Source organism: Bacillus sp. DHT2, assembly GCF_026241455.1.
Taxonomy (GTDB): domain Bacteria; phylum Bacillota; class Bacilli; order Bacillales; family Bacillaceae_G; genus Bacillus_A; species Bacillus_A pseudomycoides.
Genome location: NZ_JAPHWH010000005.1, coordinates 173015 through 229028, shown reverse-complemented (window position 1 = coordinate 229028; position 56014 = coordinate 173015). Strand labels below are relative to the sequence as shown.

At 36.3% G+C, this 56014-nt stretch carries 65 protein-coding genes, 1 pseudogene and 1 other annotated feature (2 of these 67 cut by a window edge); of the genes and pseudogenes, 50 read left to right on the top strand and 16 right to left on the bottom strand.

Annotated features, from left to right (window positions below; all coding sequences use genetic code 11):
* From acsA to ORL93_RS14620, 7 genes and pseudogenes are all read left to right on the top strand, one after another.
* Window positions 1–5, top strand: partial view of an acetate--CoA ligase gene (gene acsA / locus ORL93_RS14650; protein ID WP_098160174.1) — the 3' end only. Its footprint begins 1714 nt before the window's first position; 5 of the gene's 1719 nt are visible here — the last part of the coding sequence; its start codon lies off the left edge, out of view; the stop codon is at window positions 3–5.
* Between the two features lie 100 nt (window positions 6–105).
* Window positions 106–663, top strand: coding sequence for a maltose acetyltransferase domain-containing protein (locus ORL93_RS14645; RefSeq protein WP_097795316.1), 558 nt, complete (start codon window positions 106–108; stop codon window positions 661–663).
* A 66-nt stretch (window positions 664–729) separates the two neighbouring features.
* Entirely contained in the window at window positions 730–1185 is a 456-nt protein-coding gene (locus tag ORL93_RS14640; protein ID WP_006096114.1) for a hypothetical protein, read from the top strand.
* Window positions 1166–1711: pseudogene (locus tag ORL93_RS14635) on the top strand (RNA polymerase sigma factor). Before ORL93_RS14640 ends, ORL93_RS14635 begins: the two are co-directional and overlap by 20 nt.
* Window positions 1692–1937 carry a hypothetical protein gene (locus ORL93_RS14630; protein WP_018764508.1) on the top strand — a complete coding sequence of 82 codons (246 nt, stop codon included), beginning with the start codon at window positions 1692–1694 and terminating at the stop codon, window positions 1935–1937. The pseudogene ORL93_RS14635 and the gene ORL93_RS14630 overlap by 20 nt, the downstream one beginning before the upstream one ends.
* Before the next feature lie 77 nt (window positions 1938–2014).
* Window positions 2015–2240, top strand: a binding site (T-box leader).
* A 67-nt stretch (window positions 2241–2307) separates the two neighbouring features.
* Entirely contained in the window at window positions 2308–3564 is a 1257-nt protein-coding gene (tyrS, locus tag ORL93_RS14625; protein ID WP_097795318.1) for a tyrosine--tRNA ligase, read from the top strand.
* Between the two features lie 144 nt (window positions 3565–3708).
* Window positions 3709–3837 carry a hypothetical protein gene (locus ORL93_RS14620; protein WP_003201148.1) on the top strand — a complete coding sequence of 43 codons (129 nt, stop codon included), beginning with the start codon at window positions 3709–3711 and terminating at the stop codon, window positions 3835–3837.
* A gap of 128 nt (window positions 3838–3965) precedes the next feature.
* Here ORL93_RS14620 and rpsD read toward each other — a convergent pair whose 3' ends face one another.
* Window positions 3966–4568: a 30S ribosomal protein S4 gene (gene rpsD, locus ORL93_RS14615; RefSeq protein ID WP_003201150.1), complete on the bottom strand. Its 603-nt coding sequence runs from the start codon at window positions 4566–4568 to the stop codon at window positions 3966–3968.
* 352 nt (window positions 4569–4920) lie between these two features.
* Between rpsD and megL the strand changes: the two genes are divergently transcribed.
* Window positions 4921–6111, top strand: coding sequence for a methionine gamma-lyase (megL, locus tag ORL93_RS14610; RefSeq protein WP_097795319.1), 1191 nt, complete (start codon window positions 4921–4923; stop codon window positions 6109–6111).
* Between the two features lie 43 nt (window positions 6112–6154).
* On the opposite strand, the gene ORL93_RS14605 is transcribed toward megL, so the two are convergent.
* Window positions 6155–6634 carry a GAF domain-containing protein gene (locus tag ORL93_RS14605; RefSeq protein WP_018781588.1) on the bottom strand — a complete coding sequence of 160 codons (480 nt, stop codon included), beginning with the start codon at window positions 6632–6634 and terminating at the stop codon, window positions 6155–6157.
* A gap of 149 nt (window positions 6635–6783) precedes the next feature.
* On the opposite strand from ORL93_RS14605, the gene refZ reads away from it, so the two are divergent.
* The gene (gene refZ / locus ORL93_RS14600; RefSeq protein WP_018781589.1) at window positions 6784–7422 is read left to right on the top strand and encodes a forespore capture DNA-binding protein RefZ; all 639 of its coding nucleotides are present in this window, start codon (window positions 6784–6786) and stop codon (window positions 7420–7422) included.
* Between the two features lie 46 nt (window positions 7423–7468).
* Here the strand turns inward: refZ and ORL93_RS14595 are convergent, their stop codons facing one another.
* Window positions 7469–8404 carry a DMT family transporter gene (locus tag ORL93_RS14595; protein WP_265959159.1) on the bottom strand — a complete coding sequence of 312 codons (936 nt, stop codon included), beginning with the start codon at window positions 8402–8404 and terminating at the stop codon, window positions 7469–7471.
* Window positions 8405–8545: 141 nt separating this feature from the next.
* Between ORL93_RS14595 and ORL93_RS14590 the strand changes: the two genes are divergently transcribed.
* The 8 genes from ORL93_RS14590 (at window position 8546) to ORL93_RS14555 (ending at window position 18113) form a co-directional block, all read left to right on the top strand.
* The gene (locus ORL93_RS14590; RefSeq protein WP_003201160.1) at window positions 8546–9376 is read left to right on the top strand and encodes a LysR family transcriptional regulator; all 831 of its coding nucleotides are present in this window, start codon (window positions 8546–8548) and stop codon (window positions 9374–9376) included.
* Window positions 9377–9618: 242 nt separating this feature from the next.
* A complete protein-coding gene (gene ezrA, locus ORL93_RS14585; RefSeq protein ID WP_098715962.1) occupies window positions 9619–11328 on the top strand; it encodes a septation ring formation regulator EzrA in 1710 nt (569 codons plus the stop codon).
* 211 nt (window positions 11329–11539) lie between these two features.
* The gene (locus ORL93_RS14580) at window positions 11540–12682 is read left to right on the top strand and encodes a cysteine desulfurase family protein (RefSeq protein ID WP_265959158.1); all 1143 of its coding nucleotides are present in this window, start codon (window positions 11540–11542) and stop codon (window positions 12680–12682) included.
* Between the two features lie 6 nt (window positions 12683–12688).
* The gene (gene thiI / locus ORL93_RS14575) at window positions 12689–13900 is read left to right on the top strand and encodes a tRNA uracil 4-sulfurtransferase ThiI (protein ID WP_006096130.1); all 1212 of its coding nucleotides are present in this window, start codon (window positions 12689–12691) and stop codon (window positions 13898–13900) included.
* A 79-nt stretch (window positions 13901–13979) separates the two neighbouring features.
* On the top strand, window positions 13980–14174 hold the full coding sequence (locus ORL93_RS14570; protein ID WP_000168892.1) for an alpha/beta-type small acid-soluble spore protein: 195 nt from the start codon (window positions 13980–13982) through the stop codon (window positions 14172–14174).
* A 152-nt stretch (window positions 14175–14326) separates the two neighbouring features.
* Window positions 14327–15913, top strand: a complete 1587-nt coding sequence (gene mbcS / locus ORL93_RS14565) for an acyl-CoA synthetase MbcS (RefSeq protein ID WP_265959157.1) — start codon at window positions 14327–14329, stop codon at window positions 15911–15913.
* Between the two features lie 119 nt (window positions 15914–16032).
* Complete coding sequence (locus tag ORL93_RS14560; RefSeq protein WP_018781595.1) at window positions 16033–16464, top strand: VOC family protein; 432 nt, start codon at window positions 16033–16035, stop codon at window positions 16462–16464.
* 86 nt (window positions 16465–16550) lie between these two features.
* Window positions 16551–18113, top strand: a complete 1563-nt coding sequence (locus ORL93_RS14555; RefSeq protein WP_265959156.1) for an amidohydrolase — start codon at window positions 16551–16553, stop codon at window positions 18111–18113.
* Window positions 18114–18210: 97 nt separating this feature from the next.
* On the opposite strand, the gene ORL93_RS14550 is transcribed toward ORL93_RS14555, so the two are convergent.
* The gene (locus tag ORL93_RS14550; protein WP_018764500.1) at window positions 18211–19014 is read right to left on the bottom strand and encodes an NAD kinase; all 804 of its coding nucleotides are present in this window, start codon (window positions 19012–19014) and stop codon (window positions 18211–18213) included.
* A gap of 194 nt (window positions 19015–19208) precedes the next feature.
* On the opposite strand from ORL93_RS14550, the gene ORL93_RS14545 reads away from it, so the two are divergent.
* The 5 genes from ORL93_RS14545 to ORL93_RS14525 all read left to right on the top strand — a co-directional run bounded on the left by ORL93_RS14545 (window position 19209) and on the right by ORL93_RS14525 (window position 23708).
* Window positions 19209–19847, top strand: coding sequence for a DUF2953 domain-containing protein (locus ORL93_RS14545; protein WP_097795323.1), 639 nt, complete (start codon window positions 19209–19211; stop codon window positions 19845–19847).
* Window positions 19848–19856: 9 nt separating this feature from the next.
* Window positions 19857–20252, top strand: a complete 396-nt coding sequence (ytfJ, locus tag ORL93_RS14540) for a GerW family sporulation protein (RefSeq protein ID WP_006096135.1) — start codon at window positions 19857–19859, stop codon at window positions 20250–20252.
* Window positions 20253–20387: 135 nt separating this feature from the next.
* Complete coding sequence (gene tpx, locus ORL93_RS14535; protein WP_003201032.1) at window positions 20388–20888, top strand: thiol peroxidase; 501 nt, start codon at window positions 20388–20390, stop codon at window positions 20886–20888.
* A gap of 343 nt (window positions 20889–21231) precedes the next feature.
* Window positions 21232–22221, top strand: a complete 990-nt coding sequence (locus tag ORL93_RS14530; protein ID WP_018781599.1) for a class I SAM-dependent methyltransferase — start codon at window positions 21232–21234, stop codon at window positions 22219–22221.
* Window positions 22222–22514: 293 nt separating this feature from the next.
* Entirely contained in the window at window positions 22515–23708 is a 1194-nt protein-coding gene (locus ORL93_RS14525; protein WP_018764497.1) for an acetate kinase, read from the top strand.
* A gap of 22 nt (window positions 23709–23730) precedes the next feature.
* On the opposite strand, the gene ORL93_RS14520 is transcribed toward ORL93_RS14525, so the two are convergent.
* Complete coding sequence (locus ORL93_RS14520) at window positions 23731–24168, bottom strand: NUDIX hydrolase (RefSeq protein WP_098135764.1); 438 nt, start codon at window positions 24166–24168, stop codon at window positions 23731–23733.
* A 109-nt stretch (window positions 24169–24277) separates the two neighbouring features.
* Between ORL93_RS14520 and ORL93_RS14515 the strand changes: the two genes are divergently transcribed.
* Window positions 24278–25111: an EcsC family protein gene (locus ORL93_RS14515; protein ID WP_097795326.1), complete on the top strand. Its 834-nt coding sequence runs from the start codon at window positions 24278–24280 to the stop codon at window positions 25109–25111.
* A 29-nt stretch (window positions 25112–25140) separates the two neighbouring features.
* On the opposite strand, the gene ORL93_RS14510 is transcribed toward ORL93_RS14515, so the two are convergent.
* A complete protein-coding gene (locus ORL93_RS14510; RefSeq protein ID WP_003201042.1) occupies window positions 25141–25791 on the bottom strand; it encodes a YitT family protein in 651 nt (216 codons plus the stop codon).
* Window positions 25792–26699: 908 nt separating this feature from the next.
* On the opposite strand from ORL93_RS14510, the gene ORL93_RS14505 reads away from it, so the two are divergent.
* The 4 genes from ORL93_RS14505 to ORL93_RS14490 all read left to right on the top strand — a co-directional run bounded on the left by ORL93_RS14505 (window position 26700) and on the right by ORL93_RS14490 (window position 30002).
* Window positions 26700–26894 (top strand): hypothetical protein, encoded by a 195-nt coding sequence (locus ORL93_RS14505; protein WP_098160181.1) that lies wholly within the window; start codon window positions 26700–26702, stop codon window positions 26892–26894.
* Window positions 26895–27165: 271 nt separating this feature from the next.
* Entirely contained in the window at window positions 27166–27792 is a 627-nt protein-coding gene (locus ORL93_RS14500; RefSeq protein ID WP_097795327.1) for a DUF4247 domain-containing protein, read from the top strand.
* 13 nt (window positions 27793–27805) lie between these two features.
* Window positions 27806–28219 carry a DUF350 domain-containing protein gene (locus ORL93_RS14495; protein WP_006096142.1) on the top strand — a complete coding sequence of 138 codons (414 nt, stop codon included), beginning with the start codon at window positions 27806–27808 and terminating at the stop codon, window positions 28217–28219.
* 235 nt (window positions 28220–28454) lie between these two features.
* Window positions 28455–30002, top strand: a complete 1548-nt coding sequence (locus ORL93_RS14490) for a polyamine aminopropyltransferase (RefSeq protein WP_265959155.1) — start codon at window positions 28455–28457, stop codon at window positions 30000–30002.
* 38 nt (window positions 30003–30040) lie between these two features.
* Here ORL93_RS14490 and ORL93_RS14485 read toward each other — a convergent pair whose 3' ends face one another.
* Window positions 30041–30358, bottom strand: a complete 318-nt coding sequence (locus ORL93_RS14485; RefSeq protein ID WP_018781605.1) for a radical SAM protein — start codon at window positions 30356–30358, stop codon at window positions 30041–30043.
* Between the two features lie 167 nt (window positions 30359–30525).
* On the opposite strand from ORL93_RS14485, the gene ORL93_RS14480 reads away from it, so the two are divergent.
* The 4 genes from ORL93_RS14480 (at window position 30526) to ORL93_RS14465 (ending at window position 34202) form a co-directional block, all read left to right on the top strand.
* The gene (locus ORL93_RS14480) at window positions 30526–31731 is read left to right on the top strand and encodes an argininosuccinate synthase (RefSeq protein ID WP_018781606.1); all 1206 of its coding nucleotides are present in this window, start codon (window positions 30526–30528) and stop codon (window positions 31729–31731) included.
* Window positions 31728–33116, top strand: a complete 1389-nt coding sequence (gene argH / locus ORL93_RS14475; RefSeq protein WP_265959154.1) for an argininosuccinate lyase — start codon at window positions 31728–31730, stop codon at window positions 33114–33116. Before ORL93_RS14480 ends, argH begins: the two co-directional genes overlap by 4 nt.
* Before the next feature lie 205 nt (window positions 33117–33321).
* Entirely contained in the window at window positions 33322–33675 is a 354-nt protein-coding gene (locus ORL93_RS14470; protein ID WP_033799713.1) for a DUF3139 domain-containing protein, read from the top strand.
* Between the two features lie 296 nt (window positions 33676–33971).
* The gene (locus tag ORL93_RS14465) at window positions 33972–34202 is read left to right on the top strand and encodes a hypothetical protein (protein WP_265959153.1); all 231 of its coding nucleotides are present in this window, start codon (window positions 33972–33974) and stop codon (window positions 34200–34202) included.
* Between the two features lie 50 nt (window positions 34203–34252).
* Here ORL93_RS14465 and ORL93_RS14460 read toward each other — a convergent pair whose 3' ends face one another.
* The gene (locus tag ORL93_RS14460) at window positions 34253–34822 is read right to left on the bottom strand and encodes a DinB family protein (RefSeq protein WP_018781609.1); all 570 of its coding nucleotides are present in this window, start codon (window positions 34820–34822) and stop codon (window positions 34253–34255) included.
* Window positions 34823–35255: 433 nt separating this feature from the next.
* On the opposite strand from ORL93_RS14460, the gene ORL93_RS14455 reads away from it, so the two are divergent.
* A complete protein-coding gene (locus ORL93_RS14455) occupies window positions 35256–35597 on the top strand; it encodes a zinc ribbon domain-containing protein YjdM (RefSeq protein WP_003201064.1) in 342 nt (113 codons plus the stop codon).
* 135 nt (window positions 35598–35732) lie between these two features.
* On the opposite strand, the gene ORL93_RS14450 is transcribed toward ORL93_RS14455, so the two are convergent.
* Window positions 35733–35912 carry a hypothetical protein gene (locus ORL93_RS14450; protein WP_000502255.1) on the bottom strand — a complete coding sequence of 60 codons (180 nt, stop codon included), beginning with the start codon at window positions 35910–35912 and terminating at the stop codon, window positions 35733–35735.
* 343 nt (window positions 35913–36255) lie between these two features.
* Here ORL93_RS14450 and ORL93_RS14445 point away from each other — a divergent pair, with 343 nt between their 5' ends.
* Window positions 36256–36723: a hypothetical protein gene (locus tag ORL93_RS14445; RefSeq protein WP_257139083.1), complete on the top strand. Its 468-nt coding sequence runs from the start codon at window positions 36256–36258 to the stop codon at window positions 36721–36723.
* Window positions 36724–36766: 43 nt separating this feature from the next.
* Here the strand turns inward: ORL93_RS14445 and ORL93_RS14440 are convergent, their stop codons facing one another.
* Window positions 36767–37225, bottom strand: a complete 459-nt coding sequence (locus ORL93_RS14440) for a universal stress protein (RefSeq protein WP_003201067.1) — start codon at window positions 37223–37225, stop codon at window positions 36767–36769.
* Between the two features lie 148 nt (window positions 37226–37373).
* Between ORL93_RS14440 and ORL93_RS14435 the strand changes: the two genes are divergently transcribed.
* The 10 genes from ORL93_RS14435 to ORL93_RS14390 all read left to right on the top strand — a co-directional run bounded on the left by ORL93_RS14435 (window position 37374) and on the right by ORL93_RS14390 (window position 43910).
* Window positions 37374–38171: an SDR family oxidoreductase gene (locus ORL93_RS14435; RefSeq protein ID WP_029427204.1), complete on the top strand. Its 798-nt coding sequence runs from the start codon at window positions 37374–37376 to the stop codon at window positions 38169–38171.
* A 276-nt stretch (window positions 38172–38447) separates the two neighbouring features.
* On the top strand, window positions 38448–39581 hold the full coding sequence (ald, locus tag ORL93_RS14430) for an alanine dehydrogenase (protein WP_265959152.1): 1134 nt from the start codon (window positions 38448–38450) through the stop codon (window positions 39579–39581).
* A gap of 145 nt (window positions 39582–39726) precedes the next feature.
* Window positions 39727–40161, top strand: a complete 435-nt coding sequence (locus ORL93_RS14425) for a hypothetical protein (protein WP_006096153.1) — start codon at window positions 39727–39729, stop codon at window positions 40159–40161.
* Window positions 40162–40279: 118 nt separating this feature from the next.
* Window positions 40280–40498: a hypothetical protein gene (locus tag ORL93_RS14420; RefSeq protein WP_006096154.1), complete on the top strand. Its 219-nt coding sequence runs from the start codon at window positions 40280–40282 to the stop codon at window positions 40496–40498.
* 26 nt (window positions 40499–40524) lie between these two features.
* Window positions 40525–40857, top strand: coding sequence for a cupin domain-containing protein (locus tag ORL93_RS14415; protein WP_003201081.1), 333 nt, complete (start codon window positions 40525–40527; stop codon window positions 40855–40857).
* Window positions 40854–41648 (top strand): GNAT family N-acetyltransferase, encoded by a 795-nt coding sequence (locus ORL93_RS14410; RefSeq protein WP_098160184.1) that lies wholly within the window; start codon window positions 40854–40856, stop codon window positions 41646–41648. The genes ORL93_RS14415 and ORL93_RS14410 overlap by 4 nt, the downstream gene beginning before the upstream one ends.
* 3 nt (window positions 41649–41651) lie before the next feature.
* On the top strand, window positions 41652–41996 hold the full coding sequence (locus ORL93_RS14405; protein WP_018764482.1) for a DUF6176 family protein: 345 nt from the start codon (window positions 41652–41654) through the stop codon (window positions 41994–41996).
* 133 nt (window positions 41997–42129) lie between these two features.
* Window positions 42130–42639 (top strand): RNA polymerase sigma factor, encoded by a 510-nt coding sequence (locus tag ORL93_RS14400; protein WP_018764481.1) that lies wholly within the window; start codon window positions 42130–42132, stop codon window positions 42637–42639.
* Complete coding sequence (locus tag ORL93_RS14395; protein WP_098814094.1) at window positions 42620–43639, top strand: anti sigma factor C-terminal domain-containing protein; 1020 nt, start codon at window positions 42620–42622, stop codon at window positions 43637–43639. The genes ORL93_RS14400 and ORL93_RS14395 overlap by 20 nt, the downstream gene beginning before the upstream one ends.
* A gap of 64 nt (window positions 43640–43703) precedes the next feature.
* Window positions 43704–43910, top strand: coding sequence for a hypothetical protein (locus ORL93_RS14390; protein ID WP_018781613.1), 207 nt, complete (start codon window positions 43704–43706; stop codon window positions 43908–43910).
* Between the two features lie 13 nt (window positions 43911–43923).
* Here ORL93_RS14390 and ORL93_RS14385 read toward each other — a convergent pair whose 3' ends face one another.
* Window positions 43924–44757 (bottom strand): DUF2785 domain-containing protein, encoded by an 834-nt coding sequence (locus tag ORL93_RS14385; RefSeq protein ID WP_097795333.1) that lies wholly within the window; start codon window positions 44755–44757, stop codon window positions 43924–43926.
* A 190-nt stretch (window positions 44758–44947) separates the two neighbouring features.
* On the opposite strand from ORL93_RS14385, the gene ORL93_RS14380 reads away from it, so the two are divergent.
* Complete coding sequence (locus tag ORL93_RS14380) at window positions 44948–45352, top strand: DUF3221 domain-containing protein (RefSeq protein ID WP_033796467.1); 405 nt, start codon at window positions 44948–44950, stop codon at window positions 45350–45352.
* A 29-nt stretch (window positions 45353–45381) separates the two neighbouring features.
* Here the strand turns inward: ORL93_RS14380 and pepQ are convergent, their stop codons facing one another.
* Window positions 45382–46479 (bottom strand): Xaa-Pro dipeptidase, encoded by a 1098-nt coding sequence (pepQ, locus tag ORL93_RS14375; protein WP_003201087.1) that lies wholly within the window; start codon window positions 46477–46479, stop codon window positions 45382–45384.
* Between the two features lie 147 nt (window positions 46480–46626).
* Between pepQ and ORL93_RS14370 the strand changes: the two genes are divergently transcribed.
* A complete protein-coding gene (locus tag ORL93_RS14370; RefSeq protein WP_006096161.1) occupies window positions 46627–47310 on the top strand; it encodes a metal-dependent hydrolase in 684 nt (227 codons plus the stop codon).
* A 41-nt stretch (window positions 47311–47351) separates the two neighbouring features.
* On the opposite strand, the gene ORL93_RS14365 is transcribed toward ORL93_RS14370, so the two are convergent.
* On the bottom strand, window positions 47352–47510 hold the full coding sequence (locus ORL93_RS14365) for a hypothetical protein (protein WP_018764474.1): 159 nt from the start codon (window positions 47508–47510) through the stop codon (window positions 47352–47354).
* Between the two features lie 247 nt (window positions 47511–47757).
* On the opposite strand from ORL93_RS14365, the gene ORL93_RS14360 reads away from it, so the two are divergent.
* Window positions 47758–49071: a DRTGG domain-containing protein gene (locus ORL93_RS14360; protein WP_006096163.1), complete on the top strand. Its 1314-nt coding sequence runs from the start codon at window positions 47758–47760 to the stop codon at window positions 49069–49071.
* A 405-nt stretch (window positions 49072–49476) separates the two neighbouring features.
* Entirely contained in the window at window positions 49477–49743 is a 267-nt protein-coding gene (locus ORL93_RS14355; protein ID WP_018781619.1) for a DUF3949 domain-containing protein, read from the top strand.
* A gap of 6 nt (window positions 49744–49749) precedes the next feature.
* Here the strand turns inward: ORL93_RS14355 and ORL93_RS14350 are convergent, their stop codons facing one another.
* Complete coding sequence (locus ORL93_RS14350; protein WP_006096165.1) at window positions 49750–50055, bottom strand: YtpI family protein; 306 nt, start codon at window positions 50053–50055, stop codon at window positions 49750–49752.
* 439 nt (window positions 50056–50494) lie between these two features.
* On the opposite strand from ORL93_RS14350, the gene ORL93_RS14345 reads away from it, so the two are divergent.
* Window positions 50495–51427: a DHH family phosphoesterase gene (locus ORL93_RS14345; protein ID WP_018781620.1), complete on the top strand. Its 933-nt coding sequence runs from the start codon at window positions 50495–50497 to the stop codon at window positions 51425–51427.
* A 48-nt stretch (window positions 51428–51475) separates the two neighbouring features.
* Here ORL93_RS14345 and ytrI read toward each other — a convergent pair whose 3' ends face one another.
* Together ytrI and ytrH are read right to left on the bottom strand one after the other, a co-directional pair.
* Window positions 51476–51979: a sporulation membrane protein YtrI gene (gene ytrI / locus ORL93_RS14340; RefSeq protein ID WP_018764469.1), complete on the bottom strand. Its 504-nt coding sequence runs from the start codon at window positions 51977–51979 to the stop codon at window positions 51476–51478.
* A complete protein-coding gene (gene ytrH, locus ORL93_RS14335) occupies window positions 51976–52311 on the bottom strand; it encodes a sporulation membrane protein YtrH (RefSeq protein ID WP_026008455.1) in 336 nt (111 codons plus the stop codon). The genes ytrI and ytrH overlap by 4 nt, the downstream gene beginning before the upstream one ends.
* Window positions 52312–52428: 117 nt before the next feature.
* On the opposite strand from ytrH, the gene dnaE reads away from it, so the two are divergent.
* Together dnaE and ystJ are read left to right on the top strand one after the other, a co-directional pair.
* A complete protein-coding gene (dnaE, locus tag ORL93_RS14330) occupies window positions 52429–55758 on the top strand; it encodes a DNA polymerase III subunit alpha (RefSeq protein ID WP_265959151.1) in 3330 nt (1109 codons plus the stop codon).
* 133 nt (window positions 55759–55891) lie between these two features.
* On the top strand, window positions 55892–56014 hold the 5' end (the start) of the coding sequence (ystJ, locus tag ORL93_RS14325; protein WP_162473037.1) for an NADP-dependent malic enzyme. Its footprint extends 1086 nt past the window's final position; only the first 123 of its 1209 coding nucleotides appear in the window; it begins with the start codon at window positions 55892–55894; the stop codon falls past the right edge of the window.

Below are 56014 nucleotides of genomic sequence, written 5' to 3'. Positions count from 1 at the left end.
ATTAAGAAAGAAAGGTCTGAACGTATATTCCGTTCAGGCTTTTCTTTTTTTGTGCTATCATAAAGGATGAACAACTTATATATACGTGTTAAAGGGGATGCTATCATGAAAACAGAAAAAGAAAAAATGATACAAGGGGAAATGTATGTACCTGCTGATCCAGTGTTAGTAGAAGGTAGGGAGCATGCTCGTATATTAACAAGAGAATTAAATGAAACACCGGAAACAAAATATGAAGAGCGTAGTTTAATTGTAAAAGAATTATTTGGATCAACTGGTGACAACATTCATATTGAATCTTCTTTTAAATGTGATTATGGCTACAACATTCATGTTGGAGAAAACTTTTACGCGAACTTTGATTGCATCATTTTAGATGTATGTCCTGTCACAATTGGTGAGAACTGTATGCTCGCTCCAGGTGTCCACATTTATACAGCAACACATCCACTTGACTGGGTCGAGCGCATAAGTGGTGCCGAGTTTGGGAAGCCAGTAACAATTGGGGATAACGTTTGGATTGGTGGAAGAGCGATTATTAATCCGGGTGTGACGATTGGTGATAATGCTGTTATTGCTTCTGGTGCGGTTGTAACAAGGGATGTACCTGATAACGTTGTGGTTGGTGGAAATCCTGCGAAAATAATAAAAAAAATAAATTAAGCTTTGAACCAAGTGCCTCCCTCATCTGTATACATTTATGAAACAATAGACGAGGGAGGCCTTTATATGTTTAATAAATGGATGCTTATTTTTGCCTTAATAGGAATTATAGTCGTATTTTCTTGTGGTATGTTATTACCTATAGCAATTGGATTTAAAGTCTCAATGATTACAGGCGGGATAATAATGATTGTTATGTTTTCTATCATTATTCCTTTTGATAAGAAATATATTGTGAGAAAAAAGGGGAGTAAAATTGATTTTACAAAAACAAAAGTTTACTTTCGCTGGAATGTATTTGATACAATCTCTGCCTGTATTGCGGCATATGCTTGTCTATGTGTACAGGTGCTTAATTTTTTAGTTTTAAGCGGATTAACAATTCAAAATCCATATGTACAGTTTTTTACGAATCAAGCGCAGGTTTGGACATTAGTCGCAAGTATTTATTTAGTTAGCCGAATCTCTTTAACGTTAAAAGGAATAAAGGAGATTAAAAAACATGGCGCAGATTGGGATTGAGGAAGAGCTCATGCTTGCGTATCAAAATGGAGATAAGCAGGCTGGAGAAAAACTATATGTTTTGATCAAACCAGCGCTATATAAATTTTTGTATCGATTTAACCGTGATGAGCAATTGAGTATAGATCTCGTTCAAGATACGTTTTTATCGTTAGAACGTAAGAAGCATATGTATGAGATTGAAAAGGGGAAAATTAAAACGTATTTGTTTCAAATCGGTTATCGCCTTATGATTAATAAATTGAATCGAAGAAAAAAGTGGCGCTCTCTTTTACCGTTTTTAGTACCGATTCAGGAGAAGGAGTTTTCATAAGAAGACCGGCTCACCGTAAGAGAGGCAATTTTGAAAGTTCCTGAAGATCAGCGGGCTGTCCTTATTCTTTCTTATTATCATGATATGCCGCAAAAGGAAATTGCAGAGGTGCTTAATATTCCTGTAGGAACGGTGAAATCTAGGCTTCATAACGGCATTAAGAAATTGAAGCAATTGCTGGAGGTAGATGAATTTGAACGAAAATCCCTTTGATAAGGAATATAGATTGAAACAGCATTTAGATAGCGATCATGTGGAAATTCCTGATTTTCCGCAAAAAGTTAATATGGGAGATCGTTTTTTACGTTTTCTGGCTTCTCCAGCAAAAGATCCTGTGGAAGCAACGATTGGAAATGATTTGTCAATTGTGTTTCATGTATCGTTATTAGCTAGTGTTCCGATTCTTTCTTTGATTACGATATTCATCGCGAGTCTGTAAGGAATGGAATATCGAGAAACTTCCAGCTCTATTTGACATGCCTATATAAATGATGGTATAAAGAAAAGTATATAAATAATTGAGCGTGGAAAGGGAGAAGTAGTGATCATTTCCCTGTTTTAGAGAGCTGATGGTCGGTGAAAATCAGCACATAGATGATCGCGAATTACGCCCCTAGAGCATCTTTTTTCGATTGAATCGTATTCAAAAGGGAAAAGACGGTGCTGAGCCGTTATGTGAATGAGGTGGTAGGCTTTTGCCTGCAACTAGGGTGGTAACGCGATAATCAAAATCGTCCCTTATTTGAGGGGCGATTTTTTTATGTTTTCAAATTTCGCGCTCGATTAATTTAAAGGAGAGTATGTAGGATATGGGTATTTTACAAGATCTTGAATTTCGCGGACTAATTAATCAGCAAACAGATGCTGAAGGTTTACAACAATTATTAGAAAAAGAAAGCGTTAAATTATACTGTGGTTTTGATCCGACAGCAGATAGCTTACACATTGGTCATATGTTACCAGTATTAATGCTACGTCGTTTCCAATTAGCTGGTCATCAACCAATCGCACTTGTTGGTGGCGGTACTGGTATGATCGGTGACCCAAGTGGTAAAAAAGCAGAGCGTACATTAAATACGAAAGATACAGTTGCTTACTACACGGAAAGTATTAAAAATCAGCTTTCAAACTTCTTAGAGTTTGAAAATGTAGAAAACCCAGCAACAATGGCTAATAACTATGATTGGCTTGGTAACTTAGATGTAATTACATTCTTACGTGACATCGGTAAAAACTTCGGTTTAAACTACATGTTAGCAAAAGATACAGTAGCATCTCGTTTAGAGACTGGTATTTCATTTACTGAATTTAGTTACATGATTTTACAATCATACGACTTCTTAAATCTATACCAACAACAAGGTTGCCGCCTGCAAATCGGTGGTAGTGACCAATGGGGTAACATTACAGCTGGTCTTGAATTAATTCGTAAATCAGAAGAAGATGCGAAAGCATTCGGTTTAACAATTCCACTTGTTACGAAATCTGATGGTACGAAGTTTGGTAAAACAGAAGGCGGCGCAATTTGGTTAGATTCAGAGAAAACAACTCCTTACGAGTTCTACCAATTCTGGATCAACACAGACGACCGCGATGTTGTAAAATACTTAAAATACTTCACATTCTTATCTCATGAAGAAATTCTTGAGTTAGAAAAACAAGTATCTGAAGCGCCAGAAAAACGTGCAGCACAAAAAGCACTAGCTTCTGAAATGACAAAACTTGTTCATGGCGCTGAAGCATTAGAGCAAGCAATTAAAATTTCTGCAGCATTATTTAGCGGTTCTGTAGCTGAACTAACTGCAAACGAAATTGAGCAAGGTTTCAAAGATGTACCATCTGTAGAACGCAGTGCAGAAGATACAGTATTAATCGACTTGCTTGTTGAAAGCAAAATTTCACCATCAAAACGCCAAGCGCGTGAAGATGTAACAAATGGTGCAATTTACGTAAACGGTGAGCGTACACAAGCATTAGATTATGTTGTAACAGAAAAAGACCGCATTGAAGGTAAATTTACAATTATCCGCCGCGGTAAAAAGAAATATTTCTTAATTCGTTACTAATCAATAAAGATTTATGAAAAGGGCTTTGAGGAGACATACTCCTCAAAGCCCTTTTGTTTTAATCTTCTTTCTATGTTCATACGGAAATCACAAGTGAGGAGTATGATATATGTATAAGATAAAAGAAAGGAGTGGTAAAAGAAAATGTCACTAGAAGCGCTCATCATCTTTTCTTTGCTAAATGCTGGTCAGCTTGCGGAGAATACACAAAGTGATGTACATAAAAATCCTAAAGATGCTTATGTGTATGTGGAGAAACAAGAGGATAAATAAACTTTATTTTATATATAAGAGTAAGTTAAAAAAGGATGATAAAGATAGCGTTCGCTTTCGTTATCATCCTTTTTTAATAAGTGCTATAAGAACGAAAAAAGCCGATCCAAAGGATCGGCTTTTCGTCATTAACGAGAGTAGAACTCTACGATTAACGCTTCGTTGATTTCAGCAGCTAATTCAGCGCGCTCTGGTAAGCGAGTGAAAGTAGCTTCTAATTTATCAGCATCGAAAGTTAAGTATTCTGGTACGAAGTTGTTAACTTCGATCGCTTCTTTAACAACAACAAGGTTGTTAGATTTTTCGCGAACGCTGATAGTTTGACCAGGTTTTACACGGTAAGATGGGATGTCTACGCGAGCACCATCAACCATGATGTGACCGTGGTTTACTAATTGGCGAGCTGCACGACGAGTGCGAGCTAAGCCCATGCGGTAAACTAGGTTGTCAAGACGAGCTTCAAGAAGGATCATGAAGTTTTCGCCGTGTTTACCTGGCATTTTACCTGCTTGGTCAAATGTGCGACGGAATTGACGCTCAGTCATGCCGTACATGTGACGAAGTTTTTGTTTCTCTTGTAATTGTAAACCGTATTCTGAAAGTTTCTTACGTTGGTTAGGACCGTGAGGACCTGGTGCGTAAGGGCGTTTTTCTAATTCTTTACCTGTGCCGCTTAGAGAGATTCCAAGACGACGAGACAGTTTCCAAGCTGGACCTGTATAACGAGCCATAGTTGACTCCTCCTTTAAGTGTTTTTATTTTCGTAAAATAAAAACAGACGTAATCGACATTTATGCGCATTTTGTTTTCATGTACCTTCGCTCCAGCAGCAGGGAGTTACGAGATACACCTCAAACGTGAGGAACAAAATACAAACGATAAACTCACATCACAAGGCTGCCTTTTTATTTTACACAAACGCTATTATATCTTTTGAATCTTATTTCGTCAAGTGAGTTCGTATTTTGTTTTATACATGTAAAGTTTGGAAATTACAAGAAGGAATTTAAAACAACATGAAAGAAAGGATAGCAACAGATAGAAAACGCTTACATAAAATAGAAACATAAGGGGGATGTTTGTATGAAAAAGAAACAGATAGAAACAGCGCTGATTCATCACGGGTATGATTCCAAGATGCATAAAGGGAGTTTAACGCCACCGCTATTTCAAACTTCAACGTATACATTTGAAACAGCGCAGCAAGGAGAAGCAAGTTTCGCTGGGCAGGACCCATCTTACATTTATTCAAGACTTGGAAATCCGACTGTGGAATTGTTTGAGGAGCGTATGGCTGTTTTAGAAGGAGGAGAATCGGCGTTAGCGTTCGGTTCTGGAATGGCCGCAATTTCGGCGACACTTCTCGCATTTTTACGTGCTGGAGATCATATCATTTGTTCAAACGGTTTGTATGGATGTACGTACGGTTTTTTAGAAGTGTTAGAAGAAAAGTTTATGATTACACATTCATTATGTGATATGGAAACAGAAGAAGAGATTCAGGCAAGTATGCGTCCAAATACAAAGTTGATATTTGTTGAAACGCCCATTAATCCGACAATGAAGCTCATCGATTTAGAAAAGGTTATTAAAGTGGCAAAACAAAATGAACTGCTTGTCATTGTCGATAATACATTTTGCTCGCCTTATTTACAAACGCCTCTTACTCTCGGCTGTGATGTTGTTCTTCATAGTGCTACAAAATATATTGGCGGTCACGGTGATGTTGTTGCTGGTGTGACGGTTTGTAAAACGAAGGAGCTAACTGAACAAATTCGGCCGATTCGAAAAGATATTGGCGGAATTATTGCGCCTTTTGATGCATGGCTTTTGCTGCGTGGTTTAAAGACGTTAGCTGTACGAATGGACCGGCACTGTGATAATGCGGAAAAAGTCGTGGCCTTTTTGAAAAATCACGAAAGTGTTGAGGCAGTTTGGTATCCAGAAGGAGAAATAGCATTGTCTCAAATGAAGCGCGGAGGCGGTGTGATTTCATTTACGATTAAAGGTGGAAAAGAAGAAGCACAGGCATTCATGAATGAATTGCAATTTATTACAATTGCGGTGAGTCTTGGTGACACAGAGACGTTAGTGCAACATCCAGCAACGATGACGCACGCTGTCATTCCAGCGACAGTACGCCATGAAATGGGCATTTCTGATAATTTAATACGCTTATCTGTTGGATTAGAATCATGGGAGGATATTGTCTCGGATTTAGCGTACGCGTTCCAGAAGCAATCGAATGCATTTTCTCATGTGAATGGGGAATGAAAAAAATGAGCCATCGATTTACTAAATAGATGGCTCGCATCTTTTACATATGTTTTAGGAGCGTTTCCACAAACTTCTCTAAGTAGTGCTGATCCACTTCATCGAAACGATTTTTTTCAGGACTATCAATATCGAGTACACCGATGACGGTGCCTTCTTTTATAATCGGTACAACAATTTCGGAATTAGAAGCGCTGTCACAAGCGATATGCCCTGGAAATTGATGAACATCTGCAACAAGTTGTGTTGTTTTTGTTTCAGCTGCTACGCCGCAAACACCGCGTCCAAATGGAATACGAACGCACGCAGGCATTCCTTGAAATGGCCCGAGTACAAGTTGATTTCCTTCTGTCACATAAAAGCCAACCCAGTTAATACGCTCTAAAAATTGGTTTAAAAGAGCAGAAGCATTTGCTAAATTTGCAACCACATTTGATTCACCCGTTAACAATGCATTAAGTTGTTTGATTACTGTTTCATATTGCTGCTCACGTGATCCTGCATAACTTTCTTTTGTAAACATGGAAACGGCACCCTTTCTATCGAGAAATGTAAAATCATAGCAAAATACGCTGTATTTCATATGACTTTGTCGATAGAAAATTAAAGGAATTTGTCTTAAAAGTCAAGAAATTTACATTATAGCTGTTCAGGGTGAGAGGAAGTGAGCGCATGAAGCAGACGAAACAAAAGGTAATTGATGCGGCAATTTCATTGTTTTATACGAAAGGGTACGATGGAACATCGGTGCGAGATATTGCAAAGCGGGCGGATGTGAATGTGGCTAATATTTCATATTATTTTGCTGGAAAGCAAGGTTTATTAGAACAGCTTATAACTGATTTTTTAGAAGGATATGTCGGGGTAATTGAAAGGTCATTTGAACAAAGAGAGTATTTGCCAGCTAAAGAAGTGATGAATCAAATTGTACGAGGAATTTTACGCTATCAGTTTGAGCATAGGGAACTTACTCGGTTTTTTTACCGAGAGCTTTCAATTGATACAACGTTGATCCGGGAAGTGATGACTGTTTATTTTTCTAAAGAAAGATATTATATAGAGCAAATCATTAAGCAGGGGCAAGTGCAGCAAGAGTTTCAAAAGGTGTCTTTTACAATGTTTATGACGCAATTAAAGGGCATGATAAACATGCCGTATTTATATCCACAATATATATCGGAGGTACTGCATTCGTTTCCATCAGAAACATTCTTTTTGGAAATGTATACGAAAGAAGTAGAGCAATGGATGGAACAAATATTATGTTTAACGCATATGTATTATCCTTTACCGAGAGCAGTCCATATGTAAAATACCCCCGCCATATTTTAGGTGGGGATATTTTTTGGCGTGTTTTTCAAGAAGTGATTTCTTCTTGGATACGCTCTTGCTTTCGTTGCCATAAGTTGTTGCATAGTAAAGCGATAATGGTAATCATCGCTCCAATTACTTCAATTTTATAGCCTCGAAAAATCGATCCGATAAGTGCCAGTACAGGAACTAAATTCATAAATAAAATACCGTTAATGGATGAAATATATCGATTGCCCATATTCCAACAAAAGACGGCGATAACTCCTGCGATAATCGACATATAAAATAGCTCAAAGCGAACTGTGACGATTGTATGGAGAGGCGGTACAGAAATCAAGTTTGTATACGTTAGCAAAGCCACAATAAGGACGAGTGAAATGGATCCGAATAAGCAAGTAAGTGCTGTATATCGAAGCGGTGACCAATTTTGAAAACGGGAACCACCATTTGTATAAATGATCCAACACATCACGCCGCATAACATAAATAGATTTGTGGAGACATGACTAGCGGCTCCAAATAATAGGTGAATATTACCTTTTGAAATGACAAGCATAACACCGATAAGTGCACAAAGCATACAAAGAAATGTATAGTTTTGTGGTTTTTTATTTTTTAAGATCCATTGTAATAGTAAAGCAAGCAGCGGCATAAGAGATTGAATCATGGCTGCATGAATAGCCCCTGAAGGTCCTGCTAATTGCTGTCCATAGAAAACAAGAAATCCGTATCCGGCAAAACCGACTGTACCATAAAATAACAAATGGAGAGCTTGTTTTTCTAAGTGAAAAGCGACTTTTCCTTCAATCATGAAGAGAAGAACAGTAAAAATAATAGCTGCTGATCCATAGCGGATTGTTGTGAAAAAGAATGGATCTATAAACTGCAGAGCGCTGGCCATAACAGGAAACATAAATCCCCAAGCTGTTACGGCAAGTAAGCATAAAAGGGACCCAAGTAGCATTTGTTTTTTACTCACGAGTATCTTTCTCCTTTTTATTCCGATATTATAGTAAGTTCATAAAAATAAGCATGAGATGAGTATAGCGCTCGCTTTCTATGGATAGGAAATATTGATTTTTTATAGCGGTTATAACTTTTGGTTAGAGGTGTGTATCATATGGATTTTGAAGCAGTACAATCGTTTATTGAGGTGAAACATACAAGAAGTTTATCGAAAGCGAGTAAACTTCTGCATATTTCGCAGCCAGCCCTCAGTAAACAAATTCAAAGATTAGAGGCGGACTTAGGAGTCAAGTTATTAAAACGGTCTGCACAAGGAGTGGAATTAACAGAGGCTGGGGAGCTATTTATAAAACGGATTGAGCCAATTATAGAACAAATAAATGATGTGAAAGGAGAGTTGAAAGAGTATCAAGAGAAGAAAAAGATTTCAATTGGGGTATTGCCGAGTTTAGCTGCTCATTACATATCAAAATGCAGAGGTACATTAGAACAAATATATGAAGTAGAATGGCAAATTGAACATACGAAAGTGCTAATGGAATTATTTCGGGAGCGAAAGATTGACGCAATGTTAGTTGATTCAATCGTGGAAGGAGCAAAGCTTGTAAAAGAAGTAAGAAGAGAAAATATTGTTTGTGTTGTTTCGGATGAACATGCCTATAAAGATGAACATACGATTCAAATAAAAGATTTGCAGCATGAAAAACTTATTATTTATCCGGAAATTTGCGATATTAGAAAAATGATTATGACAATGTTCAAAGGGATAGGTGTTACGCCTACTATCGCCGTAGAAACATCCTACGCTGAGCCGATGCTTGCGATGGTTCGGGCTGGCCTGGGTATTACGTTGTTGCCAAAAATTGCAGTGGAGCAGGCAGTGCAAGATGGGATTCGTATTATACATGTGGAGCCAACGTTAACGAGAGTGGTTTATTTTATATCCCATAGAGAAGGTGTATCTTTATTACAGTCTTTCCAGTAAATGTTTATAAATGCAGCGGAGTATGGAAAAAGAAAATCGAGAAATTTTTAGAAGGAATATTACAAACGCAACAAAAGAAACAAGAAATTTTAAAAAAAACTAGGTCAAAAACACGTCATTACATGGTATGATTAGTACATTGTTAGTTGTTAAATATAGGGGATTTCCCTTTTTATACATAATGCCTTCCATTTCATAAACGGAACGGACAAAAAAAGAGATATAATAGGAGGCTATTTTACATGGATTCTATTCTGACGATCGTTATCATCGTAGTAAGCTCTATTCTAGTGCTGCTCATGATAGAGCTCGTGATAAGAAATCGTTTATATAAAGATATTGAAGCACTTGAGCAGTGGAAACAAGAAGTCAAAGATAAACCTGTTGCAGATGAATTGAAACGGGTTAAGGATTTAAATATGACTGGACAAACAGAGGAACTGTTTGGAAAGTGGCGTGAAGAATGGGATGAAATTGTTGCAAACCTTCTGCCAAAAGCTGATAAAACATTAGAAAATGCCCAAAAGTCAGCCTCACAATTTTCCTTCCGAAAAGCAAAGCGTTTGATGAGTGAATCCATTCGTGATTTAGATGAAGCGGATAACCGCATTACGGAGATTTTAAATGAGCTACAGCAATTATTAGAGAGCTATGAGAAAAATAGTTCGGAAATTGAAGGTTTACGTGATACATATCGTAGTATGAAAAAGAATGTATTGGCTCATCGTCATATGTTTGGACAATCCGAACAGAAAATTGAAGAGTTACTTGATATAGAATCAGCGAAGTTTCAAGAGTTTGACGAGACAACGGCAAACGGTGATTATTTAAAGGCACGTGATATTGTAAAAAGTTTGGAAGATGGATTGGCGAACTTAGAAATTATCGTTCATGAAATTCCTGATTTATTAGTGGAGTGTCAAGCAACATTACTGGTACAATTGGATGATTTATTACAAGGTCATGATGATATGAAAAAACAAGGGTATGTATTAAATCATTTAGAAATCCCTAAAGAAGTACGGGATATGAACAAACAACTACAAACATGTCTGATTGATTTAGAAGAGCTTCATATAACAGAAGTAAACGAGAAAATAGAAGGCTTAAAAAAGCGTTTGGATATGTTGTATGATCAATTAGAACAAGAAGTACATGCGAAGCATTATGTAGAGAAAAAGTCAGTTAGTATTTACGAAGATTTAGAGGGAATTCATGAAAAAGCAATTGAGACAAAATCCGAAACGCAATTTGTGAAACAAAGCTATCAGCTGCAAGACAAAGACATTGAATCACAAAAGTTGATTGAAAAACAAATGCATATTTTAATGAAACGCTTTGAAGTATTGCAATTACGTGTTGCAGAGCAAGATATTGCATTCTCTGTTATTCGTGAAGAACTGGAAGAGATTTATGAGCAATGTGAAACATTGAAGGTACTTCATGTAGAGTATAAAGATATGTTGCAAATGATGCGTAAAGAAGAATTTGAAGCGCGTGAGAAATTAAATGAAATGCGTAATATGATCATAGAAGCTAAACGCTTTATGCAAAAGTCTAACTTACCAGGTCTTCCAGAAAGCATTATGGAAGATTTACAAAGAGGACAAGAGGCAATGCAAGGTGTATATGAACAGTTAGAATTAAAACCACTAAATATGAATGTTGTAAATAGTATGTTAGAAGAAACATATACAATGGTAAACGGTGTATATGAAAAGACGCAGGAGTTAATTGGACAAGCGTACTTAGTAGAAAAGCTAATCCAATATGGTAATCGCTACCGTAGTCATGATGTGGATTTGGCGCAAAGCTTAGAGAATGCAGAGAGATTGTTCCGCGAATATGAATATGATGCAGCTTTAGAACAAGCAGCTTCTGTTTTGGAACAACTTGAACCTGGTGTTGTACAAAAAATTGCTGAATTTGTTGATAATGAACAAACCCCTTGATGAAAAAGGGGTTTGTTTTTTTTGCACTGGATCTGTGTAAATTCTAGAGCGATATTGCTATAATGAATAGCGGAATACAACAGTGTTTTTCGTTTCAAAATATAGAAGTATACTTCTATATTGAAAAATGGAACCTTTGAGTATGTTTAGCGTAATTACACGTATTTGTGATATGATTATATGATGTGATAGCGCTGAAAGGGGAAGAACGATGATCTATTTTGATAATAGTGCGACGACGAAACCATATCCAGAAGTCCTTCAATCTTACGTAACGGTTGCAGGAAAATATTTTGGGAATCCTTCTTCTATTCATTCGCTCGGGGGAGAAGCGGAGCGTTTATTAACACAATCGAGAACGATTGCAGCAGGGCTTCTTCATGTTAAGCCTTCCGAGATTATTTTCACATCGGGTGGAACGGAAGGGAATAACCTTGCGATTAAAGGAATAGCGATGAAGAATCGCTCTCGTGGTAAGCATATTATTACAACAAATATTGAACACGCGTCTGTGTTTGAAGCATATAAACAATTAGAAGGGCTCGGCTTTGATGTTACCTATTTACCTGTAAACGAACATGGTATTGTATCAGTAGAAAATGTAAAACGAGCGCTTCGTGAAGATACAATCCTTGTTTCAATGATCCATGTGAATAATGAAACAGGGGCGATTCAACCTGTTTCTGAAGTTGGTGAATTGCTAGCGAACTATCCAAAAATAAGATTCCATGTGGATCATGTACAAGGAATTGGAAAAGTACCACTTGATTTATATGCTTCTCATATTGATCTTTGTTCGATATCTGGACATAAATTTCATAGCGTAAAGGGAACAGGACTTTTATATGTACGCGATGGTGTAAGATTAGATCCGATTTTATCAGGTGGTCAGCAGGAGCTGCGTTATCGCTCGGGTACAGAGAACCTACCTGGTATTGTCGCAATGGTAAAGGCACTACGTATGACAATGGAACATATGAGAGAAAAGAGTGACCACTTACAGAAATTGCAAGCAGAACTCGTACGTTTCTTAGAGGGAATGGAAGATGTAACAATTAATACATCGCTTGCGTATGCTGCGCCGCATATTTTAAGTGTATCATTCGTTGGGTTGAAACCAGAAGTAGTGGTTCATGCTCTAGAAGAACGTGACGTATATATATCAACCAAATCAGCTTGTTCCTCAAAAGCAAATGAAGTGAGTCGTGTGTTAGTATCAATGGGAATACCGCATGCTGCAGCAGCGAGTGCGATTCGCATTAGTTTAGCACCTGAAAATACGATGGAAGAAGTAACACAATTTGAAGAAATTATAAAAGAAACATTGCCAAAATTATATGAAGTGATGAGGTAAAGAAATATGATGACATATGAATATATTTTAGTTCGTTATGGAGAAATGACGACAAAAGGTAAAAACCGTTCTAAGTTTGTAAACACGTTAAAAGATAACGTTAAATTTAAATTGAAGAAATTCCCAAATATCAAAATCGATGCAACACACGACCGCATGTACATTCAGTTAAATGGTGAAGATCATGAGGCGATTGCAGAGAGATTGAAAGATGTATTTGGTATTCATAAGTTTAACTTAGCAATGAAAGTACCGTCAGAATTAGAAGACATTAAAAAAGGAGCGCTTGCTGCTTTCTTACAAGTAAAAGGCGATGTTAAAACATTTAAAATTACAGTACACCGTTCTTATAAACACTTCCCGATGCAGACGATGGAGTTGCTTCCGGAGATTGGCGGCTATATTTTAGATAATACAGAAGACATTACAGTAGATGTTCATAATCCAGATGTAAATGTTCGTGTAGAAATTCGCAGCGGTTATAGCTATATTATGTGTGATGAGCGCATGGGAGCTGGCGGATTACCAGTTGGCGTTGGCGGAAAAGTAATGGTACTTCTTTCTGGTGGGATCGATAGCCCAGTAGCTGCTTTCTTAACAATGAAGCGCGGTGTATCAGTGGAGGCAGTTCACTTCCATAGTCCGCCATTCACAAGTGAGCGTGCGAAGCAAAAAGTAATTGATTTAGCACAAGAGTTAACAAAGTATTGTAAACGTGTGACGCTTCACCTTGTTCCGTTTACTGAAGTGCAAAAAACAATTAATAAGGAAATTCCATCTAGTTATTCTATGACAGTTATGCGCCGTATGATGATGCGTATTACAGAACGTATTGCAGAGGAGCGTAATGCACTTGCGATAACAACGGGTGAAAGTCTTGGACAAGTAGCGAGCCAAACGTTAGATAGTATGCATACGATTAATGAGGTTACAAACTATCCAGTAATTCGCCCGCTTATTACGATGGATAAACTAGAAATTATTAAAGTTGCAAATGCAATTGGAACATATGATATTTCGATTCGTCCGTATGAAGACTGCTGTACAGTATTCACACCAGCAAGTCCATCGACAAAACCGAAGCGTGAAAAAGCAAATCGCTTTGAATCAAAATATGACTTTACACCACTTATTGAAGAAGCTGTTGCTAATACAGAAAAGATGGTATTACAAACAGTAGAAGTGAGTGAAGAAGAACAATTTGAAGATCTTTTCTAAAACCATAAATTACCATCATTAGATATGTATGAAGTCCTATGGTTTATCACACTCTATACTCACAAGGAGGTGATACCATATGGCAAGCACAAACAAATTAGCAGTGTCTGGTGCTCAAGCAGCATTAGATCAAATGAAATACGAAATCGCTCAAGAGTTTGGTGTTCAACTTGGAGCTGATTCAACATCTCGCGCTAACGGATCTGTTGGTGGCGAAATTACAAAACGTCTAGTTTCACTAGCTGAACAACAATTAGGCGGTTTCCATAAATAATTCCATATATGATGGCTTAGAAGGAGCGGGTTTCTCGCTCCTTCTTTTTTATGTCGACAGATCACTAAAAAATTTGTCAAAAGAAGTAGGTTTAAAATTTACTGAAAATTCTTTATTATATAAGGGAGGCATAGATAAAGGAGGATGAGATTATGAATAGAGAAGAATTGTTAGCACCAATGTCTTATAACTTAGTTGCGGAGATAGAAAAATATACAAATGAAAAAGAGAAGCTGGCTTTAATTTGGCAAGATGACGAAGGGAATAGACGAGAGGTTACATACCTTGAATTAATACAAGGTGCGAATAAAATTGGAAACGCTTTTATAAAGAGTGGTTTGCAAAAAGGGGATAAGCTTCTCATTATGATGCCACGCTTAATTGAGGCGTATATGACGTACATTGCGGCAATTAAAGCAGGGTTTGTGGTCATTCCAAGTTCAGAAATGCTTCGGAAAAAAGATATTGAATATCGTTTGCGGCATGGAGAAGTAAAGGCAATTGTCAGTTATGAACCGTATATCGAACAATTTGAAGATGTAGAGATGATGGAGTCCCTTCGAAAATTTGTACTGAGCGAGCAGTCAGTAGATGGTTGGATTAATTTAAAAGATGCGTTAGAAACAGAAAGTGATGAATTAGAAATCGCAAAGACAGACCGAGAAGATATGGTCTTTTTATCCTATACATCAGGGACGACAGGGAATCCAAAGGGCGTTGTACATACACACGCTTGGGCATATGCACATTTGCGTACAAGCGCTCCGAATTGGCTTGGAATAGAGGAGAATGATGTTGTATGGGCAACGGCAAGTCCAGGATGGCAAAAATGGATTTGGAGCCCGTTTTTAGCAACACTCGGTTCAGGCGCAACAGGATTTGTATATCACGGTAAATTCGAACCGAAAACATATTTGCAATTATTAGATGATAATAAAGTGAATGTGCTTTGCTGTACGCCGACAGAATATCGTTTAATGGCAAAAGTAGAGAACTTACAGCAATATAATTTAACAACTTTACATAGTGCTGTATCTGCAGGAGAGCCACTGAACCGAGAGGTAATAGAAACATTTCAAAATCATTTTAACGTTACAGTCAGGGATGGGTATGGACAAACAGAAAATACGTTGCTCGTTGGCGTTATGAAAGGAATGGAAATTAAGCCAGGATCAATGGGAAAACCGACGCCAGGTAATCATGTAGATATTGTAAATGAAGAAGGACAACCTGTATCTGTAGGAGAAGTCGGTGATATTGCTGTTCATATTGAAACGCCAGCACTTTTTAAACAATATTATAAAGATGATGAGCGGACAGCAATGCAATTCCGTGGTGATTATTATATTACAGGTGATAAAGCGAAAAAAGACGAAGAAGGCTATTTTTGGTTCGAGGGGCGCGGGGATGATATTATCATTAGCTCTGGCTATACAATTGGACCATTTGAAGTTGAAGATGCACTTGTGAAACATCCGTATGTAAGAGAGTGTGCTGTTGTGGCAAGTCCAGATGAAATTCGCGGAAGTGTCGTAAAGGCATTTATCGTTTTAAGAGAAAATGTACAAGAAAAAGAAGACACACTGATTCCTTTACTTCAAGAACATGTTAAAGAATTAACAGCACCATATAAATACCCTCGCAAAATTGAATTTATAGACGAACTACCAAAAACAATTTCCGGAAAAATTAGACGCGTCGAACTTAGAAAACAAGAAATGGGATTAGGGATAAAGTAAGAAAAAATGAAATTAGATTGTTGCAAGTACATGTAAGATTATGATATTATTAATAGGAACGTACGTTCTGTTTATGGTGTGAAATGACTACTAAAAAATTGGGAAAAGAGGTGCCTTTTATGATTTTAGGTATTAATCCGTATTTAGTTTTGGATGGTAATGGACAAGAAGCAGTAAAGTTTTATGAGCATGCATTGGATGCAAAAGTTGAAGTCATTCAGACTTTTGGAGAAATGCCTGAAAATCCAGAATTCACTGTTCCAGATGAAGTGAAAGACCGCGTTTTACATGCACATTTAAAAGTCGGTAATACGGACCTTATGATTTCTGATACATTCCCAGGACAACCGTACCAAATTGGATCACAAGTAACTGTAGCTATTAGAATAAGTGATGCAGAAAAAGCAAAAGAAGTATTTGAGAAATTACAAGATGGCGGTCAAGTAATCATGCCAATCCAAGAAACTTTCTGGAGCCCGGCGTATGGGCAAGTAAAAGATAAATTTAATGTAGAATGGCAAGTTTCAACAGTTCCAGCTGATCATAATTAATTTTTGGAAAAGCACCATGTTACGTAAAGTGGTGCTTTTTTTCTACGTTTTAATTTCGTAGACTAAAAAGAAAAGGGGATGAGAAGATGGGAGAGATTTGGCACGGCGGAAATATTTACACGATGAAGGAAGAGAATGAGAAAGTAGAAGCTGTTTATATAGAAGATGGGATGATTATAGGTGTAGGGGATAAAAAGGGCTTAGAGAGTCGTTATCAGCCTGAGAAGATACACAATTTAGAAGGAAGAACGATGATGCCAGGTCTTGTTGATAGCCATATGCATCTTATTGGGCATGGAGAACGACTGCTCCGTTTAGACTTATCCGCTTGTACGTCTTATAAGGAAATGATTGAGCTTGTAGCTGAACGAGTGAAAGAAACAAGATTAGGTACATGGATTATTGGCGAAGGCTGGAATGAAAATAATTTCACAGATACCAAAAGCGTCCACGTTCGTGATTTAGATGCCATTTCTAAGGAGCATCCCATTTTATTAAAGCGTGTTTGTCGTCATGTGACATGGGTGAATTCTTACATACTCGAAAAAGCAAATATAACAGCGGAAACGTCAGACCCAAAAGGTGGAAAGATTGGGCGTGGAGTATCCGGAGAACTAACAGGCCTGTTGTATGAACAAGCGCAAGAATTAATTAAGCATGTCCAGCCGGAAATTGATGAAGCTTATTTGCAAAGAGCGCTACAAACAGCCATTCAAGATTGCTGGAAATATGGATTAGTAGGTGGGCATACAGAAGACTTAAATTATTACGGTGGTTTTCAAAAAACGTATAATGCATTTTTACACGTAATAAAGGAAATGCCTTTTAAAGCACATTTACTCGTTCATCATGAAGTGGCAGATGAACGAAAAGAATATGAAAATGAGCATTATATTGAATTTGGAGCGATGAAGATTTTTTCTGATGGTTCTTTTGGCGGACGAACAGCACTATTAAGCGAGCCATATGAAGATGCGAAGGAAACAAATGGAGTAGCTATTTTTTCTCGTGAAGAGCTCGCGGGATTAGTGAAGAAAGCACGTAATTTACGGATGCCAGTTGCGATTCATACAATCGGTGATTTATCCCTTGAATATGTAATTGATGCACTGGAGTTATATCCTCCGGCAGAGGGACTGCGTGATCGTATTATTCATTGTCAGCTTGCTCGTGAAGATTTAATTGAACGTATGAAGAACTTACAAGCGATCGTTGATATTCAGCCAGTATTTGTCTCATCTGATTTTCCCTCAGTCATTGAAAAGTTAGGGGAGCATCGTCTTCAGTATGCCTATGCATGGAAAACATTACTCGGCGTGGGATTACATTGTTGCGGTGGATCAGACGCGCCAATTGAACAAGTAAATCCGTTTTTAGGAATCTATAGTGCAGTCACGCGGCGAAGTTTTATTGATGGAACATGTTACATACCTGAAGAGAGATTAACGGTATATGAAGCAGTTTCCTTATTTACGACTGGAAGTGCTTATGCGATTGGTAAGGAAAATAAGCGTGGTAAAATTGTTAAAGGATATGAAGCTGATTTTACTATCATGGACCGTGACATATTTGAAGTTGAAGCAGAGGAAATAAAGGATATTCAAGTTACTGTAACTATAATAGATGGTCGAATTGTATATCAGAAATAATATTGGTGTTTCGACACAAGATATGAATGTTTCTGCAAAAAAACGACATGTAAATCATGAAAAAAGAGTGCTGGGAAACCCCTCAGCACTCTTTTTTCTATAAAAATGTTCTCTGTACTTTTTCCCAGAACGAATTATTTTTTAGTTTTACTGTTTTAATTTGTTTATCACTTAAGCGAACAACTGCTTTTTCAACTTGTTTGATGCTAAGTGCTTCGTTATCCATTCCCATAACAGGATAATCATTACCGTCCGGAGTAAGCTTTAATGTTAATGTTCGTTCATGATTTAAGATGAACGGTGATCCAAGTGTACGGTATGTGTTGTTATTTAAAGAAGCAAGTTCGCTTATTTGGAAGCATGGAATTAATGGGTCAACAACTGCACCATGCAATGACTTATTATAAGCTGTACTTCCTGTCGGTGTAGAAATAACTAGACCGTCTCCTCTAAATGTCTCGAAATATAAATCATCAACATGCACATCCACTACAAATGTTTTAATGATACTAGAGCGTAAAGAAAACTCATTTAAACAATGGAAAGATGTATCTTGATCAACATCTATTTGGATTGTTGGATATTTTCGCACTTCAATTTCATTTTGTGTAATTTCTTGAAGGGCTGTATCGACATGGTCAATATGGAAATCACAGTAGAAAGAAATTTCATCTTTCGTAGAAACTCCTGCATATAAGCAATCTTCCCTGAAGCCTGTTTTACGAACGGCTTGTAAGAAGGTGCCGTCATCTCCAACACTGACGATAGCGTTTGCATTTTTTGGATGATCTAATATGGTAAATCCATTGTCCTCTAAAATACGATATATTGGCTTCATTTTTTCGATAAGCGTAGCTTTGTCATCACCATAAAAGAAAAATAAATTGCGACGATCTGCCATTGTGTATCCCTCCATTGCAGTCAAATTTAGCGTTGTGCTCCATTAGAAAAAATTCTGATGGTATGCTCAAATAATATATTTCGATATAAAATGTCAAAATCCCTCTTTATTTTTAGAAAAATTCCTATATTCAATTTTATTGTGGGTTGTTTAATCCTGTTTGAACCTGTCGATAATGGATATGGAGTGAAAGGATGGTACGTATGAAATGGCTTGTAATTGGAATTGGCATTTTTCTCTTGCTCATTTTATTTATACTATTGTCGAAACTATCGCTTAAAGTGACGTTTTTATATTCAGAAATGGAGAAACAATGTTTATTTCAAGTGAAAATATGGATGATTGGATATACATTTGATGTGCTGGAAAGAATTGAAAAACAGCAAAAAAAGACTGGACAAAAAATCGAAAAGGCAGAGAAAGATGGCGGTATGGAAAATAAAATCATGGCGCAGCTTGATAGCATCGGGGAACTAATAAAAAAGCTTCAAGAGATCCATACTATTATTAAAGATTTTCTTAAAAAAGTGAAAATCAATAGCTGGAAATGGCATTCGCAAATTGGAACGGGTGATGCAGCTAGTACCGGAATTGTCACTGGATATGCATGGGGGATAAAAGGAATGGCAGCCGGGGTCTTGGGACAATATACGCATGTTATTGATATACCGGAATTTGAGATTACACCTGTGTTTCAAGGGAAGGGATTTGCATCGAAAGGTGAATTAACAGCCTCCTTTCGTATATATCGTGCCGTAACAACAGGAGTGAAATTACTTTTGTTTATGAGAAAACAAAGATCTGGTATAACAGAAAAATCTGTACAAGCATAGGGGGATAAAATGGACCATCCAATTCAAGGTTTAATGACAACTGCAATGCAGCATTTAAAACAAATGACTGATGTAAATACAATTATTGGCGACCCAATTAAAGCAGCTGACGGAAGCGTCATTTTAACAGTTTCTAAAGTAAGTTTTGGGTTTGCTGCTGGTGGGAGCGAATTTGGAAAAGTAGAGAGCTCTGGTCGTCATCCATTTGGAGGCGGGAGTGGTGGCGGTGTTTCAATTAACCCTGTCGCTTTTCTCGTTATAAATGGACAAGGCGTAAAAGTGTTACATTTAGATAAACAGACACATGTGATTGATAAGATCATTGAGTTAGCACCACAAGCTGTTGATAAAGTGAAGGAAATGATGGAGAAGCGAAAAGGCGATGAACCAGAATTTGAAATTTAACAGCGAAAAGAAGCTAATCGATTGATTAGCTTCTTTATTTTTTTTGTAAATAAAGCGATTTTGTTTGCATTCTGTATAGGGACAAACTATCATTTACAGTGTACATATTTTGTTTAAATAAGGGAGGATTTTCAAGTGGCAAACGTAACTTTTAAAGGTAACCCAATCACTTTAGTTGGAACAGAAGTTAAAGTTGGCGATCAAGCGCCAAACTTCCAAGTATTAGCAAATGACTTATCTCCAGTAAGTTTAGAAACATACAAAGGTGAAGTGAAATTAATTAGTGTTGTACCATCTATCGATACAGGTGTATGCGATGCACAAACTCGTCGTTTTAACCAAGATGCAGCTGGTATTGAGAACGCAAAAGTACTAACAATTAGTGTGGACTTACCATTCGCTCAAAAACGCTGGTGTGCAGCAAACGGCTTAGAAAACGTAGCAACACTTTCTGATCACCGTGACCTTTCATTCGGTGAAGCTTACGGCGTAGTAATGAAAGAGCTTCGTTTACTTGCTCGTGCAGTATTCGTAGTAGACAGCAACGACAAAGTAGTTTACGTAGAATACGTAAGTGAAGGTACGAGCCATCCAAATTATGAAGCAGCATTAGAAGCAGCAAAAGCTGCGAAGTAATGAAGACGATCTCTTATAGAGGTCGTTTTTTCTTGTCAGGCGTGTTGTATATTGTCGAACTGTCGATATATTTGAAAAAGCGTCGATATAATTTAGCGGTCTCATGACATAGAGGCTGCTTTTTCTTTTGGGAAAAAATTAGATTACCCCGCATTAACGGGCAGTAAATCTCCTACTTTAAGGTGCAGTAACACAAAGAAGCTAGTTGGGAGATAAACTGCCCGTAAATGCCCGATTGGTGAGGGCTAATAATCAGTGGGGATGAAGAAACCTCCCCACTGATTAAAGTTTCACTTTATGGTATGATATAAGTTATGTGTAATTGACAGAAGGAGGAGTGTATGTGAGTCAGACAGTAGAAACATTATTTTCTATTTTTGATTCTTCTACCGTAATTTTACGTAAAGAATTAGATGTAACATATTTAGAAGCGCTTGTGGAAACAGGGGATAACCTGTTTGAAGGAGCGGTTCTGCAAGAGGGATTATCTGAATCAACAATTGAACGGTTGAATCGTGAATATAGTAAGTTTAATGAAGAAAAATATAAAAGCGAGGAACTTCGCAAAGCATTTCAGCTTGCCATTTTAAAAGGAATGAAAGATGGCATACAAGCCAATCATGAAATGACGCCTGATGCAGTTGGGATGTTTATGAACTACTTGTTCCAGAAATTTATGAAGGGTCAAAAAGAAATCACGGTGTTAGATCCTGCTATTGGAACAGGAAACTTAATGACAACAATCTTTAATGGTGCTCAAGAAGGGACAACGATAAGTGGATTTGGTGTAGAAGTGGATGACTTACTCGTTAGACTTGCTTTAGTGAATGCAAATTTACAAAAGCAAGCAATTGAGTTCTTTAATCAAGATGGGTTAGCGCCGCTATATATTGATCCAGTTGATGTGGTTGTTTGTGATTTACCAATCGGGTTTTATCCAAACGAAATCGGTGCAAGTGAATATACTTTAAAAGCAGATGAAGGAATGTCTTATGCACACCATCTTTTTATTGAACAAAGTGTAAAACATACAAAAGAAGGTGGCTATTTATTCTTCTTAGTACCAAACTTCATCTTTGAAAGTGATCAAGCACCAAAACTACATGCTTTTATTAAAGAAACAAGCTATATTCAAGGATTATTACAGCTTCCTGTTTCCATGTTTAAAAACGAGAAAAATGCAAAAAGTATATTTGTTCTCCAAAAGAAAGGTCCAAATGTAGTGATGCCAAAACAAGCGTTATTAGTGGAATTACCTAAATTTTCCAATATGAAAGCGATGGAGAATATGATGGCTCAATTGAACAGTTGGTTTGCAACTCATAAATCGTAATGTGTGTAACAGAATTATTCTTAGATATAGTACAGTTTTGTATTGTGCGTAATAATTTTAAATATATACAAGATAAAACTGAATTTTTTTGAAATCTGTAATATATATTTTTTCTTGGTGTTACAATTTTTTCACTTGAAATATATGTCGTACGATGTTTAAATTAAATTCGTGAGTATAAAATTTACTGGGGATGAAACGTTTTCATCTTTGGTACATTTAATCAGATAAAATCGAGCGGTTTGTGGTCTTATCCACACAACTACCAAGAGAAAAAAGGGGCGAAAGACTAGATGTCAAAAATCATCGCGATTAATGCAGGAAGCTCTTCCTTGAAATTCCAATTATTTGAAATGCCAAGTGAAACAGTACTAACAAAAGGTTTAGTAGAACGTATCGGTTTAGAAGATAGTATCTTCACAATTACTGTGAACGGTGAAAAACAAACAGAAGTAACAAGTATACCAGATCATGGAGTAGCAGTTAATATATTACTTAACAAATTAACTGAAAACGGAATCGTAAAATCTCTTGATGAGATTAGCGGTATCGGTCACCGCGTTGTACACGGCGGTGAAAAATTTGATGATTCTGCTTTAATTACTGACGAAGTATTAGCGGAAATTGAAAATTTAAGCGAATTAGCACCACTTCATAATCCAGCACACGTTGTTGGTATTAAAGCGTTCCAAGCAGTACTTCCGAACGTACCAGCAGTTGCAGTATTCGATACAGCATTCCATCAAACAATGCCGGAAGAATCTTTCTTATACAGCTTACCATATGAATACTATGAGAAATACGGCATCCGTAAATACGGTTTCCATGGAACTTCTCATAAATATGTAACACAGCGTGCAGCTGAATTATTAGGTCGTCCACTTGAAAGCTTACGTTTACTTTCTTGCCACTTAGGTAACGGTGCAAGTATTGCAGCTGTAGAAGGTGGAAAATCTATTGATACTTCTATGGGCTTCACTCCACTTGCTGGTGTAACAATGGGTACACGTTCTGGTAACCTTGACCCTGCGTTAATTCCATACATCATGCAAAAAACAGGACAATCTGTAGAAGAAGTTCTGAACGTATTAAACAAGAAAAGTGGTATGCTAGGCCTTTCTGGATTCTCTAGTGACTTACGTGACATCGAACAAGCAGAAAAAGAAGGAAACCACCGTGCAGAAGTAGCGTTAGATGTATTCGTAGAGCGTATTCATAAATATATCGGTTCTTATGCAGCTCGTATGAAAGGTGTAGACGCAATCATCTTTACAGCTGGTATTGGAGAAAACAGTACTCTAATTCGTGAGCGTGTATTAGAAGGCCTTGAGTTTATGGGAGTATACTTCGATCCAAAACGTAACAACATTCATGGCGAAGAAGCATTCATCAGCTTCCCACACTCTCCAGTAAAAATTATCGTAATTCCAACTGACGAAGAAGTTATGATTGCTCGTGACGTATTACGTCTTGGAAACCTTGGTTAATATATGTAAAAAAGACGGGATCCTATAGGATTCCGTCTTTTCTTTTTGTGGCAACAAATTTCGTTAGTCCATTTGGATACAATACTTTTTCTTGATTCAGAAATGTTGTAATCGGAATCCACGTCGCATATGTATGGGGTTCTCCGTTTATAATAGGAATTGTTTTGATCTCATAAAGCGACGTATCTACAAAATGAAGAGAATACAATTGAATGATCTCATGGCCGATTTCTTCGTTTGCGTAAAAGATATTTTCAAGACATCCTAAGTAAGTTGTAATTTCTACTTGTTCATTAAGTTCTTCCTTAAATTCACGAATCACTGTTTCATCTGATTTCTCTCCAAATTCAATAGAACCGCCGAGTGGTCTGTAATACGCTTCACTTTCCGTAAGATACTCTTGAACGAGAATTCGTTCGTTGTGAAGTACAATTCCAAATGCCTTTGCGCGTGGGTACATATAGTAACCTCCCATGTACTGGATAAATATATGTTTAGCTTATCAGATTTACAAAGAAAAACCGGAAATATGTTACAATAGAAAAAAATTGAGCGAGGTGGTTGTTACGATGCGATCAAAGCGAGAACAAGCCATTTTACAAGATATTAAAAATTGGGAAAGGAAATTATTAGAACAGGAGCCTACCGATTTTCAAAAGGTATTTGATAAGTGGTTGCATAGTACTGTTGCAAAGTTTCCTGAGAAAAAGCGAAAAGAGCTTTTTGCGAAAGTAGACGGATGGTTATTCCATCTCCATGCATTGATTCAAAGTTCACAATCACAGCTTGATGCAAGAAATCGTATTTTAGGAACAGCACGGTTGTTTGATGAATCGGTTGAACAGCTAGAAGAATTGAAAGCATTATCCATTGATCAATTAACATACATAGCAGAGCAGCAGACGGCGCGTCATCGTTTATATTCTTTCGTACAGGGAGGCACAACCGGAGTAGGTGGTTTGTTATTATTAACAGCTGACTTTCCTGTTATGATTGCATTAAATGTAAAGGCGGTTCAGCTTATTGCAACATCGTTTGGTCATGATGTGAACAAGCCTTATGAAATGATGCTCGCTTTAAAGGTATTCCATGCGGCATTGTTACCAACAAGGCTCCAGCAATATGCTTGGTATAACTTACTTCAAGAACTAGAACAAGAAGATTCGTTCTTTTATGAAGGGGAAGAAGAAGTATTAAAACCAGCTTCTACAGAAGTTGTGTTAAAACAAATTTTGAAGACTTTTTCTATTTATGCGCTTCGCCATAAACTATTTCAAGGCATTCCTGTGTTAGGAATTGCAATTGGTTCTACGGTGAATTATCGTTTAACACGGAATGTAACAGAGTTTGCAAACAGGTTTTATCAAGTGCGTTACATAGTAGAAAAAGAAAAAAGAGCATAAAAAAGCGAGAGGCCGGAGCCTTTCGCTTTTTAGTTTGTTGCATGTTGTTTTGACATTGGAATAGATACTGTTTTCTTTTCTTTTGCTGGATAATAAATTAAATCGAGCGTCTTTGCCTGTAGGGCAATTGAAAGAATAGTAAAAGCAATTTCTGTCCAAGTTAAATAATATAATGAAAGTGCAAGCACGATCGCATCAAAGACGAAGAAAATCTGACCAATTGTAAAGCGAGTTCTTTTACTTAGTACAATTGTTAAAATATCGTCGCCGCCGGTTGCACCACCAAATCGCAATATAAAACCGAGTCCAATACCAGCTAGCACACCGCCCAATACTGCGGCTATCCATAAATGATTTGATAAATCTACCGTGAATGGAGAATAGTTTTCCATTAAAGAATAAAACACTCCGAATGAAATTGAACCCATAAATGAATAACCAACCATCTTTTTACCTAAAAATGTAGCGCATAGTAAAATGATCGGGATATCCATCAATACAGTTGAAATTGACGGTGAAATATCAAAAAAGTTTTGTATAAATAGCGCGATTCCTACAAAGCCACCTTCTGTTAAGTGGTTTTGAAAATGAATGTGATATAGTGCTGCAGATAGGATAAATGAACCGATTAAAACCATAAAAATTTCTTTAATAATTTGTCGACTTTGGATGTTCCTCATCGTTATTCCTTCTTTCCGTAGTTAGTAGTTCTTTTCGTCTTGTAAACTAACTACGAGCCTTATAGCTTTCAGTTAGTTTACATCAAACTAACTACGCTATATATCGCTGAAGAAATAACGAATAATCCTCTCGTCCATCAATTCTCCCTACTTTCGTTTTAGTTTAAGCCTAAAAACGACTAAACAAAACGTGGAGTAGGATTTGTTATTTAGCAATCCTGCCCTCTTCTTTGTTTTGTTTAGCAATGATCAATGCGACTTAAACAAAACGCTATGTGTAAGAAGAGTCTTTTCGTTGCCAAATTATCCTTCGGGCAATCATAATTTCCCCACTCTCGTATTTTTTTCGCTAGACTAAAGGATCTGAGCTGAAAAAGTACGCTACGTGTAAGATTCGTCAATTCGATGCCACATGCTCCTTCGAGCGATCATGATATCTAAATCCTTTCTGTAAAAGATTTTATATTATTATATCATACTTTCAAAAAATGTATGCGGATGGAAACCGACAATAACCGGAGAAAAACTACAGAATTTGTCGGTTTACAAGAAGCATGCTGTTATTCTTAAATGTTTTTGTAGGATAGTCCTAGTTGTTTAGAAATTGGAAAATGGTTCTAAGGGTTTGTCCAATAAGTGATGGAAAGAATCATTGAAGTTTAATCGTCCGTTTTTGGGGTATCATCTTTCTCTTTGAAGAAAGCATCCCAACTAATGACACTAAGAAGAGTTAAAATGATAATAAATAAAGCTTTCATAAGATTCTACCTCCGTTAGAGTAGTGTTTTTCTTACAAACTTTTTTCATTAGTATATGAAAAAGAGGACATGAAATGTGAATTTTTCACAAAAGTAAATCTTTATGAGATGATATTAATATAGATTGATGGGGGGGGGGAAGAATATAGCATGTTCAAAGATATGTTTAAAAGAAAAGAATTGAAGTGTTCTGCTTGCCAGAGAAAGGTTCAATATGAAGAAGAACTTGTTGCTTTTATAAAGTTACCGAAAGAACGGAACTTGTTAGTTGGACCGTTTGATGTATGCTTGGCTAAATCAGCACAAGAAGTATATTGCAAAGCTTGTTATAAAGTGAAATTTTAATCAGTGGGAGGTTCTTCATCCCCCATTGATTATCAGCCCTCACCAATCGGGATTTTACGGGCAGTTCATCCCCCGCCTAACTTCTTTGCTTTTGCTGAATTTTGAGGTGGGGGTCTTACTGCCCGTTAATGCGGGATAAAAAATGAAATGAAACGTATTTCTCGTAAGCAGGAAGGATTTTTTGTAGCGATATCATATTTTAGTGGTTTTTCCTATATAACCCAATTATAATTGAAAACGTAATTTACTACAGGGGGTAATATCGTTCACAATGAAAAAAATTTTTTTGATTATCTCATCGTTACTATTAATTTTAACAGCTTGTAGTACAGATGGGTTTGTCTCATCTAACTATGAGCACATTGAAACAATGGAAAATGATTTAGGTGATAGTGCTCAGGTCTACACAGTGGAAAACAAAACTGTAAAAGAAGTGGCGCAAGAAATTATTGCTAATGAAAAGCCAAAGTATGTTTCGAAAGAAAGTGATACAGAAATGTTTATTCTGTATCCTCAAAGTTCCAATGAAGAATTTATCCAAATCACTCAGGATCCAATAAATTCAAATCATACAGTTGTTGAGGTAGCAAATGAAGATTTTGCTGAAAATAGTTATGATTTCTCTTTACTTGAAACAATGGGTGTATTAGGTGTTGCTGCTACGCTTTATGGTTGGAATAAAGCAGATTTTGATAATAAGAAAAAAAGAAGTGGTTACAGAGGATACGTAAGTGCTTTTAGCAATAATCCTGCTAATTTTCAAGAGGAAGAAGGCTCGAGTTCTTCAGGATCTGGCGGTAGAGGCTTTTCAGTGAACATTGAAAAAAAATCATCAGAGAGCGGCTCCATACGAAGCGGGAGTACAGTTCGTGGCGGTGGCCCAGGAACAGGGAAATAGGGGGATATGGTTTATGTTTAATGAAATTTTAGATGTACAAGAAGTATTACATACGCTTCTTTATTTTGTTGTTTTATTAGGTGTAACAATCATTTGTATGTTTATTTTTGAAATGATTACACCGTATAATGATCGGGAGCAGTTACTAAAAGGAAATAAAGCTGTTGCCATTCAGTTTTTTGGAAAAATAATAGGGATTACGTTAATTATGAAATCAGCTATTGCTACGAATGATTCTCTTCTTGGTGCGGCAATTTGGGGTGTTATTGGTTTTGTACTTATGCTAATTGGTTATTTTATCTTTGAGTTTCTCACTCCGCGCGTTCGTGTTGATAAAGAAATTGAAAGTGGAAATGTTGCGGTAGGAATTATCGCTGCAAGTATTTCCTTAGCAATAGCATTAATAACATCGGGAGCTATTTCGTAGAAGAACTTGCCAGCGCAGGTTCTTTTTTCTATGAAACAATGAAAATATATTTTATTCTGATTAAATGAAAAGAGTTTATCTCGTTTTATCGGACGGTAAGTATCTCACCTCAATATTCAGAGAGAGCGAGGAATATAGGTGGAAGATAACTGCCCGTTAAAGCCTGATTGGAGCGGACTTTCCATCAGCGGGGCCTTCACTGGTGGAAGTTCTACTTTATTAAAGGAGTGCAGGTATGACAGAAAAGGAAAAATCGATTCAGAAAAGAAGAATCTTCACTTCATCAGGGATTGTATCAATTTGTGGCATTGTATATCAGGTTTTATATGGAGCGACAGGTGGATATTTGTTTGGGGATTCTACGCTTTTTTATTGTTTAACGATAGGGCTCTTTTTAAGTGGCATGGGTATTGGAGCGATGCATAGTGAAAAATTTCATCGTCACTTATTATCGACGTTTATTGTAACAGAATACCTTATTGCCATTATTGGTGGATTTTCTATTTTTATGGTTTTCTTTATGCAAGCTCACTTTGGTGACGGGACAGCTAAAATTATCTTATATTCCATTATTGTTGTCACAGGTTATTTAACTGGTTTAGAATTACCGCTTTTAATTCGGAAATCAGAAGAAATTAATGCTGATTTAAAGGAATCTACTGCAAAAGTGCTTTTCTTTGATTATGCGGGCAGTTTAATCGGAACCGTGACGTTTGCTTTATTATTGAGACCAATGTTAGGTCTTATTAAGACAGCCTTTTTCATTGCGCTCATCAATATCCTTGTTGCGGTATGGTTAAGCTTTGTCTTTAAAAAAGAAATGAATCATGTTTACTTACGAGTTACTGGCATGATTTTAACGATTATAATAGCACTTGGTTTTCTGTTTGGAGAAAGATATGCGTATACATTAGAAAATAAGTTATATCGTGATCCGGTTGTATTAAAAAAGCAAACAAAATATCAAAAAATTATTATGACGAAAGGCCCTGGAGATGTACGGTTATACCAAAACGGACAGCTGCAATTCTCAGAGGCTGATGAACATAGATACCATGAAGCTTTAGTACATATTCCGATGTCTCTCGCTCCTAAAAAACAAAATGTTTTAGTATTAGGCGGGGGAGATGGTTTAGCGACGAGAGAGATTTTAAAATACAAAGAGGTAAAAAGAATTACTTTAGTTGATTTAGATCCAGAGATGATTAAGCTAGCTAAAGAAAATCCTCATTTACTACGATTAAATCAAAATTCATTTCGTTCTAGCAAAATGAATTTTGTTAATGATGATGCATTCAACTTTTTAAAACAAACGAATGATTTTTATGATGTAATCATCATTGATTTACCCGATCCCAATAATGAGGCACTGAATAAACTTTACACATGGGAATTTTACAGTCTTGTTAGAAATCATTTATCTCAGGAAGGATTTGTTTCCATCCAATCTACGTCACCAGTATTTGCAACAGAAGCTTTTTGGACAATTAGTAAGACAGTAAAATCTACAGGACTATATGCAAAAAATTATCATTTAGATATCCCTTCATTTGGAAATTGGGGATTTACAATTGCGTCTAGAGAACAATTTAAAATAAATAGTATGAAGCTTACTGTAGATACGGAATATTTGGCAGAAGAAATGATTCCATCTCTATTTCAATTTGGGAAAGATGAAGATGAGATAATCACAAAGAATGGGGAGGTAATTGAATTACCGGTTAACCGTTTGAATGAGCCCAATTTATTAGACCTATATGAAAAGGGATGGAATTACTATTAAAAAAGCATCTATTTGTAGATGCTTTTTTATTTGGCTTATTATTGATGCGCTTTCCCCTCAGATACATTTTGAGTAAGGCGATACCAAAGCCATAAATCGTTAATGATGGAGGCGAGATCAGCAATTTCAGAATTGAGGCTACAGGAAATTTCAAAGTTTTCTTCGTTATTTAAACGATGTTGTTTTTGATTAATATGATATTCAAGTTTTTTTATACGATCAGGTATTTTTCCGCGAATTTGTTCCCACTTTAATAAAATAGCATGCTGCATTTTTTCAGGGATATCTTCCCATTCTTCTTGTAGTTCAGGTACTTCTATTCCTAGGTGTTCATCGTATATAAAATATTGTTCCATATAGACACCCCCATTTTCTGTTTCCATTGTACCGAAAAAAAGAAAGAAGTTCGACGGAATTGTTAGAATTTTTTTTGCTAATATCCCTTGATTCATTTTGTAAAAGGTGTTAAAGTGTGAATTAATATTAACAATAATGAATATTTATTCTTTAGGGGGATATGAAAATGGAGAAGAAAAAAGTTGTTCTAGCATATTCCGGAGGTCTTGATACTTCCGTTGCAATTAAATGGTTACAAGAGAAAAATTATGATATCATTGCACTTTGTTTAGATTTAGGGGAAGGTAAAGATTTAGAGTTTGTAAAAGAAAAAGCACTTTCAGTAGGTGCAATTAAATCTTATATGATTGATGTGCAAGAAGAATTTGCGAATGAATATGCATTGATGGCTCTGCAAGGTCATACGTTATACGAAGGAAAATATCCACTTGTTTCGGCATTATCGCGTCCATTAATTGCAAAAAAACTAGTAGAAATTGCGGAGCAAGAAGGAGCAAGTGCTGTTGCACATGGATGTACAGGAAAAGGGAACGACCAAGTTCGTTTTGAAGTTTCTATTCAAGCATTAAATCCGTATTTAGAAGTGATTGCGCCGGTACGTGAATGGAAATGGTCACGTGAAGAAGAAATTGCGTATGCAAAAGAAAATGATGTACCAATTCCAATCAATTTAGATAGTCCGTTTTCCATTGACCAAAACTTATGGGGACGTAGTAATGAATGTGGAATTTTAGAAGATCCATGGGCAGCACCTCCAGAAGATGCATATGAAATGACATTAGCATTAGAAGATACACCGAATAAACCAGAGTTTGTGGAAATTGGATTTGAATCAGGGGTACCAACAACATTAAACGGCACTTCTTATTCACTTTCAGAACTTATCAAAACGTTAAATTCGCTTGCTGGAAAACACGGTGTTGGACGTATCGACCATGTAGAAAATCGTCTTGTTGGGATTAAATCACGTGAAGTGTATGAATGCCCAGCGGCAATGACATTACTTACAGCGCATAAAGAATTAGAAGATTTAACACTTGTAAAAGAAGTCGCTCATTTTAAACCGATGATTGAACAAAAATTAACAGAATTAATTTATAACGGTTTATGGTTCTCACCTTTAAAACAAGCACTTGCTGCTTTCTTACAAGAAACACAAAAATCCGTAACAGGCACAGTACGTGTGAAATTGTTTAAAGGTCATGCAATTGTAGAAGGACGTAAATCAGAATACTCTCTATATGATGAAAAATTAGCGACATATACAGTGGATGATGAATTTAACCATGATGCAGCAGTTGGCTTTATTTCTTTATTTGGTCTTCCAACAAAAGTATACAGCCAAGTGAATCAAAAGAAGGTGAAAGCGTGAGCAAACTTTGGGGAGGTCGCTTTACAGCAGAAGCAGAAGAATGGGTCGAGGAGTTTGGAGCTTCCATCTCCTTTGACCAGCAATTAGCGAATCAAGATATTGAAGGTAGTATTGCGCATATTACGATGCTGGCGAAACAGGGAATTGTAACAAAAGAAGAAGCAGAGAAAATAAAAGAAGGTTTACAACATTTACTAGATGAAGCAAAAGAAAATAAGCTTGCGTTTTCTGTCCAAGCTGAGGATATTCATTTAAATATTGAAAAGATGTTAATTGAAAAAATCGGTGAAGTAGGAGGCAAGCTTCATACAGGCCGAAGTCGTAACGATCAAGTTGCTACAGATATGCACTTATATTTAAAGGGAAAAGTGCAGGCCATCATAAAGGCTGCGAAGAAGTTGCAGAAGGTTCTTGTTCATCAAGCAGAAGAGAATATTGAAACGATTATGCCGGGATATACACATTTACAACGTGCACAGCCAATTTCGTTCGCTCATCATGTACTTGCATATTTTTGGATGTTAGAGCGCGATGTAAATCGTTATGAGGATTCACTGGGGCGTATTAATATTTCTCCGCTTGGCGCAGGTGCTCTTGCAGGGACGACATTTCCGATTGACCGTGCGTATAGTGCGGAGCTTCTCGGCTTTGAAGGAATCTATGAAAATAGCTTAGATGCGGTAAGTGACCGTGATTTCATATTAGAGTTTCTTAGCAATTCATCCATATTAATGATGCATTTATCTCGCTTTTGTGAAGAACTCATTTTATGGAGCAGTCAGGAGTTTCAATTTATTGAAATGAGCGATCAATATGCAACAGGAAGCAGCATTATGCCGCAAAAGAAAAATCCTGATATGGCTGAACTTATTCGTGGTAAAACAGGAAGAGTATACGGCAACCTATTTAGTTTATTAACGGTAATGAAAGGTTTACCGCTTGCTTATAATAAAGATTTGCAAGAGGATAAAGAAGGAATGTTTGATACGGTGAAGACAGTGGAAGGCTGCCTGCACATTATGGCTGGTATGCTAGAAACAATGACTGTAAATAAAGAAAAAATGGGGCAAGCCGTGAAACAAGACTTCTCTAATGCAACAGAAATTGCTGATTACTTAGCAAGCAAAGGGCTTCCATTCCGTCAGGCACATGAAATTGTCGGAAAGCTTGTTCTTCATTGCACACAAAAAGGAATTTATTTATTAGATGTACCGCTAGAAACATATCAAGAGATGAGTCCGTTATTTGAAGAGGATTTATATGAAGTTCTTTCTTCTTATGCAGCAGTGAAACGTCGTAATAGTGCAGGTGGGACAGGGTTCGAACAAATTCAAAAAGCGCTGGAAAAAGCGAAGGTGCTAGTGGGAGAGACCGTGAATTTATAAGGATGAGAAGAGGGTAATCTGTTCTGTATAGGAGCATATTACCCTCTTTTTTGTATATATCATATTTTTATACAGATGTTTATCTAATATTTAATTTTCTATATTTTAGGAAATGAGTATGGTATCCTTTTATAATATAGAGAAAAAAGGTTCAAATTTTTTTGTTGTTGATTATGAACGATATTTGTACTTGATAGGAGAATGTATGAAAAAGATAATTTTTATTCTTGTACTACTAATTAGTTTAAGTTTTAACGCGAAAATTTTTCTGGTAGATAAATATATGTATGTAGGAGAACGTGAAAAACGAGAAGAAGCAATTATGCTAACAATGTGGCACTTACAGGAAAAAGGATATAAAGAAAGTGATATTTTATCAATAAAACCGGCCTTTTATAGTAAAGAAGGTTCTTATGGTATGAATGTAATGTTTAAAGATGAATCTAATGAGTCGTATACTTATAAAGTTTGGCGGGATCCTAAGACAAATAAACCCTCTGTTCATCAACAAACAAATGCACGAGGTGGTATGGGCGGAAAACACCAAGAGCTTAAATAGTAAAGAAAGTGTTGAGTGGATACTTGAACTTTGAAGTGTAAAATCGATATAAATAGAATGATTTCTCATGAACATGAGAGGATACTAAGTTCTGTCCAGGAACCAAGTATCCTCTTTTTTATTATATTTCCACTAGCAAAAGATATAAGTATGCTAACGGAAAAAAGGAGTTTCGTAATCTTAGGTTGAAATTTGGATAGATGGAAAATTTAGTAATGCAAGGAGCGTCCATTATGCCAACTTATTAAAGAGTTTACTTCAAATGAAATTCAAAAAGAATAGAGAGGTAATACTCTATGTTATCTATAAAAGATATTGAATTACAGATAGAGGAACAAGTGCAAAATAAACCAGTGTTTGTAGATGAAGATCAGTACTATCCTTGTTTTTCTATCACCTCTTCCATATTTTATGCAGGAGAATACGGACTTCTTCGGTTTACAAAGAATTTAGATGAAACTTCAGTCTTATCTATTCAAGATGCCTGGCATTTGGAATATGTAGGAGAAGAAGTAAAGATAAAGTGAAACTTAAACTTAAATCAGTGGGGGATTCAGCCCTCACTGATTTAGTGCTTTTATACTTCTATACTACGTGCATGCATCGTTTTATAGATATTTTCAATGATTAAAAAATGATGGTTCTCATGTATCGCTAAAAGTTGAATGGCTTGAATTAGGTTTGGATACTTAGCGATTGGATCCAAAAATACAATGTGCCCCGCGATATTTTCTTCTATATTCTGAACGCATACTTCGATTGCATTTGTTTCGTTTACTAGCAATCGTTCTAGTTCTTTACCATCCATAGAATAATAGATTTTTTTTGATGGTACTAGAATCCAAGGAGCCTTCATTCCTTTACCGTTTTTTTCTTTGTATTCTGCATAGATGTCATGTATTTCAGTTGCAAATGGGGCATTTCTTCTTATCTTGGCATAGGGAAGAAGTGTCAAAGAAAACTTAATTGCAACTTTTAGCATTTTTGTAATTAAGTACAGGTGGTAGAGATGTTCCCCAATCGACCATTTCCCATTTTCATTTCGATGCCATAGTTCTTCTTGCGGAAGTGATTGTAGTTTAGGGAGAAATTGAGATCTTTGCTGATGTAATGTATGGAAATGTTTTGCGATACTTTCAGATTTCATTTATTAGACTCCCCCATTCTATTACGCGCCAAATCTTCAAGCGTATGAAAGGTGATGCTTCAGCGATACGGTGAGATGAATTTATGTATTCATTCTGATTTTCCTAATTATACCATTAGTGTGACTGTTTTGTGTTTCAGGAGGGGGAATTAATGCTAAAACAACTCTTCATATGAGGTCGTATATTTGAAAATCTACGTTAACCGTACCGACATAGGAGTAAGAAAAAGGAGAGCGCATGATACGATGTACTCTCCTTTTATTTTTTAGAAAACATGTTCATGTAAAGCTGGCTTGTCAATCTGGAAATACTATGGCAGTATATAAGGAACATCCCTATTTCTTGTGAATTTCAATTTCGTAATTGTTATGTTTACGAGGATATAAGAAAGGGAATTGAAAGTAATTTTTATAATGGAGGAAATAAAAAAGTATGCAAAACTTACCAAACTGCCCGAAATGTAATTCAGAATATACTTATGAAGATGGAAGTCTTTTTGTTTGTCCAGAGTGTGCTCATGAGTGGGCTTTAGAATCAGAAACTGAAAACAGTGAAGGTAAAAAGGTTGTTAAAGATGCAAATGGAAATATTTTAAATGATGGTGATGCTGTAACAGTAATCAAAGACCTGAAAGTAAAAGGAACTTCATCAGTTATAAAAATAGGTACAAAAGTAAAAAGTATCCGTTTAGTTGATGGAGATCATGATATTGATTGCAAAATTGACGGTTTTGGAGCTATGAAATTAAAATCTGAATTTGTTAAAAAGGCATAAAGATAATCATATAAAAGTGATTGAAAAGACGTTCAGTAAGGTGATTTTGTCACGTAATGAATGTCTTTTTATTATGAAAAAAGAGGATATACGTTTGTATATCCTCTAATAAGTGTAATGTTATGTCATTTTTCCTTATTCATATTTATGTCTGTTTTCTGTAATACGAATATACTCAATATCCATCAAATCACGGAGGAGTGCACCATGGCTCAGCTCAACGCCATGTTTTTCTTTAAAATGCGAACAGATCGTATCGAGCATTTCCAGCTCTTCATCATTTACATCTAAAATAATTCGTTCGTGATCTCCCATGTAGTAGCCCTCGTTTCGTTTTTTCTTAGCGTAACCGAAATTTCCTTATTGTATAACAATACCTGTATTTTATATGTTAACATTTCGTTATTAGGACATTAAAAAAGAAGGGAAGATGAAGTTGTTTTATAGGTTTGTTATTATTTTATATACGGCTATTATACTTAAATATGCTTTTCCTGCCATTGTTACTTTACAATATATAAAACCTACGTATATCGCCCTATTTATTTTTTGTATACTTGTACTGGATTGTTGTATTTCACTCTGGATATATAGAAAAAAGCAGAAACAAAATGAACAAGAGAGGCAACGGACAAAGCGAAAAAAAACGTTTTGGATGATGACATATGTTTTTGTTTTTCCAATAGTTCTGAGTTTTGTAAGTGAACGTATAGCGGAAAAGGGATTCGATTTAAAGATTGGAGCAACAATGTTTTTCTATTATTTCTTTTTTCACTTTATTCCTTATATGAGTGAAAAGAATGGGGAAGATGAGGATCCTTTTGAAAAAGATATAAAGGAACAAGAGGATAGAATAATAGAAGAAGAAATGGAGCAACTTGCTAAACAAAAATGGTATTTCAATTCAACACTTATCTTCATTCTTTGTTTGGTTACACCACCAATTGGTTATTTATATGTAGTTCTTTTACGAAAAAAAATGACATACTATGCGAAAATGAGTTATTTGACACTTGCAACCATTACAATGGGATTATGGGCAATGAAGTTTTTACCGTCATCCTTATATGCAATTGTCATAGTCTGTATAGCATGTTTTATATTTATTGGAAAATACATAAAATAAAAAAACACCAAGTCTGCATAAGACTTGGTGTTTTCGTTATTTATTAAATGTCACCTTGCTCTTCTTCACCACGAACAACAAGGACATCGCATTTTGCATAGCGAATAATATGTTCAGAGACGCTACCGATTAAGAATCGTTCTACAGCGTTTAAACCAGTTGCACCACACATAATTAAATCTACTTTTTGTTTTGGAGCAATTTCTTTTGAGATTTTAGATTTTGGATTACCGAATTCTAATACAGTTTCTACTTTTTCAAGGCCAGCTTCAGTTGCAGTCTTTTTGTAGTCTTCTAATAAATCTTCTGCAAAGAGATTTGCACGCTCAGCGATTGCGCGGCTATATGCCTCTACAGCAGAGTATGCTTTTACATCAACGATATGAGCGATTGTTAATATTGCGTTGTTGCGCTTTGCGACTTGAATTGCTTTTTTAAAGGCTTTTTCTGCTTCTTTGGAACCGTCCACTGCAATTAAAATATTTGTATATGTATTATTCATAGTAGATTCCTCCCAATTCGTTTTTATAAGCTTTTACAACTTAATTATAAAACAAAATATGGTAACGTGCTTGCCAGAAACGTTACAGAATTTTGAAAACTCTGTTCCAATTCTTTTTAGTTGTAATTGTAGGGAGAACTTGTTACATATGAAGTATAGCAATTTAAAAGGAGGCATGTTTGTGAGACACGCGCTCATTACGGCCGGTACGAAAGGTTTAGGAAAGCAAGTAACAGAGAATTTATTAGCTAAAGGATATTCAGTAACTGTAACATATCATAGCGATACGAGTGCTGTAGAAACAATGAAAGAAAAGTATAAAAATATAGAAGAACGTCTACAGTTTGTGCAAGCAGATGTCACGAAAAAAGAAGATTTACATAAAATAGTAGAAGAAGCGATTAGCCGTTTTGGCAAAATTGATTTTTTGATTAATAATGCAGGTCCTTATGTGTTTGAACGTAAAAAGTTAATTGATTACGAAGAAGATGAATGGAATGAAATGATACAAGGGAATTTAACAGCAGTGTTCCGTTTATTAAAACTTGTCGTTCCCATTATGAGGAAGCAGCATTTTGGTCGCATTATCAATTACGGATTTCAAGGGGCAGATAGTGCACCTGGCTGGATGTACCGTTCTGCATTTGCGGCTGCAAAGGTAGGACTTGTTTCGTTAACGAAAACAATTGCCTATGAAGAAGCGGAATATGGCATTACAGCGAATATGGTTTGTCCAGGAGATATTATTGGTGAAATGAAAGAGGCGACAATTCAGCAGGCGCGTACGATGAAAGACATTAGAACACCAATTGGTAGATCTGGAACAGGTGAAGATATTGCTCGAACAATTTCGTTTCTATGCGAAGAAGATTCCGATATGATTACAGGCACAATTATAGAAGTAACAGGGGCAGTTGATGTTATTCACCGATATCGACAAAAATAGAGAAAGTGAAACTTCCATCATTGGGGAGCTTTATCCCTCAATGATGGTTAGCCCTCACCAATCGGGCATTTATGGATAGTGTATCCCCCACCTGATTTTGGGGCTTTTTCATCTTGAGAGGGGGATATTACTGTCCTTTAATGCGGGGCAAAATCTATCGGAAAACTCGCATTATTTTTTGTCAAATATTGAGATATTATGTTAGAATATAAGAGCGTAGAAAGCGCTTTAAAAAATGATTCAGGGGTCATTTCATAACTCAAGGGGGAATTAATAATGCGTTTCGGTATTCCAACAGAAATTAAAAACAACGAAAACCGCGTGGCAATGACGCCAGCTGGTGCTGTACATTTGGTACACAATGGTCATGAAATTTTTGTTCAAAAGGGTGCAGGTTTAGGATCTGGCTTTACAGATGAAGAGTACGTACAAGCTGGAGCAAAACTTGTTGAAACTGCTGAGGAAGCATGGAATCAAGAGATGGTTATGAAGGTAAAAGAGCCAGTAGAAAGCGAATATGGTTATTTCCGCGAAGGTTTAATTTTATTCACATACTTACACTTAGCTCCAGAACCAGAATTAACAAAAGCATTAATTGACAACAAAGTAGTATCAATCGCTTATGAAACAGTACAATTAGACAATCGTTCTTTACCACTACTTGCACCGATGAGTGAAGTAGCTGGTCGTATGTCTGCACAAATCGGTGCGCAATTCCTTGAAAAAAATAAAGGCGGCAAAGGTATCTTACTTGCAGGCGTTCCAGGGGTAAAACGCGGTAAAGTAACAATTATCGGCGGTGGCCAAGCTGGTACAAACGCAGCGAAAATCGCAGTAGGCTTAGGTGCTGACGTAACAATTATCGACTTAAGTGCAGAACGTCTTCGCCAATTAGATGATATTTTTGGCAATCAAGTCAAAACATTAATGTCTAATCCATATAACATTGCAGAAGCTGTAAAAGAATCTGATCTTGTAATCGGTGCAGTATTAATTCCAGGTGCAAAAGCTCCAAAACTTGTAACAGAAGAAATGATTAAATCAATGGAGCCAGGTTCTGTTGTAGTAGATATCGCGATTGACCAAGGTGGTATTTTCGAAACAACTGACCGCATTACAACTCATGATAACCCAACTTATGAAAAACACGGCGTTGTTCATTATGCAGTTGCAAATATGCCTGGTGCGGTTCCACGTACATCAACTCTTGCATTAACAAACGTAACAGTACCATATGCAGTGCAAATTGCAAACAAAGGCTACAAACAAGCTTGCCTAGGCAACTCTGCATTATTAAAAGGTATTAATACATTAGATGGTTATGTAACATTTGAAGCAGTTGCAGAAGCACACGGCTTACAATACGCTGATGCGAAAGAGCTTCTTGAAAAAGCTCCTGCTTTATCATAATAAATATTAGATGAGGCCCTCCTTGTGATAAGGAGGGTTTTTTGTTTGGAAATTTATCGGAATGGAATTTTTTTCTTGTTAATACGATTCCTCTTATGATAGTTTGAAATTATATATGTGAGATAGATTTTAGAGAGGGGATAAAATGGGGAGAAAAAGTAGCAAGAAAAAACAAATAAGAAGGCAGAAATATATAAAGAAAAAGCAGGAAACGAATATATCATTTCAAAAGAAGTTGGTTCTTAGTATAGAGAAAATAGCCAGATATATTAGTATGGTCATTTATGTAATCGTATGCTTTTTTGTGTTAGGTGTATTTTATCAGATAGAGATAAGACCTGAATTTTTGGAAGACATCTTACAGGGCATTGCTTTTTTGGTACCATTCGGTATGTTTTTTGTAGTGTTTGATAAAGTATGGCCAAGCCGTGAAAGTGAAAAAGATAAGAAAAGAAAGCGGAAAAGGAAACGCTCTTCCTATTCCTCCAGCTCATCAAGTGGATTTGTAAATTACAGCGATAACGATTGTAGTAGTGCAAGTGATAGTGGGGGTGGAGATTGCGGAGGTGGTGGGGATTAAAACTGAAAGTAACTTACTTTGAAATGTTTTATTTTTCAGAATGATGAAAGGCAAAAATAGATTTGGAAAAACGAGATCATTAGAATGGAATAGAACGTCGCGAAAAGGGTGCATAGCAATGAACTTAGCAAAAGAGTCAGAAGAAAAAGTACAAGAGAACAGTGAACTGAATGAAATGAAAGAAGCCATTGTTAAATTAGAACAAAGTGTACAAGAGTTAAAAGAAGAAGTAAAAAAGGTAAGGAAGAAAAAACAGGAAAAAGATATTGATTTTGGAACAATCGGCTTTTGGGTTTGTATGATGATTATTGCACTTGGATGGTTTTGGGGAAAATAATAAATCACTAGGGGATGAGGAGAACAATGGAGAAAGTGAATCTTTTAGAACTCACAAAAGATATTACAGAAAGGCACAAAAATTTTGTTGTATCGAATGTGAATAGTCATTGTTTACGAATTGCTGTGTTTACGGGGGAATATGATTGGCATCTTCACTCGAATTCGGATGAATTATTTATAGTACTCGAGGGAGAATTACTTATCGATTTTCAAGATAAGGATACAGCTGTATTAAAACCAAACGATTCTATTTTAATTCCAGCCGGTACCGTTCACCGAACAAGGGCACTACAGCGCACTGTTAATCTTTGCTTCGAAAACTTAGATGCGGATACCGTTATTGTGGAGAACGTATGAGAAAGTTAGCGTTAGCAGAATACCATACGATTCTTCCAGTTTTAGAAGATAACAAACAGACATCTACTTTTGCTTATGCAGTATGTGATCGAATAATAGATGGTGAGATTTTTGTAAATGAGAGATTAACAACAGGAATGATTGCGACTGCTAATGGCATTTACTATCTGTTTGGAGATACACATGATCAGGAATTTCAACACACTTTGTTTTCTTATATTGAAAATGATGTTTTAACAAAGGAGAAGCGATTCACATTATTTGTTTCTAGCATAGAGTGGGAAAGCATTATTAAAAATCATTTCAAGGATTCTTTTAGAAAAATCCCTCGAAAAAAATTTCTATTTCAGAGAGATAGCTTTGAAGATAGAAAAAGAGAATTAGAAGATTCTACATACAAAGTTAAGCGGATTGATAAAAACATAATCGAAAAAAGTACTGAATTTACGGAAAAGTATTATACAGAATATTGGGGATCAAAAGAAGTGTTTTTGAAGCGTGGTTTTGGATTTTGTATTGTACAAGATCAAAAGGTAGTGGCTGAATGTGTCTCAATTTTTAGAAGTAATGGTTTTGCTGAAATTGATATCGCAACAGATCCAGACTATCAAGGAAAAGGGCTCGCTCGATTAGTCGCAACTTATTTCATAGAACATTGTATACAAAATAGTATTATGCCGTGCTGGGATTGTAATGTGGATAATATACCCTCACAAAGACTTACTAGTAAACTAGGTTTTGACCATCCAATGGAATATGTTTTATATGTACGTAAGAAAGTAGAGGGATAAAACATGAATGTCGAATTAACAAGATTCAAAGTGAAGCCAGGGAAAAGTCACCGTGTTGATGAATGGATGAAGATGCTAAATGATCATATGAAAGAAGTGTTATTGACATTAAACGACGAGAAAATGTATGTAGAGACAATTTTCCGGGAAATAAGAGATGGAGAAGAATATTTGTATTGGTATTCTGTCCAAGGAGAAGGCGGGATAGCTATCGAAGCTTCTCGGCACGAAGTTGATAAAAAGCATTTGGAATTTTGGTATGAATGTATTGATGAGGAAGCACCTGCTGACCATATGAAAACAGAAGTTGTCATGATTCAAGATGTTGTCAAAGAGGCGATGAAATAATAAAATAGTATTCTTTGTATATACGAAAAAGCACATCAGAATAGATGGGCTTTTTTATTTGTGAAAAATTTTCAGCAGAAACTTGTATACATTTCAAGCTCTCAAACGTTGAGTATATAGGAAGGAGAGCAGAATGAGTCATGAAACGTTTGAATCATTATTAATAGAAAAATCGAAGGCAGTTTATAGTTACTTAATTAAAATTGGCGCAGAAAGAAAAGAAGCAGAAGATATTGTACAAGATACGTTGTATAAAGCTCTTCTACTTATGGAGGAAATACCGTTAGAACGATTAACACCGTGGTTGTTCCGTGTTGCGATTAATCAGCACCGCGATTTGTATCGAAAGAAACAAAGATTGAATCCAATTGCGATTGAATCAGTTGTTTTAATCGGTCAAAAGTCATTAGATGAAGTTCTTCTAACAAGTGAGCTTCAAGGAGAAGTACAAGAAATATTAGAGTCGATGACAGAAGACTATCGGCATATGTTATTGCTGAAATATGAATATGAGCTCTCTTATAAAGAAATCGCCGTTTTATTAAGTGTGAAAGAAGATACAGTGAAAACAAGTTTGTACCGAGCACGAAATCAATTTAAGAAATTGTATAGGAGGAAAGGCGATGAGCCGGAAAGATTTTGAACTTGATATGGATGAGAAGCAGATGAATGCATTGATGAAGAGGGCAAAGAGGAAACAGCTTCTGCGAAACTGGATTATTTCTATTTGTGCGTCTGTTGTAGTTATCGTAGGACTGTTTTTAGGAACAACATATTTTTCACAACAAACTTTTGAAAGGATGGAAAGACAAGTGGCTGCGTTACATACTGTCCAAGGACCGAATATACGCTTTAGTGGCAGTGTTGATTTAAGTAATAGTATGACAGGTCGAACCATCATATATAACTCTTATAAAAATATAGCGGGACAACCAGTAAAATGGGCAAATGAGATGTATGAATCAGGTTTATGGAATTATAGGATGATGCACTATGATGGTGATCTTGTTAGGTTAGATGAGGAAGAGGTGAATAAAGAGGAGGATAATATCAAATTACCAGATTATAATGTTCAAACAATGCAAAGAGAGATGCGATTTTATTTACCTTTTGTTACGTATGAAAATTATGTGAATGATTTAGCGGATATGGGAGAGTTGCAAAATAAAGTTGCGGAAGTAGCGTTATCTTTTGATAAAGCATATACAGCTGAGCAAATTGTAGAGATGTTACCTAAAAATATACAACCTGTTTGGTTTTGGACAGATACATATAATGAAAAAAATGCGGATACATATGTAGGATTAAAAGATCCGAAGAGTGGAGCGGTATTAAATGCTGTAATGGCTATCGATGTATTTGGATTCGAGGGGAGTTACGCAAAAGCACAAGAAAATATTAAAAATGATGTAACAAGAAACTCAAAAGAATTTCTGTATCAAATGAAGTATTTAGCAGAGAATAGTGAAGGGATACCAAGTGATTATTTCAATCAATATTATAAAGAAATAAAAAATATCAAGCCCAAAGACTTACCAATCTACGGCGTAGTCGTAACAGGAAAAACAGAGGATTTAAAAAATTTACAAAGTTCACCGTATATAAAAGCAGCTGTAAGAGGTGTAACAGTTGAGAAATATTGATTACGAAACATTAATTAGAATAATCTGAAAATTTATGGTATAATATGGAGAAAAGGGGGCCTATATGAAGCAAATACATGGAGCAATCTACATCTACATAACAATGTTTTTCATTGGAACGTCTTATGGTTTAGGGCATTTATACTCGCACCCGATTTTAACTTTTTTGAGCGGGACATGTATGGCCATTGCGATTTGTATACACTTTTTCTCAGTTTGGATTGTAAAGTTTCAACTAAATATTAGTGAGATGGAAGAAGGCACTTTTTGAGTGGCCTTCTTTTTTAGTAGTATTGGCGTAATTCCTTTAATAAATTTTCAACCTCGTTTTCGGCTTCTTTGCATATAGAAAGTGTTCGTAATCTAAAAAACAAGCTACGCAAGAACGATTTTATATTTCCATATAACGCTTCATAAGGTTCGATAGGTAATTCAGGTTTTTGAACTTGTAATTGATTTACTAAAGAATGTAAGGAGCTAATGAGTTCTTTTTCCTCTAAACCATTTTGCAACATAGCGACGATAGGATAAACAATTCGTTCATCTTCTTCATACTTGTAATAGATTGTATGTACATTTATTTTATCTAACAAGGTTTGTAGTATTTCAGGGTAATAGGAGGGCTCAAGTTTCGGATTTTTAACGAGTGCTTCAAATGTATCTGAGACATGAGCGATGCTGTGAGCCCAACCTCGGTCGTTAACATATCCGCGAAAATCATGTTCTTGGTTCATATATAAAATTAATTTGTCTTTCACATCTAATATGTCAGACGGTGATAAGAAGTTATGTTTTGTATCGGCGTTTATGATTAAAGCAATTAATAGTGTTGTAAATGATCGGGTGAACACAGCATCTTTATCTTCTGTAGTGATTTTATAAAATAAATATTGTTCGCTTATACTTTGTGATAATAAGTGCTGTAATTGAGTTTGTGTAATATGGTCATTTATGATGAGGTGCCAAAAGGTCGTATAGATTAATTTGTCTCGTAAATAGCCGTCTGGTGTGCCGATATGTTGGAGCATTTTTGAACTTAAATCCTGAATGTCTATCGTGGAATCTATGGCGTATTGGTTAGCTTTTATTTCTTCTAATTGTTTTTTAAGTTGTTGCATGTAATCTCTCTTTTTTATTTAGAAAATTCTGTATTTAAATATTATGATAGAAACGGAGAATATACAAGAAATAAATGCCTTTCTTCAACAAATCAATCATTTATTGAGGATTTCAAAAAAACGATTAGAGACGAACAAAAAATGTTAGAAATAGGATTGATTAATGAAGTTTCTATAATGGAGGCATGAAATGAAGAGAAACACATGGATGTTGTGTGTGTATGTTTTATTTACCGTTTCTTTCGTGATATTAACAGCATGTACACGTAATGAGCAAACTGAGAATGAGCCGGTGAATATACAACAACAAACAGAAAAAGGTGTTATGGAAGGATACGTTATAGTGAAAAATACAACTGTATATTTCATTAGTAACAAAAAGTTCAAAACGAAAAAAGGGTTGCAGGAGTATGTGGAGCTACAACAACATTTGGATACCCCAGCGGACACGATTCTACATTTTGGTGATAAAAATGCATATAAACAGTTGAAATCAGGATATAAAATAAAAGTATGGTTTTCTAAGATACTTGAAAGTTACCCAGGGAAAATGACTGTTAATCAGTTTGAAATCGTAGAGAAAAATGGTATTTAAAAAAGGTAGCGTATTCGCTACCTTTTTTCTTATTTTACAAACTGTAATTCTTTTGGGAATTTCGTTAAAATTTCTGATCCGTCTTTCGTGATGTAGATATCATCTTCAATACGAACGCCACCTACGTTTGGTACGTAAATACCTGGTTCGATTGTGAAGACCATGCCTTCTTTTAATAGAGACTCGTTTCCTTCTTTTACATCTGGATATTCGTGTACGCTAATGCCAAGTCCATGACCAAGACGGTGTGGGAAGAATTCTCCGTAACCTGCATCTGCGATAACAGAGCGAGCAGCATTGTCAATTTCGCCAAGTGTAACGCCTGGTTTACAAGCTTCAACCGCTTGTAATTGTCCTGCTAGTACAGTGTTGTAAATACGTGTTTGTTCTTCTGAAAGATCGCCAAATGCGACTGTACGTGTAATGTCAGAGCAATAACCGTCAATGATTACACCTAAGTCAAATAGTACGAAGTCACCGCGCTTCATTTTGTTTCCGCCTGGGATACCGTGTGGCAAGGCAGAGTTTGCACCTGCTAATACCATTGTGTCAAAGGACATTTTATGTATACCTTTTTTCTTCATTTCATGTTCGATGATTGCTAACACTTCTAATTCGCTGCGATTTTCTTCAATTGCATTTACACCGATTTCAACAGCATAGTCTGCCATGTGGGCTGCTTGACGCAAAATAGAAAGTTCTTTTTCGTCTTTAATTAAACGAAGTTCGCGTACTTTTTCTTCAGCGGATTTGAAAGATGCTTTCGGGAATAATTTTGTTAATTCTTCATAGCGCTCTACATTTAAATGTTCTTTTTCAATTGCCACTGCATTTACATCAATGCCGCGATCTGCGATTGCTTTTGCAATCATATCCCATGGTTTGTCTGTATCAGTAAATCCGATAATTTCATGTGCCCAGCCAGCGTTTCTAGCTTGACCTTCTTCCATTTTAGGACAAATTAAAATTGGTTCTTTTTCTTGGAATACAAATAGACCGAGTAGTCTTTCGTGTGGTTCGCAATGGAAGTTTGTCATATAGAAGACGTTTGGTGTAGAAGTTAAAAATGCAGCTTCCACGTTCTGTTCTTGTAGCCATTGCATTAAGTTTTCTAATCTAGTATTCATAAATTCGCACCTCCGAGATTTTAATTACATATATAACTTTACATCGGATGAAAGTGTTATGACAAGCAAATCGCTGTTTGAAAAGACAGGAAATTGTGAAATCATGTAGAATAGAAGGTGTGAATGTGAATAAGGAGGAATGTAACAATGAAAGTATCCTATCACGGGCATTCAGTTGTAAAGATTGAAACGAATGGAAAGGTTATCTTAATTGATCCGTTTTTAACAGGTAATCCGAAAACAGATTTAAAGACTGAAGATGTTAAGGTAGACGCGATTATTTTATCGCACGGCCATGGTGATCATGTCGGCGATACAGTAGCACTTGCGAAGAAAAATAACGCAGTTGTTGTAGCGCCGTTTGAACTCGCAACATTTTTAGGGTGGCAAGGTGTAAATACACATCCGATGCATATCGGCGGTTCACATGTGTTTAATTTTGGGAAAGTGAAATTTACACAAGCATTCCATGGGTCTAGTTATATTGATGAAGAAAACAAGACGATTACATATACAGGAATGCCAGCTGGAATTTTATTTACGGCAGAAGAGAAAACAGTGTACCATGCGGGAGATACTGCCTTATTTTCCGATATGAAGTTAATTGGTGCTCTTAATAACATTGATGTAGCATTTTTACCAATTGGTGATAATTTTACAATGGGACCAGAGGATGCAGTGTTGGCTGCGGAATGGATTGGTGCTAAAACAGTTGTGCCGATGCACTATAATACGTTCCCAATTATCCAGCAAGACCCGCATCTTTTTGTCCAAAAACTAACAAGTAGTACAGGTAAGGTATTAGAAGTTGGAGAAAGTATTACACTATAAAAAAAGCAACCCTTCATTTGAAAAGACAAGTGAAGGGTTTTTTATGTGTGTAAAATAGGTTTGAAAGTCTGTGCTTGTTTTGGTGTTTCTTTTATTTCCAGTAATGTTTGTTCCGGTGTTTCATTTAATTCCATTGCAATTTTTTTGCCATCAACGAAAGCTAAAAATACAGCACCTACAACTTCTAAAAATTTTTTCATTTTCATTCGCTCCTTCGTTTGATTTCTTGTCTTTATTGTATCTTGGAACTAGAAAACAAACCATCGAATGAGATGACAATAGTCTTACACTGGTGTAAGAATGTGACTGATAGAATGTAAGGGTCATTTTTGTTATAAAAAAAATAGTACAGATACATAAAAGTACAGTGTAACAGTTTCGGAAATATAGTATACTAAAAATACAACACATGAAGAATTTAGGGAAAAGAAAGTATGGTGAAACCATTTGGCTACCAAACATAATCAAATTTTAGAACATATTAATAGCCTGCCGGTAGGGCATAAAATTTCTGTGCGCCAAATTGCAAAAGATTTGAGTGTAAGTGAAGGAACGGCCTATCGTGCGATTAAAGATGCAGAGAATAAAGGGTATGTTAGTACAATTGAACGTGTCGGAACAATTCGAATTGAACAAAAGAAAAAGGAAAATATTGAAAAACTAACATATGCCGAAGTGGTCAATATAGTCGATGGCCAAGTGCTTGGCGGAAGAGAAGGGTTACATAAAACATTAAATAAATTCGTGATTGGGGCCATGAAATTAGAAGCGATGATGCGCTATACAGAAGCAGGGAACTTGTTAATTATCGGTAACCGTACGAATGCACATCAACTAGCATTAGAAGCAGGAGCTGCAGTATTAATTACAGGTGGATTTGATACAGAAGATCATGTGAAAAAGTTAGCAGATGAATTAAAGTTGCCGATTATTTCAAGTAGCTATGATACATTTACTGTAGCAACGCTTATTAACCGTGCCATTTATGATCAGCTTATCAAAAAGGAAATTGTACTCGTTGAAGATATTTTAACGCCAATTGAAGAAACGTTATATTTAAAACCTAGTGATAAAGTAGCGCAATGGCATGCGTATAATAAAGAAACAATGCATGGGCGTTATCCAATTGTAGATGAAAATAAAAAGGTATTAGGAATTGTTACTTCAAAAGATATGATTGGCATCGCAAAAGAAACACCAATTGAAAAAGTGATGACAAAGCAACCGATTACAGTGAATGGGAAAATGTCTGTTGCAGCGGCAGCGCGCATGATGGTATGGGAAGGGATTGAACTTCTTCCTGTTGTCGATGAAAGCAACCGATTGCAAGGGATTATTAGCCGTCAAGATGTACTTCAAGCGTTGCAAATGATTCAACGTCAACCGCAAGTTGGAGAAACGATTGAGGATATCGTCACAAATCAATTTGTGACTCCGAAAGAAGCAAAGAATGAACACAGTTATCAATTTTCTGTGACACCACAAATGACGAGTTCATTTGGAACATTATCATATGGTGTATTTACAACCGTTGTCACAGAAGCAACAAATCGCGCCATCCGTGCGCAGAAAAAAAGCGATTCAATTGTTGAGAATTTAACAATTTATTTTGTAAAGCCGGTGCAGATTGATAATGTTGTTTCTGTACATCCAAAGGTATTAGAAATCGGTCGTAAATTTGGAAAGGTAGATGTAGAAGTGCGTCACGGAGGAGAGGTTGTTGGGAAAGCGCTATTAATGGTGCAGCTGATTGACCGATAAGTATGGAAAAAAGCTGAATGAAGAATCCCGTTTATGGTGAGATGTTCATTCAGCCATTTTTTTATAAAAGTGTATGAATACAGCTAATAGTAATGAAATGGTGGGGAAGATTATATTCCATGAAGTAAAGGTGATAGGAGAATCGGGATAGTAATGTTTCGTATGCCAAATTTCGTATAGAGCGTTTAGAATGAGCGTGATGATAGGAGCTAAGAAAATTTTCTTCATGATTAACGCATAAACCTAAACCAATGACGATAAAAGGAACAATGCACAATTACATAAGAAACGGGTTAATTTTGTTAATCCAAACGCTAACACCTCCCTTTATTTGGTAGTTCGATTGTAGTATAATTGAATTATCAGATAATTGATATATATAAAGAAAAAAGGATGGTGTTCACTATGTCATCAGAGTTGCTCTTTTTTGGTGGTGTTGCATTGTTTTATTTTCTTGCCATGATACCTATTCAGTATCTTTACATTGAAGGACTAAATGAGCAAAAACAACAAACAAAGCTTTCACAACAAGAGTTGTATAAAAATATGTCTTTTGAAGAAGAACAATTACATTTTCACGTGCAAGGAAATCCTTTTAATATTCCACCTGCATTTGTTGCATATATGATTTTAAAAATAAAACAATGTAAAAAGCATCAGCATAAATGCTGATGCTTTTTACATTGTTTTATACGCTTCTGCTTCTTCGACTGCAAGAGGTGAGAAATGTTTATACTGACGGAATCCATTAAAAATACTCGCACCACCAAATAAGATAAATAACACGCCAACGATAATACGTGCGGTAGAGAGTTCTAAGAAAAATTGGTTTGCACCAAATAGCGCAACGAATACACCGAGCGCCATTGCGGATTTTCCAGCAAGCCATCCTTTTTCCATCGGACGATTTGTACGAAAATATTTTGTTTTATAGAAGAGATACAACATAAATGAGATGATAATACAAAAGACTAATACTGGCATGATATGATCCTCCGTTAGTTTGTATTTAGGTAAATTTAAAAATAAACCCCCATCGTTTTAGTTGGGAGAGAGTGTCCGCCCGAGCATAGAAGCGGTTAGTGCCTGTTTTAGCCCCATGCCGAGTGAAAATAAAGGGAGGGAATGAGTGGAGAATCCCTTTTGTTTCCATAGCCGAGACTGATATGGTGGGAAAATAAACTGGATAAAACTGAACTGAAACCCCATCGTTTTAGTTGGGAGAGAGGATCCGTTCATGCATAGAGGCGGTCAGATTCTGTTTCAGCCCCATGCTAAGTGAAAACAAAAAACATTATCGAAACTTTCTAACTATTATTATAAAGCAATTGTCCACATGGATAAATTATTTTCAGTTATAATGAAGGATAAAGTGAGAAAATTGATTACAGAGGTAGAAATCAATAAAAAGGAGACTATACATATGCACGAACAAATTTTAACAGCGATTAAAGAGTTTGATACGATTATTATTCACCGTCATGTGCGCCCAGATCCAGATGCATTAGGTTCACAATGTGGGTTAGGAACCGTTCTTCAAGAATCGTTCCCAGAGAAAAAGGTTTATATGGTTGGATACAATGAACCTTCTTTATCGTATTTACGAGTAATGGATGAAATTGATGATGAGACTTATGAAAATGCGCTTGTTATCGTTTGTGATACAGCGAACCAAGAGCGTGTTTGTGATCAGCGTTATACAAAAGGAAAGAAGCTTATTAAAATTGATCATCACCCAAATGAAGATCCATACGGGGACATTACGTGGGTTGATACGACATCAAGTTCTACAAGTGAGCTTATTTATGAGTTTTACTCTTACGGAAAAGATAAAGGTTTAACAATCTCAAAAGAAGCGGCTCGTCTTATTTTAGCTGGGATTGTTGGAGATACAGGTCGCTTCTTATTCCCAAATACATCAGCAAGAACACTTCGCTATGCAGGCGAGCTTGTAGAAATGGGAGTGGACTTTCCAGCGTTATATAACGAAATGTATAAAACGAAAGAGAAAATCGCTCGTTTAAATGGATTCATTTTACAAAACTTTACGATGACAGAGGAAGGTGCAGCTTATATTAAGCTGACAAAAGAAGTACTAGAAGAATTTGATGTACTTCCTTCAGAGGCATCTGGTGTTGTTGGAGCGCTTGGCAATATTGATGGATTAAAAGCTTGGGTTCTATTTCTAGAGGAGGAAGATGTGATTCGCGTTCGTCTTCGTTCAAAGGGACCGGTAATTAATAAATTAGCGATGCAGTATAACGGCGGAGGTCATCCGATGGCTTCTGGTGCGAAAGCATCTTCTTGGGAAGAAGCAGATCGTCTTTTCGCGGACTTGTGTGAGATCTGTAAATAAAACAAGTACTTCATGTGTTAAAAACAAGAAAAGTAGGGCTCAGAAGCTCTACTTTTCTTGTTTTATATTGATGCTAATTTCGAGCACAGTATCAAAGGAAATTGTTTCGATTTTAAAGCGGTAGCTTCGGTCATAATGTTTGTATACTTTATTTTCAATTGTTTTTATTAACAATTCTTTGTTTTTTGCTACGCTTTGAACGTTTTTTGTTACGAGGTGCTGGAGGTCTTCTTGAAGAGAAGTAATCATATTTTCAAGAGTAACACGGTCTAAATCGTATTTATCATGATTCGGAATCTCAATTTTAATTTCTTGGATCGTTAAAAGGCTTTTATTTTCCTCATTTAATTTAGTACGATCTTCCGTAAGAACATGAAGATTCTTTTTTAGCCTTGTAATTTCCGTTTCCTGAAACACAATTTTTTTTGCATAATCTTCTTGAAAAACGCCGTATATGTACAAAAAAATAAACCAACTCAAAATCCCTCCAACGGCAGCGCCACCTAAAAATAAATACCACTTTTTAGCTATTGTAGCGCTTGGAACCCTCATACATGATCCTGCGTAATCCATTTAATAATAATAAGGCCGGTTTGCATGCCGCCTGTTGCGAAAAAAATAAGTAAAATTTGTTTCACAATATCTTTTGTGGCACCTTCGAAAAAGGTTCGTTCAAAGCTATAAAATGTATCAAAAGTTCCGCCAATTGCTGCAACGAGTGCCCAAATACGTAAGTTTTCTGCGAATTGTTTTATGGCAGTAAGAGCTGGTTTTCCAACAAGAAATGCTCCAATTCCTCCGATTAAAGAACCACCAAGCATTACTCCAAATGCAATAAAGTAAGTTGTAATGAGAAGAGAGAAAAAAGTTTGTCTTACATCCATCGTCATTCCCCTTTCTCCTCCATATATATGGACAAAGTATAAGAAGTATGTTTTGATTTCCGCTTTCTTCATCACCTATAATGAAAGTAGTCAAATAGATAAAGAGAGGGTACAACAGTGAAGTTTGTGCATTTACAATGTCAAACCGTTTATAGTTTGTTAAAAAGTGCTTGTAAAATTGATGAACTTGTAAGCCGTGCGAAAGAGCTTGGATTTTCATCACTTGCAATTACAGATGAAAATGTGATGTACGGAGTGATTCCATTTTATAAAGCATGTAAGAAGAATGGCGTGCGGCCAATTATCGGATTAACAGCCTCTGTTTTTAGTGAGGAAGAAGAGCAATCCTATCCGCTTGTACTGTTAGCAGAAAATGAGATGGGATACCAAAACTTATTGAAAATTTCTAGCACCATCATGACTAAGTCTAAAGACGGGATTCCGAAAAAGTGGCTTTCTCATTATGCAAAAGGGTTGATTGCGATTTCTCCAGGAAAAGATGGGGAAATTGAACAGTTATTGTTACAAGGAAGAGACGAGATTGCTGAAGAAGTAGCTCGTGCGTATCAAAATATGTTTGGAAGTTTTTATATGAGTTTGCAGCATCACGCAATTCAGGATGAACTATTCTTGCAAGAAAAATTACCACAATTTGCAAACGAAATAAACATTCCAGTCGTTGCGACAAATGATGTTCGTTATGTGAACCAAAGTGATGCGCTTGTGCAGGAATGCTTGCTATCTGTTCAGAGCGGAACAAAGATGACTGATCCAGACAGACCAAGGCTCAAAACAGACCAGTATTATTTAAAATCATCGGCTGAAATGGAAGCTTTATTTTCTCATGCAGAAGAAGCCCTTCAAAATACAGTTCGTATAGCTGAACGTTGCCACGTAGAAATTCCTTTCCACGTCAATCAATTGCCAAAGTTTCCTGTTCCATCTAACGAAACATCAGATGCTTATTTGCGCCGCATTTGTGAAGATGGGCTAAATAAGCGATATGAGGCGGTTCAAGATGTACATAGGAAACGTTTGAATCATGAACTTGAAGTTATCTCTCGCATGGGATTTAGTGATTATTTTCTCATTGTTTGGGACTTTATGAAATACGGACATGAACATGGTATTTTAACAGGACCGGGCCGTGGCTCGGCAGCAGGTTCTCTTGTTTCTTATGTGTTAGAAATTACAGATATCGATCCAATTGAGTACAACTTGCTTTTTGAACGATTTCTAAATCCTGAACGTGTTACGCTTCCAGATATTGATATTGATTTTCCGGACATTAGACGTGATGAGATGATTCGTTATGTAAAAGATAAGTATGGTCAACTTCGCGTTGCCCAAATTGTTACGTTCGGAACGCTTGCTGCAAAAGCAGCGATTCGGGATATCGCCCGCGTAATGGGGCTTCCGCCGAGAGATATTGACATATTTTCGAAACTGATTCCATCAAGGGTTGGGATTACATTAAAAGAAGCATATGAAGAATCCGGGTCCCTTCGTGAATTTGTACAAGGAAATCTCTTGCATGAGCGTGTTTTTGAAATTGCGAAGCGTGTAGAAGGTTTACCACGTCATACGTCTATTCATGCAGCAGGAGTCATCATGAGTCAGGAGCCATTAACGGGAAGTGTTGCGATTCAAGAAGGGCATAACGATGTATATGTAACGCAATATCCAGCAGAAGTGTTAGAAGAACTTGGTCTGTTAAAAATGGACTTCTTAGGCTTACGTAATTTAACGTTACTTGAAAATATTCTTACATTTATTGTGAACAAAACAGGTAAACAAATTGATATACGGAATTTACCTCTTCAAGATGAAAAGACATTCCAATTACTAGGAAGAGGAGATACAACAGGTGTATTCCAGCTCGAATCTGGGGGAATGCGGAATGTACTCCGCAGTTTAAAACCAAATGAGTTTGAAGATATTGTTGCCGTCAACGCTTTATATCGTCCAGGGCCAATGGAACAAATCCCAACCTTTATTGAGTCAAAGCACGGGAAGCGTCAAATTCATTATTTACATTCAGATTTAAAGCCAATTTTAAAAAGCACATATGGCGTTATTGTATACCAAGAACAGATTATGCAAATTGCTTCGCAGTTAGCGGGATTTTCACTCGGAGAAGCCGATTTGCTCCGCCGTGCAGTGAGTAAGAAAAACCGTGAGATTTTAGATCAAGAACGAAAGCATTTTGTACAAGGGTGTTTACGAAATGGATACGATGAAACATCTGCAGAACAAATTTATGATTTAATTGTTAGATTTGCAAATTACGGTTTTAACCGAAGCCATGCTGTAGCGTACAGTATGATTGGATATCAGCTCGCTTATTTAAAAGCGAATTATCCTTTAGAGTTTATGACGGCACTCTTATCCAGTGCGATAGGTAACGAAGATAAGATTGTGCAATATATACGTGAAACGAAGCGCAAAGGTTTTCATGTTTTACCGCCGTCTCTTCATAGAAGTAGTTATAATTTCCAAATAGAAGGGAATGCAATTCGCTATAGTTTGCTTTCAATTCGAAATATCGGGATGGCTACAGTGAATGCGGTGATCGAGGAAAGAGAAAGAAATCCATTTCAAGATTTATTTGAGTTCTGTCTTCGTATGCCAGCAAAGTTTGTTACGGAGCGTAATTTAGAGGCATTTGTTTGGGCTGGCTGTTTCGATGATTTTCAAGTTTCGAGAACAACTTTGTTTAACAGTATTAAGGGTGCTTTAGAGTATGCAAGCCTTGCGCGTGAATTGGGGGAAGAAAGTGTCCCAAAATCAGTATACGTACAAGGAGAAGAGCTATCTTTTATTGAACAATTAAATAATGAGAAAGAAGCGCTTGGCTTTTATTTATCCAGTTATCCAACGGCGCAGTATGCAAAGCTTGTAAAAGAACTAGAAATTCCGTCTCTTGCGCAGGCGATGAGGCAAAAGCGAAACGTACAGCGTGCGATTGTTTATGTAACAGGTATAAAAGTCATTCGGACGAAAAAATTGCAAAAAATGGCGTTCGTCACTTTTTGTGATCAAAATGATGAAATGGAAGCGGTTGTCTTTCCGGAGACGTATATTCATTTTTCGGAGAGGTTAAAAGAAGGTGAAATTGTTTTAGTGGAAGGGACGATTGAACAACGAAATCATAAATTGCAATGGATTGTGAACGGTCTTTATCCATTAGAACAAATGGATGTTTACAATGAAATGAAAGAAGCATCGATTTATGTAAAACTACCGTCGCAGTATGAAAAGAAGTTGTTAAATCAAGTTACAAAAATATTGTTTCACTATTCAGGTTTTGCGAAAGTACTAATTTATTATGAAAAGGAACATAAAATGGTACAATTATCTCGTAGTTTGTCAATTCATCCAAGTGAAGAATGTTTAGGAGCACTTCGCGAAATAGTCGGTGAGGAAAATGTCGTAGTGAAAATATAATGGACAATTTCCCTATAGTTCGATTATTATAGTAATAGTGTTCGTGGTCAGACCACTTGGAGAGAATGATATCAGCAAGAATAATTTGAGGAGAGTGGATAGTTTGTCAACACTTCGTGAAGAAGCACTTCACATGCATAAAGTGCATCAAGGAAAATTAGAAACTGTATCAAAAGTAAAAGTAGAAAATGCTAAAGACTTAAGTCTTGCGTATTCTCCAGGGGTTGCAGAACCTTGTAAAGAAATTTATGACGAT

Excerpts from the sequence above, each read along its gene's own strand:
- ORL93_RS14515 (WP_097795326.1), top strand. The coding sequence starts at position 24,278 with ATGCGATCAAAGCGAGAACAAGCCATTTTACAAGATATTAAAAATTGG.
- ORL93_RS14645 (WP_097795316.1), top strand. The coding sequence starts at position 106 with ATGAAAACAGAAAAAGAAAAAATGATACAAGGGGAAATGTATGTACCT.
- ORL93_RS14365 (WP_018764474.1), bottom strand. The coding sequence starts at position 47,510 with ATGAAAAAATTTTTAGAAGTTGTAGGTGCTGTATTTTTAGCTTTCGTT.
- refZ (WP_018781589.1), top strand. The coding sequence starts at position 6,784 with ATGAAGCAGACGAAACAAAAGGTAATTGATGCGGCAATTTCATTGTTT.
- ORL93_RS14500 (WP_097795327.1), top strand. The coding sequence starts at position 27,166 with ATGAAAAAAATTTTTTTGATTATCTCATCGTTACTATTAATTTTAACA.
- ORL93_RS14560 (WP_018781595.1), top strand. The coding sequence starts at position 16,033 with ATGATTTTAGGTATTAATCCGTATTTAGTTTTGGATGGTAATGGACAA.
- ORL93_RS14545 (WP_097795323.1), top strand. The coding sequence starts at position 19,209 with ATGGTACGTATGAAATGGCTTGTAATTGGAATTGGCATTTTTCTCTTG.
- ORL93_RS14470 (WP_033799713.1), top strand. The coding sequence starts at position 33,322 with ATGAAAAAGATAATTTTTATTCTTGTACTACTAATTAGTTTAAGTTTT.
- ORL93_RS14455 (WP_003201064.1), top strand. The coding sequence starts at position 35,256 with ATGCAAAACTTACCAAACTGCCCGAAATGTAATTCAGAATATACTTAT.
- ORL93_RS14590 (WP_003201160.1), top strand. The coding sequence starts at position 8,546 with ATGGATTTTGAAGCAGTACAATCGTTTATTGAGGTGAAACATACAAGA.
- ald (WP_265959152.1), top strand. The coding sequence starts at position 38,448 with ATGCGTTTCGGTATTCCAACAGAAATTAAAAACAACGAAAACCGCGTG.
- ORL93_RS14495 (WP_006096142.1), top strand. The coding sequence starts at position 27,806 with ATGTTTAATGAAATTTTAGATGTACAAGAAGTATTACATACGCTTCTT.
- ORL93_RS14480 (WP_018781606.1), top strand. The coding sequence starts at position 30,526 with ATGGAGAAGAAAAAAGTTGTTCTAGCATATTCCGGAGGTCTTGATACT.
- ORL93_RS14485 (WP_018781605.1), bottom strand. The coding sequence starts at position 30,358 with ATGGAACAATATTTTATATACGATGAACACCTAGGAATAGAAGTACCT.
- mbcS (WP_265959157.1), top strand. The coding sequence starts at position 14,327 with ATGAATAGAGAAGAATTGTTAGCACCAATGTCTTATAACTTAGTTGCG.
- tyrS (WP_097795318.1), top strand. The coding sequence starts at position 2,308 with ATGGGTATTTTACAAGATCTTGAATTTCGCGGACTAATTAATCAGCAA.
- ORL93_RS14385 (WP_097795333.1), bottom strand. The coding sequence starts at position 44,757 with ATGCAACAACTTAAAAAACAATTAGAAGAAATAAAAGCTAACCAATAC.
- ezrA (WP_098715962.1), top strand. The coding sequence starts at position 9,619 with ATGGATTCTATTCTGACGATCGTTATCATCGTAGTAAGCTCTATTCTA.
- ORL93_RS14510 (WP_003201042.1), bottom strand. The coding sequence starts at position 25,791 with ATGAGGAACATCCAAAGTCGACAAATTATTAAAGAAATTTTTATGGTT.
- ytfJ (WP_006096135.1), top strand. The coding sequence starts at position 19,857 with ATGGACCATCCAATTCAAGGTTTAATGACAACTGCAATGCAGCATTTA.
- ORL93_RS14450 (WP_000502255.1), bottom strand. The coding sequence starts at position 35,912 with ATGGGAGATCACGAACGAATTATTTTAGATGTAAATGATGAAGAGCTG.
- pepQ (WP_003201087.1), bottom strand. The coding sequence starts at position 46,479 with ATGAATACTAGATTAGAAAACTTAATGCAATGGCTACAAGAACAGAAC.
- ORL93_RS14445 (WP_257139083.1), top strand. The coding sequence starts at position 36,256 with ATGACATATGTTTTTGTTTTTCCAATAGTTCTGAGTTTTGTAAGTGAA.
- ORL93_RS14425 (WP_006096153.1), top strand. The coding sequence starts at position 39,727 with ATGGGGAGAAAAAGTAGCAAGAAAAAACAAATAAGAAGGCAGAAATAT.
- ORL93_RS14465 (WP_265959153.1), top strand. The coding sequence starts at position 33,972 with ATGTTATCTATAAAAGATATTGAATTACAGATAGAGGAACAAGTGCAA.
- ORL93_RS14370 (WP_006096161.1), top strand. The coding sequence starts at position 46,627 with ATGAAAGTATCCTATCACGGGCATTCAGTTGTAAAGATTGAAACGAAT.
- ORL93_RS14580 (WP_265959158.1), top strand. The coding sequence starts at position 11,540 with ATGATCTATTTTGATAATAGTGCGACGACGAAACCATATCCAGAAGTC.
- ORL93_RS14420 (WP_006096154.1), top strand. The coding sequence starts at position 40,280 with ATGAACTTAGCAAAAGAGTCAGAAGAAAAAGTACAAGAGAACAGTGAA.
- ORL93_RS14405 (WP_018764482.1), top strand. The coding sequence starts at position 41,652 with ATGAATGTCGAATTAACAAGATTCAAAGTGAAGCCAGGGAAAAGTCAC.
- ORL93_RS14620 (WP_003201148.1), top strand. The coding sequence starts at position 3,709 with ATGTCACTAGAAGCGCTCATCATCTTTTCTTTGCTAAATGCTGGTCAG.
- megL (WP_097795319.1), top strand. The coding sequence starts at position 4,921 with ATGAAAAAGAAACAGATAGAAACAGCGCTGATTCATCACGGGTATGAT.
- ORL93_RS14505 (WP_098160181.1), top strand. The coding sequence starts at position 26,700 with ATGTTCAAAGATATGTTTAAAAGAAAAGAATTGAAGTGTTCTGCTTGC.
- ORL93_RS14490 (WP_265959155.1), top strand. The coding sequence starts at position 28,455 with ATGACAGAAAAGGAAAAATCGATTCAGAAAAGAAGAATCTTCACTTCA.
- ORL93_RS14570 (WP_000168892.1), top strand. The coding sequence starts at position 13,980 with ATGGCAAGCACAAACAAATTAGCAGTGTCTGGTGCTCAAGCAGCATTA.
- ORL93_RS14415 (WP_003201081.1), top strand. The coding sequence starts at position 40,525 with ATGGAGAAAGTGAATCTTTTAGAACTCACAAAAGATATTACAGAAAGG.
- ORL93_RS14390 (WP_018781613.1), top strand. The coding sequence starts at position 43,704 with ATGAAGCAAATACATGGAGCAATCTACATCTACATAACAATGTTTTTC.
- ORL93_RS14555 (WP_265959156.1), top strand. The coding sequence starts at position 16,551 with ATGGGAGAGATTTGGCACGGCGGAAATATTTACACGATGAAGGAAGAG.
- ORL93_RS14380 (WP_033796467.1), top strand. The coding sequence starts at position 44,948 with ATGAAGAGAAACACATGGATGTTGTGTGTGTATGTTTTATTTACCGTT.
- ORL93_RS14350 (WP_006096165.1), bottom strand. The coding sequence starts at position 50,055 with ATGCCAGTATTAGTCTTTTGTATTATCATCTCATTTATGTTGTATCTC.
- ORL93_RS14550 (WP_018764500.1), bottom strand. The coding sequence starts at position 19,014 with ATGGCAGATCGTCGCAATTTATTTTTCTTTTATGGTGATGACAAAGCT.
- rpsD (WP_003201150.1), bottom strand. The coding sequence starts at position 4,568 with ATGGCTCGTTATACAGGTCCAGCTTGGAAACTGTCTCGTCGTCTTGGA.
- ORL93_RS14345 (WP_018781620.1), top strand. The coding sequence starts at position 50,495 with ATGCACGAACAAATTTTAACAGCGATTAAAGAGTTTGATACGATTATT.
- ORL93_RS14525 (WP_018764497.1), top strand. The coding sequence starts at position 22,515 with ATGTCAAAAATCATCGCGATTAATGCAGGAAGCTCTTCCTTGAAATTC.
- ORL93_RS14520 (WP_098135764.1), bottom strand. The coding sequence starts at position 24,168 with ATGTACCCACGCGCAAAGGCATTTGGAATTGTACTTCACAACGAACGA.
- ORL93_RS14400 (WP_018764481.1), top strand. The coding sequence starts at position 42,130 with ATGAGTCATGAAACGTTTGAATCATTATTAATAGAAAAATCGAAGGCA.
- ORL93_RS14605 (WP_018781588.1), bottom strand. The coding sequence starts at position 6,634 with ATGTTTACAAAAGAAAGTTATGCAGGATCACGTGAGCAGCAATATGAA.
- ytrI (WP_018764469.1), bottom strand. The coding sequence starts at position 51,979 with ATGAGGGTTCCAAGCGCTACAATAGCTAAAAAGTGGTATTTATTTTTA.
- ORL93_RS14460 (WP_018781609.1), bottom strand. The coding sequence starts at position 34,822 with ATGAAATCTGAAAGTATCGCAAAACATTTCCATACATTACATCAGCAA.
- thiI (WP_006096130.1), top strand. The coding sequence starts at position 12,689 with ATGATGACATATGAATATATTTTAGTTCGTTATGGAGAAATGACGACA.
- ytrH (WP_026008455.1), bottom strand. The coding sequence starts at position 52,311 with ATGGATGTAAGACAAACTTTTTTCTCTCTTCTCATTACAACTTACTTT.
- ORL93_RS14440 (WP_003201067.1), bottom strand. The coding sequence starts at position 37,225 with ATGAATAATACATATACAAATATTTTAATTGCAGTGGACGGTTCCAAA.
- ORL93_RS14395 (WP_098814094.1), top strand. The coding sequence starts at position 42,620 with ATGAGCCGGAAAGATTTTGAACTTGATATGGATGAGAAGCAGATGAAT.
- ORL93_RS14640 (WP_006096114.1), top strand. The coding sequence starts at position 730 with ATGTTTAATAAATGGATGCTTATTTTTGCCTTAATAGGAATTATAGTC.
- ORL93_RS14410 (WP_098160184.1), top strand. The coding sequence starts at position 40,854 with ATGAGAAAGTTAGCGTTAGCAGAATACCATACGATTCTTCCAGTTTTA.
- ORL93_RS14355 (WP_018781619.1), top strand. The coding sequence starts at position 49,477 with ATGTCATCAGAGTTGCTCTTTTTTGGTGGTGTTGCATTGTTTTATTTT.
- ORL93_RS14435 (WP_029427204.1), top strand. The coding sequence starts at position 37,374 with ATGAAGTATAGCAATTTAAAAGGAGGCATGTTTGTGAGACACGCGCTC.